At 57.0% G+C, this 55218-nt stretch carries 61 protein-coding genes, 2 pseudogenes and 1 riboswitch (2 of these 64 only partly in view); of the genes and pseudogenes, 35 read left to right on the forward strand and 28 right to left on the reverse strand.

Annotation, left to right across the window (positions count from 1 at the left end; all coding sequences use genetic code 11):
• The 10 genes from bioB to FXO12_RS21265 form a co-directional block, all read left to right on the forward strand.
• Positions 1 to 171, forward strand: partial view of a biotin synthase BioB gene (gene bioB / locus FXO12_RS21220; protein ID WP_014720209.1) — the final stretch only. It extends 885 nt beyond the left edge of the window; 171 of the gene's 1056 nt are visible here — the last part of the coding sequence; the start codon falls outside the window, past its left edge; it ends in the stop codon at positions 169 to 171.
• A gap of 146 nt (positions 172 to 317) precedes the next feature.
• Positions 318 to 1499, forward strand: a complete 1182-nt coding sequence (bioF, locus tag FXO12_RS21225; protein WP_054920719.1) for an 8-amino-7-oxononanoate synthase — start codon at positions 318 to 320, stop codon at positions 1497 to 1499.
• Complete coding sequence (locus FXO12_RS21230) at positions 1492 to 2223, forward strand: alpha/beta fold hydrolase (protein WP_054896778.1); 732 nt, start codon at positions 1492 to 1494, stop codon at positions 2221 to 2223. Before bioF ends, FXO12_RS21230 begins: the two co-directional genes overlap by 8 nt.
• Positions 2216 to 3028, forward strand: coding sequence for a malonyl-ACP O-methyltransferase BioC (gene bioC, locus FXO12_RS21235; protein ID WP_054920717.1), 813 nt, complete (start codon positions 2216 to 2218; stop codon positions 3026 to 3028). Before FXO12_RS21230 ends, bioC begins: the two co-directional genes overlap by 8 nt.
• Entirely contained in the window at positions 3025 to 3705 is a 681-nt protein-coding gene (gene bioD, locus FXO12_RS21240; RefSeq protein WP_054920713.1) for a dethiobiotin synthase, read from the forward strand. The genes bioC and bioD overlap by 4 nt, the downstream gene beginning before the upstream one ends.
• A 106-nt stretch (positions 3706 to 3811) precedes the next feature.
• On the forward strand, positions 3812 to 4093 hold the full coding sequence (locus FXO12_RS21245) for a hypothetical protein (protein ID WP_057976561.1): 282 nt from the start codon (positions 3812 to 3814) through the stop codon (positions 4091 to 4093).
• 315 nt (positions 4094 to 4408) lie between these two features.
• Positions 4409 to 6214 (forward strand): phenylacyl-CoA dehydrogenase, encoded by a 1806-nt coding sequence (locus FXO12_RS21250; RefSeq protein ID WP_057976565.1) that lies wholly within the window; start codon positions 4409 to 4411, stop codon positions 6212 to 6214.
• 220 nt (positions 6215 to 6434) lie between these two features.
• Positions 6435 to 7724: a diguanylate cyclase gene (locus FXO12_RS21255; protein ID WP_054896781.1), complete on the forward strand. Its 1290-nt coding sequence runs from the start codon at positions 6435 to 6437 to the stop codon at positions 7722 to 7724.
• Positions 7725 to 7814: 90 nt separating this feature from the next.
• Positions 7815 to 9584, forward strand: coding sequence for an acyl-CoA dehydrogenase C-terminal domain-containing protein (locus FXO12_RS21260; protein ID WP_057976568.1), 1770 nt, complete (start codon positions 7815 to 7817; stop codon positions 9582 to 9584).
• Positions 9585 to 9817: 233 nt separating this feature from the next.
• Positions 9818 to 11596: an acyl-CoA dehydrogenase C-terminal domain-containing protein gene (locus FXO12_RS21265; RefSeq protein WP_057976569.1), complete on the forward strand. Its 1779-nt coding sequence runs from the start codon at positions 9818 to 9820 to the stop codon at positions 11594 to 11596.
• A gap of 226 nt (positions 11597 to 11822) precedes the next feature.
• On the opposite strand, the gene FXO12_RS21270 is transcribed toward FXO12_RS21265, so the two are convergent.
• Positions 11823 to 12722: a LysR family transcriptional regulator gene (locus FXO12_RS21270; protein WP_034128841.1), complete on the reverse strand. Its 900-nt coding sequence runs from the start codon at positions 12720 to 12722 to the stop codon at positions 11823 to 11825.
• Positions 12723 to 12931: 209 nt separating this feature from the next.
• On the opposite strand from FXO12_RS21270, the gene FXO12_RS21275 reads away from it, so the two are divergent.
• Positions 12932 to 14194: an aspartate aminotransferase family protein gene (locus tag FXO12_RS21275; protein ID WP_057976571.1), complete on the forward strand. Its 1263-nt coding sequence runs from the start codon at positions 12932 to 12934 to the stop codon at positions 14192 to 14194.
• A gap of 215 nt (positions 14195 to 14409) precedes the next feature.
• Entirely contained in the window at positions 14410 to 14568 is a 159-nt protein-coding gene (locus FXO12_RS21280; protein ID WP_003194776.1) for a YqaE/Pmp3 family membrane protein, read from the forward strand.
• A 5-nt stretch (positions 14569 to 14573) separates the two neighbouring features.
• On the opposite strand, the gene pqqE is transcribed toward FXO12_RS21280, so the two are convergent.
• The 9 genes from pqqE to FXO12_RS21325 all read right to left on the reverse strand — a co-directional run bounded on the left by pqqE (position 14574) and on the right by FXO12_RS21325 (position 23475).
• The gene (gene pqqE / locus FXO12_RS21285; RefSeq protein WP_052200001.1) at positions 14574 to 15704 is read right to left on the reverse strand and encodes a pyrroloquinoline quinone biosynthesis protein PqqE; all 1131 of its coding nucleotides are present in this window, start codon (positions 15702 to 15704) and stop codon (positions 14574 to 14576) included.
• Positions 15697 to 15972 (reverse strand): pyrroloquinoline quinone biosynthesis peptide chaperone PqqD, encoded by a 276-nt coding sequence (gene pqqD, locus FXO12_RS21290; RefSeq protein WP_034128838.1) that lies wholly within the window; start codon positions 15970 to 15972, stop codon positions 15697 to 15699. Before pqqD ends, pqqE begins: the two co-directional genes overlap by 8 nt.
• Positions 15969 to 16721 carry a pyrroloquinoline-quinone synthase PqqC gene (gene pqqC / locus FXO12_RS21295; RefSeq protein ID WP_003194770.1) on the reverse strand — a complete coding sequence of 251 codons (753 nt, stop codon included), beginning with the start codon at positions 16719 to 16721 and terminating at the stop codon, positions 15969 to 15971. The genes pqqD and pqqC overlap by 4 nt, the downstream gene beginning before the upstream one ends.
• An 11-nt stretch (positions 16722 to 16732) precedes the next feature.
• Positions 16733 to 17644, reverse strand: a complete 912-nt coding sequence (gene pqqB, locus FXO12_RS21300; protein ID WP_057976573.1) for a pyrroloquinoline quinone biosynthesis protein PqqB — start codon at positions 17642 to 17644, stop codon at positions 16733 to 16735.
• Positions 17645 to 17715: 71 nt separating this feature from the next.
• The gene (gene pqqA / locus FXO12_RS21305) at positions 17716 to 17790 is read right to left on the reverse strand and encodes a pyrroloquinoline quinone precursor peptide PqqA (protein WP_003194766.1); all 75 of its coding nucleotides are present in this window, start codon (positions 17788 to 17790) and stop codon (positions 17716 to 17718) included.
• A 158-nt stretch (positions 17791 to 17948) separates the two neighbouring features.
• Complete coding sequence (gene pqqF / locus FXO12_RS21310) at positions 17949 to 20324, reverse strand: pyrroloquinoline quinone biosynthesis protein PqqF (RefSeq protein ID WP_082631545.1); 2376 nt, start codon at positions 20322 to 20324, stop codon at positions 17949 to 17951.
• Positions 20325 to 20372: 48 nt separating this feature from the next.
• Positions 20373 to 21167 carry a carbon-nitrogen hydrolase family protein gene (locus tag FXO12_RS21315; RefSeq protein ID WP_057976574.1) on the reverse strand — a complete coding sequence of 265 codons (795 nt, stop codon included), beginning with the start codon at positions 21165 to 21167 and terminating at the stop codon, positions 20373 to 20375.
• Between the two features lie 10 nt (positions 21168 to 21177).
• Positions 21178 to 22881, reverse strand: a complete 1704-nt coding sequence (locus FXO12_RS21320) for an NAD(P)/FAD-dependent oxidoreductase (protein ID WP_057976576.1) — start codon at positions 22879 to 22881, stop codon at positions 21178 to 21180.
• Between the two features lie 147 nt (positions 22882 to 23028).
• Complete coding sequence (locus tag FXO12_RS21325; protein ID WP_003194755.1) at positions 23029 to 23475, reverse strand: Lrp/AsnC family transcriptional regulator; 447 nt, start codon at positions 23473 to 23475, stop codon at positions 23029 to 23031.
• A 275-nt stretch (positions 23476 to 23750) separates the two neighbouring features.
• Here FXO12_RS21325 and FXO12_RS21330 point away from each other — a divergent pair, with 275 nt between their 5' ends.
• The 6 genes from FXO12_RS21330 (at position 23751) to FXO12_RS21355 (ending at position 29727) form a co-directional block, all read left to right on the forward strand.
• Entirely contained in the window at positions 23751 to 23936 is a 186-nt protein-coding gene (locus FXO12_RS21330; RefSeq protein ID WP_082631615.1) for a type II toxin-antitoxin system HicA family toxin, read from the forward strand.
• 51 nt (positions 23937 to 23987) lie between these two features.
• Positions 23988 to 24389, forward strand: coding sequence for a type II toxin-antitoxin system HicB family antitoxin (locus tag FXO12_RS21335; RefSeq protein WP_034133907.1), 402 nt, complete (start codon positions 23988 to 23990; stop codon positions 24387 to 24389).
• Positions 24390 to 25032: 643 nt separating this feature from the next.
• On the forward strand, positions 25033 to 26616 hold the full coding sequence (locus FXO12_RS21340) for a hypothetical protein (RefSeq protein ID WP_218580326.1): 1584 nt from the start codon (positions 25033 to 25035) through the stop codon (positions 26614 to 26616).
• A 61-nt stretch (positions 26617 to 26677) separates the two neighbouring features.
• Positions 26678 to 27544 carry a DNA adenine methylase gene (locus tag FXO12_RS21345; RefSeq protein WP_160049741.1) on the forward strand — a complete coding sequence of 289 codons (867 nt, stop codon included), beginning with the start codon at positions 26678 to 26680 and terminating at the stop codon, positions 27542 to 27544.
• A 407-nt stretch (positions 27545 to 27951) separates the two neighbouring features.
• Positions 27952 to 28239, forward strand: a complete 288-nt coding sequence (locus FXO12_RS21350) for a hypothetical protein (RefSeq protein ID WP_160049742.1) — start codon at positions 27952 to 27954, stop codon at positions 28237 to 28239.
• A gap of 393 nt (positions 28240 to 28632) precedes the next feature.
• Positions 28633 to 29727: a DUF3800 domain-containing protein gene (locus FXO12_RS21355; RefSeq protein WP_160049743.1), complete on the forward strand. Its 1095-nt coding sequence runs from the start codon at positions 28633 to 28635 to the stop codon at positions 29725 to 29727.
• A gap of 351 nt (positions 29728 to 30078) precedes the next feature.
• On the opposite strand, the gene FXO12_RS21360 is transcribed toward FXO12_RS21355, so the two are convergent.
• The 4 genes and pseudogenes from FXO12_RS21360 to arsN2 all read right to left on the reverse strand — a co-directional run bounded on the left by FXO12_RS21360 (position 30079) and on the right by arsN2 (position 32653).
• Positions 30079 to 30615 (reverse strand): hypothetical protein, encoded by a 537-nt coding sequence (locus FXO12_RS21360; protein ID WP_160049744.1) that lies wholly within the window; start codon positions 30613 to 30615, stop codon positions 30079 to 30081.
• Complete coding sequence (locus tag FXO12_RS21365; RefSeq protein WP_160049745.1) at positions 30608 to 31780, reverse strand: DUF3800 domain-containing protein; 1173 nt, start codon at positions 31778 to 31780, stop codon at positions 30608 to 30610. The genes FXO12_RS21360 and FXO12_RS21365 overlap by 8 nt, the downstream gene beginning before the upstream one ends.
• Before the next feature lie 61 nt (positions 31781 to 31841).
• Positions 31842 to 32078: pseudogene (locus FXO12_RS21370) on the reverse strand (hypothetical protein); the annotation flags it as partial.
• 110 nt (positions 32079 to 32188) lie between these two features.
• Entirely contained in the window at positions 32189 to 32653 is a 465-nt protein-coding gene (gene arsN2 / locus FXO12_RS21375) for an arsenic resistance N-acetyltransferase ArsN2 (protein ID WP_038443867.1), read from the reverse strand.
• 129 nt (positions 32654 to 32782) lie between these two features.
• Between arsN2 and FXO12_RS21380 the strand changes: the two genes are divergently transcribed.
• Genes FXO12_RS21380 through FXO12_RS21410 form a run of 7 tightly spaced genes read left to right on the forward strand, consistent with a single transcriptional unit; the run spans position 32783 to position 37668 of the window.
• Positions 32783 to 33205 (forward strand): arsenate reductase ArsC, encoded by a 423-nt coding sequence (locus tag FXO12_RS21380; protein ID WP_038443865.1) that lies wholly within the window; start codon positions 32783 to 32785, stop codon positions 33203 to 33205.
• The gene (locus FXO12_RS21385) at positions 33202 to 33558 is read left to right on the forward strand and encodes a metalloregulator ArsR/SmtB family transcription factor (RefSeq protein WP_032894886.1); all 357 of its coding nucleotides are present in this window, start codon (positions 33202 to 33204) and stop codon (positions 33556 to 33558) included. The genes FXO12_RS21380 and FXO12_RS21385 overlap by 4 nt, the downstream gene beginning before the upstream one ends.
• Positions 33559 to 33582: 24 nt before the next feature.
• Positions 33583 to 34866, forward strand: coding sequence for an arsenic transporter (locus FXO12_RS21390; protein ID WP_007247284.1), 1284 nt, complete (start codon positions 33583 to 33585; stop codon positions 34864 to 34866).
• 16 nt (positions 34867 to 34882) lie between these two features.
• Entirely contained in the window at positions 34883 to 35353 is a 471-nt protein-coding gene (locus FXO12_RS21395; RefSeq protein ID WP_003395039.1) for an arsenate reductase ArsC, read from the forward strand.
• A gap of 47 nt (positions 35354 to 35400) precedes the next feature.
• Complete coding sequence (gene arsH, locus FXO12_RS21400; RefSeq protein WP_038443860.1) at positions 35401 to 36114, forward strand: arsenical resistance protein ArsH; 714 nt, start codon at positions 35401 to 35403, stop codon at positions 36112 to 36114.
• Positions 36115 to 36134: 20 nt separating this feature from the next.
• The gene (gene arsC / locus FXO12_RS21405) at positions 36135 to 36557 is read left to right on the forward strand and encodes an arsenate reductase (glutaredoxin) (protein WP_032894877.1); all 423 of its coding nucleotides are present in this window, start codon (positions 36135 to 36137) and stop codon (positions 36555 to 36557) included.
• A gap of 37 nt (positions 36558 to 36594) precedes the next feature.
• Positions 36595 to 37668, forward strand: a complete 1074-nt coding sequence (locus tag FXO12_RS21410; protein ID WP_032894876.1) for an ArsO family NAD(P)H-dependent flavin-containing monooxygenase — start codon at positions 36595 to 36597, stop codon at positions 37666 to 37668.
• Between the two features lie 26 nt (positions 37669 to 37694).
• Here the strand turns inward: FXO12_RS21410 and FXO12_RS21415 are convergent, their stop codons facing one another.
• Both FXO12_RS21415 and chrA read right to left on the reverse strand, forming a co-directional pair.
• Positions 37695 to 38246: an arsinothricin resistance N-acetyltransferase ArsN1 family B gene (locus FXO12_RS21415; protein ID WP_032894875.1), complete on the reverse strand. Its 552-nt coding sequence runs from the start codon at positions 38244 to 38246 to the stop codon at positions 37695 to 37697.
• Between the two features lie 289 nt (positions 38247 to 38535).
• Positions 38536 to 39729, reverse strand: a complete 1194-nt coding sequence (chrA, locus tag FXO12_RS21420) for a chromate efflux transporter (protein WP_032894874.1) — start codon at positions 39727 to 39729, stop codon at positions 38536 to 38538.
• 597 nt (positions 39730 to 40326) lie between these two features.
• Here chrA and FXO12_RS21425 point away from each other — a divergent pair.
• From FXO12_RS21425 to FXO12_RS21435, 3 genes are all read left to right on the forward strand, one after another.
• Positions 40327 to 41814 carry a SulP family inorganic anion transporter gene (locus tag FXO12_RS21425; protein WP_160049746.1) on the forward strand — a complete coding sequence of 496 codons (1488 nt, stop codon included), beginning with the start codon at positions 40327 to 40329 and terminating at the stop codon, positions 41812 to 41814.
• 11 nt (positions 41815 to 41825) lie between these two features.
• Positions 41826 to 42677, forward strand: a complete 852-nt coding sequence (locus FXO12_RS21430) for a universal stress protein (protein ID WP_160049730.1) — start codon at positions 41826 to 41828, stop codon at positions 42675 to 42677.
• Between the two features lie 92 nt (positions 42678 to 42769).
• A complete protein-coding gene (locus FXO12_RS21435; RefSeq protein WP_125970789.1) occupies positions 42770 to 43303 on the forward strand; it encodes an NUDIX hydrolase in 534 nt (177 codons plus the stop codon).
• A 112-nt stretch (positions 43304 to 43415) separates the two neighbouring features.
• Here the strand turns inward: FXO12_RS21435 and nhaA are convergent, their stop codons facing one another.
• From nhaA to FXO12_RS21460, 5 genes are all read right to left on the reverse strand, one after another.
• Positions 43416 to 44618: a Na+/H+ antiporter NhaA gene (nhaA, locus tag FXO12_RS21440; protein WP_106115699.1), complete on the reverse strand. Its 1203-nt coding sequence runs from the start codon at positions 44616 to 44618 to the stop codon at positions 43416 to 43418.
• Positions 44619 to 44928: 310 nt separating this feature from the next.
• Entirely contained in the window at positions 44929 to 45459 is a 531-nt protein-coding gene (ppa, locus tag FXO12_RS21445) for an inorganic diphosphatase (RefSeq protein WP_096143185.1), read from the reverse strand.
• A gap of 2 nt (positions 45460 to 45461) precedes the next feature.
• Positions 45462 to 45815, reverse strand: coding sequence for a DUF190 domain-containing protein (locus tag FXO12_RS21450; protein WP_096143184.1), 354 nt, complete (start codon positions 45813 to 45815; stop codon positions 45462 to 45464).
• Positions 45816 to 45825: 10 nt separating this feature from the next.
• Positions 45826 to 46209, reverse strand: a complete 384-nt coding sequence (crcB, locus tag FXO12_RS21455; RefSeq protein WP_096143183.1) for a fluoride efflux transporter CrcB — start codon at positions 46207 to 46209, stop codon at positions 45826 to 45828.
• Positions 46210 to 46347: 138 nt separating this feature from the next.
• Positions 46348 to 46409: riboswitch (Fluoride riboswitch) on the reverse strand.
• A gap of 135 nt (positions 46410 to 46544) precedes the next feature.
• A complete protein-coding gene (locus FXO12_RS21460; protein WP_032894856.1) occupies positions 46545 to 46877 on the reverse strand; it encodes a hypothetical protein in 333 nt (110 codons plus the stop codon).
• Between the two features lie 466 nt (positions 46878 to 47343).
• Here FXO12_RS21460 and FXO12_RS21465 point away from each other — a divergent pair, with 466 nt between their 5' ends.
• Entirely contained in the window at positions 47344 to 47805 is a 462-nt protein-coding gene (locus tag FXO12_RS21465) for a 3'-5' exoribonuclease (protein WP_032894853.1), read from the forward strand.
• A 90-nt stretch (positions 47806 to 47895) separates the two neighbouring features.
• On the opposite strand, the gene FXO12_RS21470 is transcribed toward FXO12_RS21465, so the two are convergent.
• The gene (locus FXO12_RS21470; RefSeq protein WP_050499464.1) at positions 47896 to 48375 is read right to left on the reverse strand and encodes a helix-turn-helix domain-containing protein; all 480 of its coding nucleotides are present in this window, start codon (positions 48373 to 48375) and stop codon (positions 47896 to 47898) included.
• A 227-nt stretch (positions 48376 to 48602) separates the two neighbouring features.
• Here FXO12_RS21470 and FXO12_RS21475 point away from each other — a divergent pair, with 227 nt between their 5' ends.
• The 4 genes from FXO12_RS21475 (at position 48603) to FXO12_RS21490 (ending at position 50292) form a co-directional block, all read left to right on the forward strand.
• A complete protein-coding gene (locus FXO12_RS21475; protein WP_050499463.1) occupies positions 48603 to 48995 on the forward strand; it encodes a hypothetical protein in 393 nt (130 codons plus the stop codon).
• Between the two features lie 42 nt (positions 48996 to 49037).
• Positions 49038 to 49484, forward strand: a complete 447-nt coding sequence (locus FXO12_RS21480) for a hypothetical protein (protein WP_032894852.1) — start codon at positions 49038 to 49040, stop codon at positions 49482 to 49484.
• Positions 49485 to 49574: 90 nt separating this feature from the next.
• Complete coding sequence (locus tag FXO12_RS21485) at positions 49575 to 49958, forward strand: hypothetical protein (protein ID WP_032894847.1); 384 nt, start codon at positions 49575 to 49577, stop codon at positions 49956 to 49958.
• A 55-nt stretch (positions 49959 to 50013) separates the two neighbouring features.
• Complete coding sequence (locus FXO12_RS21490) at positions 50014 to 50292, forward strand: hypothetical protein (protein WP_032894846.1); 279 nt, start codon at positions 50014 to 50016, stop codon at positions 50290 to 50292.
• Between the two features lie 61 nt (positions 50293 to 50353).
• Here the strand turns inward: FXO12_RS21490 and FXO12_RS21495 are convergent.
• The 6 genes and pseudogenes from FXO12_RS21495 to FXO12_RS21515 form a co-directional block, all read right to left on the reverse strand.
• Positions 50354 to 50467, reverse strand: a pseudogene (locus FXO12_RS21495) (DUF411 domain-containing protein); the annotation flags it as partial.
• Positions 50468 to 50494: 27 nt separating this feature from the next.
• On the reverse strand, positions 50495 to 50767 hold the full coding sequence (locus FXO12_RS21500) for a heavy-metal-associated domain-containing protein (protein ID WP_032894845.1): 273 nt from the start codon (positions 50765 to 50767) through the stop codon (positions 50495 to 50497).
• A 114-nt stretch (positions 50768 to 50881) separates the two neighbouring features.
• Entirely contained in the window at positions 50882 to 53152 is a 2271-nt protein-coding gene (locus FXO12_RS21505) for a heavy metal translocating P-type ATPase (RefSeq protein WP_032897731.1), read from the reverse strand.
• A 90-nt stretch (positions 53153 to 53242) separates the two neighbouring features.
• Positions 53243 to 53494, reverse strand: coding sequence for a DUF2933 domain-containing protein (locus FXO12_RS29115; RefSeq protein ID WP_032894843.1), 252 nt, complete (start codon positions 53492 to 53494; stop codon positions 53243 to 53245).
• A gap of 125 nt (positions 53495 to 53619) precedes the next feature.
• Positions 53620 to 54015, reverse strand: a complete 396-nt coding sequence (locus FXO12_RS21510) for a hypothetical protein (RefSeq protein WP_032894840.1) — start codon at positions 54013 to 54015, stop codon at positions 53620 to 53622.
• 99 nt (positions 54016 to 54114) lie between these two features.
• A complete protein-coding gene (locus tag FXO12_RS21515) occupies positions 54115 to 54510 on the reverse strand; it encodes a hypothetical protein (protein WP_032894838.1) in 396 nt (131 codons plus the stop codon).
• A gap of 285 nt (positions 54511 to 54795) precedes the next feature.
• Here FXO12_RS21515 and FXO12_RS21520 point away from each other — a divergent pair, with 285 nt between their 5' ends.
• Together FXO12_RS21520 and FXO12_RS21525 are read left to right on the forward strand one after the other, a co-directional pair.
• Positions 54796 to 55005: a co-regulatory protein PtrA N-terminal domain-containing protein gene (locus FXO12_RS21520; protein WP_032894835.1), complete on the forward strand. Its 210-nt coding sequence runs from the start codon at positions 54796 to 54798 to the stop codon at positions 55003 to 55005.
• Positions 55006 to 55153: 148 nt separating this feature from the next.
• Positions 55154 to 55218 carry the 5' portion of a copper resistance system multicopper oxidase gene (locus FXO12_RS21525; RefSeq protein WP_032894833.1) on the forward strand. 1789 nt of this gene lie beyond the right edge of the window, so 65 of the gene's 1854 nt are visible here — the first part of the coding sequence; it begins with the start codon at positions 55154 to 55156; the stop codon falls past the right edge of the window.

Raw genomic sequence — 55218 nt, forward strand, 5'->3', positions numbered from 1 at the left:
CTGCTGACCACCGCCAACCCCCAGGCGGACAAGGATATGCAACTGTTCGCACGCTTGGGCATCCTGCCCGAAGCCCGTGAAGAGCATGCCGATGAAGTGCATCAGGCGGCGATCGAGCAGGCGTTGGTGGAGCAAAAGAGCAGCGAGCAGTTCTACAACGCTGTGGTGTAACCACCTTTGGAATGCATTCCAGTGTGGGAGCTGGCTTGCCTGCGATGGCGGCGGCACTTTCAGTATTGAAGTGTCAGAAGGACCGCTATCGCAGGCAAGCCAGCTCCCCCATCGGATTGAGTTGAACCTGTTAAATCGAGGCCAGCATGTCTTTCGATCTCGCCGCGCGCCTCGCTGCCCGCCGTGCCGACCATCTTTACCGCCAGCGCCCCTTGCTGCAGAGCCCCCAAGGCCCGCACGTGGTGGTGGACGGGCAACCGTTGTTGGCCTTCTGCAATAACGATTACCTCGGCCTGGCCAATCACCCGCAAGTGATCGAAGCCTGGCGCGCCGGTGCGTCCCGCTGGGGCGTGGGCGGTGGCGCTTCGCACTTGGTGGTGGGCCACGCCACACCGCACCATGAGCTGGAAGAAGCCCTGGCTGATTTGACCGGTCGCCCGCGTGCCTTGCTGTTCACCACTGGCTACATGGCCAACCTCGGCGCGGTCACGGCGCTGGTGGGGCAGGGCGATACGGTACTGGAAGACCGGCTTAACCACGCGTCCTTGCTGGATGCCGGTTTGCTGTCCGGTGCGCGTTTCAACCGCTATCTGCATAACGACGCGGGCAGCCTGGCCAAGCGCCTGGAGAAAGCCACCGGCAATACCTTGGTGGTCACCGACGGTGTGTTCAGCATGGACGGCGACCTCGCCGACCTGCCCGCGCTGGCCCGTGAAATCAAGGCCAAAGGTGCCTGGCTAATGGTGGATGACGCCCATGGCTTCGGCCCGCTGGGCGCCAACGGCGGCGGCATCGTCGAGCATTTCGGCTTGAGCCAGGAGGACGTGCCCGTGCTGGTTGGCACCTTGGGCAAAGCGTTCGGCACCGCCGGGGCCTTCGTGGCCGGCAGTGAGGACTTGATCGAGAGCCTGATCCAATTCGCACGCCCGTATATCTACACCACCAGCCAACCACCGGCACTGGCCTGCGCCACCCTCAAAAGCCTGGAACTGCTGCGCAGCGAACATTGGCGACGCGAGCACCTCAACGCGTTGATCCGCCAGTTCCGTCGCGGCGCCGAGCAGATAGGCCTGGCGTTGATGGACAGCTTTACGCCGATCCAACCGATCCTGATTGGCGACAGCGCCCGGGCACTGCGCCTCTCGCAGATGCTGCGCGAGCGCGGCCTGATGGTGACTGCCATTCGCCCACCGACCGTGCCCGCCGGCAGTGCCCGTCTACGGGTGACATTGACGGCGGCCCACAGCGAAGCGCAGGTGCAGCTATTGTTAGACGAGTTGCAAGCGTGTTTTCGCTTGTTAGACGCCTCGGAGCCCGGCTATGCGTAATCGACTGATCCTGCTACCGGGCTGGGGCCTGGGTGTGTCACCGCTGGAACCGTTGGCCGCTGCGTTGCACGGCCTGAACGAGCACTTGCAGGTACAGATCGAACCCTTGCCGGCGCTGCAGGCCAGCGAACTCGGTGAATGGCTCGATGAGCTCGATGCGACGCTGCCGGACAATGCCTGGCTCGGGGGCTGGTCGCTGGGCGGCATGCTCGCGTCCGAGTTGGCGGCACGCCGTGGCGAGCGGTGCTGTGGCTTGCTGACTCTGGCGAGCAACCCGTGTTTCGTCGCCCATGACGGCTGGCCCCATGGGATGCCTACGGAAACCTTCGACGCATTTCTGGCCGGCTGCCATGCCGATTCCCAGGTCACGCTCAAGCGCTTTGGGCTGTTGTGCGCCAAGGGTGCCGAAGACCCGCGCGGCTTGTCGCGGTTGTTGGTCAGCGGTGCGCCGAATACCTCCCCCAGCGTCTTGATGCCCGGCCTGGAGTTGCTGGCCCAACTGGACACGCGGGCGGCCTTGCAGGCGTTTCGTGGGCCGCAGTTGCACCTGTTTGCCGGCCTGGATGGGCTGGTGCCTGCCGAAGCCGCCAGTGACCTGCTGGCCTTGCTCCCCGATGTAGAAATCGGCCTGATTGAACAGGCCGGTCACGCGTTTCTTCTGGAAGACCCTCACGGAGTTGCCGGGGCCATCCAGGCTTTTTTGCATGAGTGTGTCGATGACTGACCTATCCCATCCGCCCTTGCCAGGGGGCTTGCCGGACAAGCGCCAGGTCGCGGCCTCGTTCTCCCGTGCGGCGGCCAGTTACGACAGCGTGGCCGAGTTGCAGCGTGTGGTCGGCCATGAACTGCTCAGCCGTTTGCCTCACGGCCTGGCGCCACAGCGTTGGCTGGACATGGGCTGCGGCACGGGCTACTTCAGCCGCGTACTGGGCGAGCGTTTGCCCGGCAGCCAAGGTGTGGCATTGGATATTGCCGAGGGCATGCTCAACCACGCGCGTCCACTGGGTGGCGCTGCGCACTTTATAGCCGGCGATGCAGAACGCTTGCCGCTTGCAGCTGACAGCTTCGAGCTGTTCTTCTCCAGCCTCGCGGTACAGTGGTGTGCCCATTTTGATGCGGTGCTCAGCGAAGCCCGGCGCGTGCTGCGACCAGGTGGTGTGCTGGCCTTTGCCAGCCTGTGCGTAGGCACCCTGGATGAGTTGCGCGAGAGTTGGCGGGCGGCGGATGGCCTGGTCCACGTCAATAGCTTCCGCACCTTCGAGGCTTATCAGCAACGGTGTGCGGCCAGTGGTTTGCGCGTGATCAGCCTGGAGCGAAAGCCCCACGTATTGCATTACCCGGATGTGCGCAGCCTGACCCATGAACTCAAGGCACTGGGCGCCCATAACCTCAACCCAGGCCGCCCGGGAGGATTGACGGGCCGTGCGCGGATTGTCGCGCTGGTAGAGGCCTACGAGCAGTTCCGCCAGGCCCAGGGCCTGCCCGCCACGTACCAGGTGGTGTATGCCGTACTGGAGAAACCGTTATGAGCGCCGCTTACTTCATCACCGGTACAGACACCGATGTTGGCAAGACCACCATCGCCGCCGGCCTGTTGCATGCGGCCAGGCTTTCCGGCAAAAGCACGGCCGCCGGAAAGCCGGTGGCGTCGGGCTGCCAACTGACGGCCGAGGGCCTGCGCAATGCCGATGCGTTGGCGTTGCTGGCCGAGTGTTCCATACCGCTCAGTTATACCGAGGTCAACCCGGTGGCCTTCGAGCCAGCTATCGCGCCGCATCTGGCAGCGCGCGAGGCGGGCGTCGGGCTCACGGTGCAATCGCTGCTCAAGCCGATGCAGCAGATCCTGGCACGGGGCGCGGACTTCACCTTGATCGAAGGGGCAGGCGGTTGGCGCGTGCCCTTGGCCGACCAGGCCAACCTGTCGGACCTGGCCATGGCGCTCAAACTGCCGGTGATCCTGGTGGTAGGCGTGCGCCTTGGGTGCATCAGCCACGCGTTGCTCACCGCCGAAGCCATCGCACGGGATGGCTTGCCGCTGGCGGGCTGGGTGGCAAATATCATCGACCCCAAGACCTCTCGTCTGGAAGAAAACCTCGCCACCCTGGCTGAGCGCCTGCCCGCGCCTTGCCTGGGGCGAGTGCCGAAACTCAAGCACGCCGGGGCTGGCGCGGTGGCCGAGTACTTGGAACTGGACCTGCTTGACTGATTTTGGCTATCGCTAAGGCAATATGCCATTAGTGTTTTTGACGAGCCTTTTGCCAGGATGTCTGGTTCAATCGGGCTTCACGATTCTCTAAAGGCAGGCTTACGCCATGGAAATCTCTGGAAGCAGCGCGTTTTATTCGGGCCTGAGCAGCATTCAGACCGGGCAGAACCGTGTCGACCAGGCGGCCGGCAATATTGCCAGCGCCGCGACCACCCAGCCATCGGCCGCGCAAAGCGACCGTCTGCAAGCCAATGACCGCGCCCAAGCGTCCAATTCGGCGAGCAACATGGTGGAAATGGCCCAGGGCAAGTTTCAAATCGAGCTGGGGGCGAAAGTCGCCAAGGCTTCGGACGAAATGCTCGGTACGTTGATCGATACCTACGCCTGATCCCGTCCTACCCTGTAGGAGCGAGCTTGCTCGCGAAAAACGTCAACGATAACGCGTACCGCCTGGACTAGCACGGTGTGCTGATGTCCTTCGCGAGCAAGCTCGCTCCTACAAAAAACTTCATCTTTCCTAAAATTCTGTGTGGCATCCCGCCGCAGGCCTCGCCGTGCCTGGCTGACCCGCGTCAAGACAAACGGCATCTGGCCGACGCTTGACAACCCTGGGTCGTAAACGTATGTTTCAAACACCTGTTTGACCGCCATAACAAATCCACGCGGTTGTTCATCCCAGTTACATCAGCAGAGGTTTATCGCTATGCCTGACTACAAGGCCCCCTTGCGTGATATTCGCTTCGTTCGTGACGAACTGCTCGGTTATGAAGCGCACTATCAGAGCCTGCCGGCTTGCCAGGACGCTACCCCGGACATGGTCGACGCCATCCTCGAAGAAGGCGCCAAGTTCTGTGAGCAAGTACTGGCACCGTTGAACCGCGTGGGCGACATCGAAGGGTGTACCTGGAGTGAGTCAGGCGTTAAGACCCCAGCGGGCTTCAAAGAAGCCTACAAACAATTCGTCGAAGGCGGCTGGCCAAGCCTGGCCCACGACGTGGAGCACGGTGGCCAAGGCCTGCCGGAATCCCTGGGCCTGGCCGTGAGCGAAATGGTCGGCGAAGCCAACTGGTCATGGGGCATGTACCCAGGCCTGTCCCATGGCGCGATGAACACTATTTCCGAACACGGCACCCCCGAGCAGCAAGAGGCTTACCTGACCAAGCTGGTGTCGGGCGAATGGACCGGCACCATGTGCCTGACCGAGCCACACTGCGGCACCGACCTGGGCATGCTGCGCACCAAGGCCGAGCCTCAGGCTGACGGCTCCTACAAAGTCTCCGGTACCAAGATCTTCATCTCGGCCGGCGAGCACGACATGGCCGACAACATCGTCCACATCGTACTGGCCCGCCTGCCGGAGGCACCGGCCGGCACCAAAGGCATCTCGCTGTTTATCGTGCCCAAGTTCCTGCCCAACGCCGATGGCTCTGTGGGCGAGCGCAACGCGGTCACCTGTGGTTCCCTGGAACACAAAATGGGTATCCACGGCAACGCCACCTGCGTGATGAACTTTGACGCGGCCACCGGTTTCCTGATCGGCCCGGCGAACAAAGGCCTGAACTGCATGTTCACCTTCATGAACACCGCTCGGCTGGGCACTGCGCTCCAAGGCCTGGCTCACGCCGAGATCGGTTTCCAGGGCGGCTTGAAATATGCGCGTGATCGCCTGCAAATGCGCTCCCTGACCGGCCCGAAAGCGCCGGACAAAGCCGCTGACCCGATCATCGTGCACCCTGATGTACGCCGCATGTTGCTGACCATGAAAGCCTTCGCCGAAGGTAACCGTGCGATGGTGTACTTCACCGCCAAGCAAGTGGACATCGTCAAGTACGGCACCGACGACGAAGCCAAGAAACAGGCAGATGCCCTGCTGGCCTTCATGACCCCGATCGCCAAGGCATTCATGACCGAAGTCGGTTTTGAATCGGCCAACCACGGCGTGCAGATCTACGGTGGCCACGGCTTTATCGCTGAGTGGGGCATGGAGCAGAACGTTCGCGACAGCCGCATTTCTATGCTGTACGAAGGCACCACCGGCATCCAGGCGCTGGACCTGCTCGGCCGTAAAGTGCTGATGACCCAAGGCGAAGCGCTCAAGGGCTTCACCAAGATCGTGCACAAGTTCTGCCAGGCCAACGAAGGTAACGACGCGGTTAAAGAGTTCGTTGCACCGCTGGCGGCACTGAACAAAGAGTGGGGCGAGTTGACCATGAAGGTCGGCATGGCCGCGATGAAAGACCGTGAAGAAGTCGGTGCTGCCTCGGTGGACTACCTGATGTACTCAGGCTACGCCTGCCTGGCTTACTTCTGGGCCGACATGGCACGCCTGGCCGCCGAGAAACTGGCCGCCGGCACCAGCGAAGAGGCGTTCTACACCGCCAAGTTGCAGACTGCGCGCTTCTACTTCCAGCGCATCCTGCCGCGTACCCGCACCCACGTGGCAACCATGCTGTCGGGCGCCAACAACCTGATGGACATGAAAGAAGAAGATTTCGGCCTGGCTTACTAAGCCTTACCAGGTTCTTCTAGAAACCGCCGCCTCCCTCGGGATGCGGCGGTTTTTTTGCATTTGTGTGGGAGCGCGTCTAAAAAACCGCAGTCCTGCACTCAGGGATTATGATGAGCTGCCGTTACAGTGATGGCAATGTGATACATGCTCGGTCGGTTGTGCTTAACTGATCGCTTAGCGGCACAGTGCCATTATTCGTTAGCGGGTCGGAGTTTTACCCTTGTCACGCGTGTCCGCTGTACGTTTCAGCCATTTTCTCCCTTCGCTGCTGCTGTTGCTGGCCGGGCTCTCGGCTGCGTACGTCAAGGACCTCAGCGTCTTCTTCACCTCGCTGTTCAACGTGCTGCCCACCCTGGTGCTGTTGCTCGGCGGCGCCTACTGCGCGGTGTATCGACGCCAGCGTGAACTGTTCTTGATGGTCACGGTTTACGTCACCTATTTCCTGCTGGATACCCAGACCGACTTCTACCGCGACAATGGCCGCGTGCGTGAAGACGCTGCGGTGGTGTTCCACCTGTGCTGCCTGCTGTTGCCCTTGCTGTTCAGCATTTATGCGCTGTGGCAGGAAAAGACCCATCTGTTCCGCGACTTCGTCGCCCGCTGTGCGGTGCTGCTGGCGGTGGGCAGTGTGGCGCTGGCCCTGGAGCAAAGTTTTCCCCAGGCCTTGCTGGGCTGGTTGGCGGAGATCCGTTGGCCGATGCTGCATGGCGCCTGGATGAGCCTGATCCAACTTTCCTATCCGATGTTCCTGATCGGCTTTCTCACCCTGGCCGCCCAATACTGGTACCAGCCGCGCCCGCTGCACGCGGCACAACTGGTGGGGTTGCTGGGCATGTTCTGGATGTTGCCGCAAACCTTCATCCTGCCGTTCACCCTCAACATCATGTGCAGCCAGGTGATGCTGATGATCGCTGCGGGGGTGGCGCACGAGGCGTATCAAATGGCGTTTCGTGATGAGCTCACCGGCTTGCCGGGGCGACGTGCCCTCAACGAGCGCATGCAGCGGCTAGGTCGCAACTATGTGCTGGCGATGAGCGACGTCGATCACTTCAAACGTTTCAATGACACCCACGGCCACGATGTGGGCGACCAGGTGCTGCGCCTGGTGGCGAGCAAGCTGTCCAAGGTCAATGGCGGCGGGCGGGCCTATCGTTACGGCGGTGAAGAGTTTGCCGTGGTGTTTGCCGGCAAGACCCTGGATGAGTGCATGCCGCACCTGGAGGAGATCCGCGAGATCATCGCCAGCTACGACATCAAGTTGCGCAACCCGGACCGCCCCCAGGACGATCATCAAGGCCGCCAGCGCCGTGCCGGCAGCGGCGCGTCCAGCGTGTCGGTGACGGTAAGCATCGGTGTGGCCGAGCGCCAGGCCGAACAACGCAGCCCCGACGAGGTGCTCAAATCCGCCGACCAGGCGCTTTACACCGCCAAGGGTGCGGGGCGTAATTGTGTGGTCGCCGCCGGGCAAACCCGCCGTGGCGCGGTGCGCATGGAGAGCGCTGCCGGTTGAGTAATGGCGCTGTATTCAGCAGCGCTACAGTGATTGTCCACGGCCAGGGCCGGCAGTAGGTTAACCCTATCTGCTGCCGGAGACATTGCCATGCCTGAGTACAAAGCTCCCTTGCGCGACATGCGCTTTCTGATCGACACCGTATTCGATTTCCACGGCCACTACGCGGCCCTGGGCGCCACGGATGCCAGCCCGGACATGGTCAGTGCGATCCTCGAAGAAGGCGCCAGGTTCTGCGAAAACGTACTCGCGCCGCTCAATCGCAGCGGCGATGAAGAGGGCTGCCATTTCGATAATGGCGTGGTGACCACTCCCAAAGGCTTCAAGCAAGCCTTTGCCCAGTATGTGGAAGGCGGCTGGCACGGCGTGGCGGCAGACCCGGCCTACGGTGGCCAGGGCCTGCCCCATTCCCTCGGCCTGGTGTTGAGCGAGATGATCGGCTCCAGCAACACCTCCTGGGGCATGTACCCGGGCCTGACCCACGGTGCGATGTCGGCCATCCACGCCCACGGCACCGACGAACAGAAAGCCACCTACCTGAGCAAGCTCACCGCTGGCGAATGGACCGGCACCATGTGCCTGACCGAAGCCCACTGCGGCACCGACCTGGGCTTGATCAAGACCCGCGCCGTGCCGCAGGCGGACGGCAGTTACGCGGTCACCGGCAGCAAGATCTTCATCTCGGCCGGCGAGCACGACATGAGCGCCAATATCATCCACCTGGTGCTGGCCAAGCTGCCGGACGCGCCGGCGGGTACCAAGGGCATCTCGTTGTTTATCGTGCCCAAGTTCCATGCCGACTCCGGCGAGCGCAATGCGGTGCACTGCGGCTCCATCGAACACAAGATGGGCATCAAGGCCTCTGCCACCTGCGTGTTGAACTTCGATGGCGCCAAAGGCTATTTGATTGGCGAGGCGAACAAGGGCCTCAACTGCATGTTCACCATGATGAACCACGCCCGCCTGGGCACGGGAATGCAGGGCCTGTGCAACGGCGAAGCGAGCTTCCAGGGCGCGATCAAGTACGCCAATGACCGCTTGCAGATGCGCTCGCTGACCGGTGCCAAGGCGCCGGAGAAAGCCGCTGACCCGATCATCGTGCACGCCGATGTACGCCGCATGCTGCTGACCATGAAGGCTTTCAACGAGGGCAACCGCGCGTTGACCTATTTCACCGCGCAACTGCTCGATACCGCGCACCTTGGCAGCGACGCTGGCCAACGCCAGGAAGCCGAGGACCTGTTGGCCTTCCTCACGCCGATCTGTAAAGCCTTCATGACCGAAACCGGCCTGGAGGTGACCAACCACGGCATGCAGGTATTCGGTGGTCATGGCTATATTCGCGAGTGGGGCATGGAGCAACTGGCCCGTGACGCACGGATTGCGCCGATCTATGAAGGCACCAACGGCATCCAGGCCCTGGACCTGCTCGGGCGCAAGGTGCTGGGCAGCCAGGGCAAGTTGCTGCGTGGGTTTACCAAAATTGTGCATAAGTTCTGCGCGGCCAATGCCGAGCATGCGCAACTCAAGGCCCATGTGGCGCAACTCAATGAACTGAACCAGCAATGGGGCGAACTGACCTTGAAGGTCGGCACGGCGGCGATGAAAAACCCTGATGAAGTGGGCGCGGCGGCCATGGATTACCTGATGTACAGCGGTTACATCATCCTCGCCTACCTGTGGTTGCGCATGGCGATCGCGGCGCACGGCCAGGACGACCAAGAGTTTGCCCAGGCGAAGCTTGCGACCTGCGACTTTTATTTCAAGCGCTTGTTGCCGCGTACGGCCATGCACCGTGCTGCGGTAGAGGCAGGGAGCGAATGCCTGATGAGTCTCCCAGCTGACGCTTTCTCCCTGTAGGAGCGAGCTTGCTCGCGAAGAACGTCAACGATAACGCGTGCTTGCTGAATGAACGCGGCGCCTGTGAGTTTTTCGCGAGCAAGCTCGCTCCTACAGGAAAGCTTCCTTGTGTGACTTGTAAATACTTAATGGTCACGAACGGACCCTATGTGTCTGAAAAGTTGTTCGGGTACACTCGACGTCTGTAAAACCGATCCTATCGAATTACTTTTCACGTTCTCACGAGGTTTGCCATGGCTGATTACAAAGCGCCGTTGCGTGATATGCGCTTCGTCCTCAACGAAGTGTTTGAGGTCGCTAATACTTGGGCCCAGTTACCGGCATTGGCAGACAGCGTTGACGCCGAAACCGTCGAAGCGATCCTGGAAGAGGCCGGCAAGGTCACCGCCAAATCCATTGCCCCGCTCAGCCGCGGCGGCGATGAGCAAGGCTGCCACTGGGCGGACGGCGCCGTGACGACTCCCGACGGTTTTCCCCAGGCCTACAGCACCTACGCCGAAGGCGGCTGGGTAGGCGTGGGCGGCGACCCGACCTACGGCGGCATGGGCATGCCCAAGGCGGTGTCGGCGCAGGTTGAAGAGATGATCAACTCGTCGAGCCTGGCTTTCGGCCTGTACCCGATGTTGACCTCCGGTGCCTGTGTATCGATCAACACCCACGCCAGTGAAGAACTCAAGGCCACCTACCTGCCGAAGATGTATTCCGGTGAGTGGGCCGGTTCCATGTGCCTGACGGAAGCCCATGCCGGTACCGACCTGGGGATGATCCGCACCAAGGCCGAGCCTCAGGCGGACGGCTCCTACAAGGTCAGCGGCACCAAGATCTTCATTACCGGTGGCGAGCACGACCTCACCGAAAACATCATCCACCTGGTGCTGGCCAAACTGCCGGACGCACCGGCCGGGCCCAAGGGCATCTCGCTGTTCCTGGTGCCGAAGTTCCTGGTAAATGCCGATGGCAGCCTGGGCGCGCGTAACCCGGTGAACTGCGGCTCCATTGAACACAAGATGGGCATCCAGGCCTCCGCCACCTGTGTGATGAACTTCGACGAAGCCGTGGGTTACCTGGTCGGTGAGCCCAACCGTGGCTTGGCTGCGATGTTCACCATGATGAACTATGAGCGCCTGGGCGTCGGTATCCAGGGCTTGGCTTCTGGCGAGCGGTCCTATCAGAACGCGATTGAATATGCCCGTGACCGTCTGCAGAGCCGTTCCCCGCTAGGCGCACAGGCCAAGGACAAGCCGGCAGACCCGATCATCGTGCATCCGGATGTCCGTCGTATGTTGCTGACCATGAAGGCGGCGAACGAAGGCGGCCGGGCGTTTTCCACCTACGTGGCGACGCAGTTGGACATCGCCAAGTTCAGCGACGATGCGCAGGCGCGCGAGCGTGCCGATAACCTGGTGGCGTTGTTGACGCCAGTTGCCAAGGCGTTCCTCACCGACCTGGGCCTGGAAACCACCGTACTCGGCCAGCAGGTGTTTGGTGGTCACGGTTACATCCGCGAGTGGGGCCAGGAGCAATTGGTGCGTGACGTGCGCATCACCCAGATCTACGAAGGTACCAACGGCATTCAGGCCCTGGATCTGATGGGGCGCAAGATCGTCGGCAGCGGCGGTGCGTTCTATACCTTGTTCGCCGATGAGATCCGCCAGTTCATCGCCGCATCGGGCCCTGAGTTGGCCGAGTTCACCAAGCCGCTGGGTGTGGCAGTAGGTAACCTGGATGAGCTGACGGCCTGGGTGCTGGACCGCGCCAAGAGCAATCCTAATGAAATCGGCGCAGCCTCGGTGGAATACCTGCATGCGTTCGGCTACATGGCCTATGCCTATATGTGGGCGCGCATGGCCAAGGCGGCGTTAGGCAAGGAGGGCGAAGAGGATTTCTACGCCAGCAAACTGGGGACTGCGCGTTTCTACTTTGCCCGCCTGTTGCCGCGTATCCACTCGTTGAGTGCATCGGTAAAAGCCGGTAGCGAATCACTTTTCCTGATGGATGAAGCCCTGTTTTAAGGGGGAAGAGGGCGTGTAAGCATTCTCTTACATGACGTGCTGCTAATCGTCCTCTATCGCCACATTGGATCCACGGCTAATCTACTTCACATGGACGTCGCGCAGGAAGCGCAAAGCAACAACACGGACACGTAGGATTCTGCCAGGACGGCGGAGTGAAATGGATGTCAGGGAAACAGTCTGCAAAGCCCCGCTTCGGCGGGGTTTTCTTTTGCCCGCGAAAAAGTCAGGCAGTTGCCGGCGGGGCATTCATCACGTCTTCCAGCAGGGTGCGCAGCAACGCCACCGTCGCCTGCTGGCGTTGCACATCGCGGCATACCAACCCTACTTTCAGCGGTACCCTGGGCTCACTCAAGGGTTTCCACAGCAGTGCCTTGCTGTTGTGTTCGTCCTGGGAGCGCCCAGGCAGCACGGTCGCCAAGCGGGTGTGAGGCAGGCTGTCGAGAATGCCCACCATGGTATTGAGCTCCGCCTGCACTTGCGGGCGCCGCCCGAGGTTGGACAGTTGGCCTTGCCAGATCTGCCGAACCTGAAACTCTTCCCCCAGCAGCAACATCGGTAATTCGGCGGCTTGTTTGAGCGAGACTTTCTTGAACTCGCGCAACGGATGATCTTCGGGTATCACCACCTTCAGCTCGTCTTCATACAGCAACACGCCGTGCAGGCCCGGTTGACGGGGTGGCAGGTAGCTGATGCCAATATCGAGTGAGCCATTGAGCAACCGCCGCTCAATCTCAAGCCCGGTCAGCTCGTAAATCTGCACCACCAGATGGGGCTGGGCCTTGCGCACGCGCTCAAGCATCTGCGGTACCAGGCTGGTGTGCACGGTTTGCAGCACGCCGATGGCCAGGCTGCGCATGGCCTGGCCCTTGAAATTGCGCAGTGCCTCGACGGCTTGCTGCATACCATCAATGAGCGGTAATGCGTGGTTGTATAAGGTGTGGGCCGCCAAGGTCGGCAACAGACGCTTGCTGCTGCGTTCGAACAGGCTGACGTCGAGGTTCTGTTCCAGTTGGCGAACCTGTTGCGACAGCGCTGGCTGGGAGATCGACAGACGCTCCGCGGCGCGGCCTACGTGGCCTTCCTCATACACCGCGACGAAATAACGCAGTTGCTTGAAATCCATAAGGTTTGCTTATCGAAAAAGCTGGAAAATCGAAATGGCCGCTGGCCCCCGAGGCGCCTAGTCTAGCGCCTATTCGCAGGGCTTACAGGGCCGGATCGGACAATGAACAGCGTTTTTGTTGATAGCGTTTACATAGGCAAGGCAAAAAATCTGAAGGCCTCATTGGCAGGTGGCATCGACCAAGGTCAGGTTGCCAGCGGGGGGGAAGTGTGAACTTGTTCCGTCGCTGCGCGCCGAGTCTGGATGACCTGGTTGTGCATGCCCCGCGTGCAGATGTTTCCAGCCAGTGCCTGATGCCCACTGTGGCGCGCCCGCCCCAGGTGTTTGTACAGGGGCAGGGTTCCTGGCTTTCGGACGCTGACGACCGCGCTTATCTGGATTTCAGTCAAGGCGGTGGGGCCAACAGCCTGGGTCACAGTCCCCAGGCCGTACGCGACGCCATTGCCCAACAGATGCACACCGTGATCAACCCTGGCCTGGGTTTGCACAACCGCGCGCAACTGGATCTTGTCGATCGTCTGTGCCACCACACCTGCAGCGACCAGGCCTATTTGCTCAACAGCGGTGCCGAAGCCTGTGAAGCGGCCATCAAGTTGGCACGCAAGTGGGGCCAACTGCATCGCGGTGGCGCTTACCACATCATCACCGTAAACAATGGCTGTCATGGGCGGAGCCTGGGGGCGATGTCGGCGTCGGCTGTGGCCTGCGAAAACCGATTCGAACCGCAGTTGCCAGGTTTCAGCCAAGTGCCGTTTAACGATCTGCCGGCCCTGCATGCAGCGGTCGATGCGCAGACCGTCGCCATCATGCTGGAGCCGATACAAAGCGGCGGCGGTGTCCTCCCTGCGACAGAACATTACCTCAAGGGCGTCGAACGCCTGTGTCGTGAGCTGGGGATCCTGCTGATCTTCGACGAAGTGCAAACCGGTATCGGCCGCTGCGGCAGCTTGCTCGCCGAACAGCAATACGGCGTGCGCGCCGACATCATTGCCCTGGGCAAAGGCCTGGGCGGCGGTGTGCCCCTGGCGGCGCTGCTGGCGCGTGGCACTGCCTGTTGCTTCGAACCGGGCGAGCTGGACGGTACACATCATGGCAATGCACTGATGGCATCTGCGGGTATCGCAGTACTCGACGCTCTATTGGAGAACGGCTTTCTCGAGCACCTACGTGAATCGGGCTTGTACCTGGCAGAAGGCCTTGCCCGCCTCGCCTATCGCTACGGCCATGGGCCCTTGCGCGGCAACGGGCTGCTTTGGGGCCTGACACTGTCGGACGATTGCGCCGCTGCAGTGGTCAAGGCCGCGCTGCACGAAGGCTTGATTCTCACTGCCGCGCAACCTGACTGCCTGCGCTTTACCTCTGCGCTGAACATCAGCAAAACCCATATCGACGAAATGCTTCTTCGGCTTGCCCGCGCTTTTTCTCGGGTGCGTACCGCTCAAGTGCAATGCCGCAAGGGCATCGCCGTTTGACCCCAGTTTCCTGAACCGTCTCGCGGCATACGCGGCGCCTCCAGCCTGATTTTTTTGGCTGGGGGCGTTTTTTTGTCTGGGTAATTTCTGGCGTGAAAAGATGGTGGGAGATTCTGACCTGAGATGGCCCAATGCCAGAATCCACTGAACCCTCACGAACCGCCAAGGTCGATTAGCTACACGGCTCACACGAGCCGATTTTCTGGAGCTGACCCATGGACATCATTCGTATCATCATCGCCATTCTGCTGCCGCCATTGGGTGTGTTCCTGCAAGTAGGTTTCGGCGGTGCATTCTGGCTGAATATCCTGCTGACCCTGTGCGGTTACTTCCCTGGCATCATCCACGCGGTGTACATCATCGCCAAGCGTTGAGGCCCTCAGCCTTTTGCAATGAGCCTTGAGTTGCGCTCATTGCGAAAGGCAAGTTGCTCGATGGTCTGGGTGGCATGTTCGGCCTCTTCCCGCGCTTGCAGGATGATGCCGTGCTGCTCGGACTTGCTGCATACAGGGTCGGCATTGCTGGCGTCACCAGTGAGCATGAAGGCCTGGCAACGGCAGCCGCCGAAGTCCTTTTCTTTTTCGTCGCATGAACGGCATGGCTCAGGCATCCAGTCGTAGCCACGAAAGCGATTGAAGCCAAACGAGTCGTACCAGATGTGCTGCATGCTGTGGTCGCGCACATTGGGAAACTGCACGGGCATCTGCCTCGCGCCGTGGCAGGGCAGGGCGGTGCCGTCGGGTGTGACTGTCAGGAAGATGCTGCCCCAGCCATTCATGCAGGCTTTGGGTCGCTCCTCGTAATAATCCGGTGTCACGAAGATCAGCTTGCAAGGGTGGCCTTCGGCTTCCAGCTTGGCACGGTATTCATTGGTGATGCGTTCGGCGCGCACCAACTGCTCGCGGGTGGGCAGCAAGCCCACGCGGTTGAGCTGTGCCCAGCCGTAGAACTGGCAGGTGGCGAGTTCGACGAAATCCGCTTCCAGCGCAATGCACAGCTCGATGATGCGGTCGATCTTGTCGATATTGTGGCGATGGGTGACGAAGTTCAGCACCATCGGGTAGCCGTGGGCTTTCACCGCTCGGGCCATTTCCAGTTTTTGCGCGAAGGCTTTTTTGGAGCCGGCCAGCAGGTTGTTCACCTGTTCGTCACTGGCCTGGAAGCTGATCTGGATATGGTCCAGGCCGGCTTTCTTGAAGTCGCTGATTTTTTGTTCGGTGAGGCCGATGCCAGAGGTGATCAGGTTGGTGTAGAAACCCAGCTTGCGAGCCTCGCCGATCAGCTCGGCCAAGTCCTGGCGCACCAGCGGCTCGCCGCCGGAAAAACCCAACTGCGCAGCACCCATTTCACGGGCTTCGCGAAATACCTTGATCCATTGTTCGGTGCTCAGCTCTTTGCCCTGCTCGGCGAAATCCAGCGGGTTGGAGCAATACGGGCACTGCAGCGGGCAGCGATAGGTCAGCTCGGCCAGCAGCCACAGAGGCAGGCCTATGGCTGGCTTTTCAGGCAAGGGTGATCCAGTGCTCAGCACGGGCGACCTCCATGAATTGCTCGATGTCGTCACTCAGCTCTGGCACACCGGGGAACTGCTTATCCAGCTCGGCAATGATTGCCGCAACGTCGCGCTCGCCGTCGATCAGGCCACCGATCAATGCGGCGCTATCGTTGAGCTTGATCATGCCTTCGGGGTAGAGCAACACGTGGCCTTTCTGTGCAGGCTCGTACTGGTAGCGATAGCCCTGGCGCCAGGTCGGTTTTTTGCTGCGATCAAAGCTCATAGGGTGATCCCTTTATGCCATACCCGCTGTTCGGTCACGCTGTGATACGGCGGGCGTTTGAGTTCATAGGCCATGCTCATGGCGTCCAGCATGCTCCAGAGGATGTCCAGTTTGAACTGGAGAATTTCCAGCATGCGCTCCTGCCCCTCGCGGGTGGTGTAGTGCTGCAGGGTGATCGCCAAGCCGTGTTCCACATCGCGACGGGCCTGGCCCAGTCGTGTGCGGAAGTACTCGTAACCGGCCGGGTCGATCCACGGGTAATGCTGGGGCCAACTGTCGAGGCGTGACTGGTGGATTTGTGGCGCGAACAGCTCGGTCAACGAGCTGCTGGCGGCTTCTTGCCAGCTGGCGCGGCGGGCGAAATTGACATAGGCGTCCACGGCGAAGCGTACGCCGGGCAGCACCAACTCCTGGGAGCGCAGTTGGTCGGGGTCCAGGCCCACGGCCTGGCCCAGGCGCAGCCAGGCTTCGATACCGCCGTCTTCACCGGGCGCGCCGTCATGGTCGAGCAGGCGCTGGATCCATTCGCGACGGATTTCACGGTCTGGGCAGTTGGCCAGGATCGCCGCGTCTTTCAGCGGGATATTCACCTGATAGTAGAAACGATTGGCGACCCAGCCCTGGATCTGCTCACGGCTGGCGCGGCCTTCGTACATCGCCACATGGTAAGGGTGATGGATATGGTAGAAGGCGCCCTTGGCGCGCAGGGCCGCTTCGAACTCAGCCTTGCTCAACGGTGTGTCGGTCATTTCGATCGCTCCTACAATTCAATACTCATGCCGTCGTAAGCCACTTCGACATTGCGCCGCACCAGCTCCGCTCGCTCAGGGGAGTCTTCATCGAGGATAGGGTTGGTGTTGTTGATGTGGATAAGCACTTTGCGCTGTTTGGGCAGTTGCTCCAGCACTTCAAGCATGCCGCCGGGGCCGTTCTGTGCCAGGTGGCCCATCTCACGCCCGGTGCGGGTGCCGACGCCACGGCGCTGCATTTCATCGTCGTCCCACATCGTGCCGTCAACCAGCAGACAGTCACTGCCGGCCATGATGTCCAGCAGCGGTGCGTCGACCTTGCCCAGGCCCGGGGCGTAGAACAATTTGCCGTTGGTGCGCAGGTCTTCGACGATCAGACCGATGTTGTCACCGGGGTGCGGGTCGAAGCGGTGCGGCGAATAGGGTGGTGCTGCGCTGCGCAGCGGCAGCGGGGTGAAGCGCAGGTTGGGGCAGGCCGGGATGGTGAAGCTGGCGTCCAGTTCGATGCGGTTCCAGGCCAGGCCACCGTTCCAGTGGGTCAGCATGGTGAACAACGGGAAACCGGTGCTCAGGTCTTCGTGGACCATGTCGGTGCACCACACCTGGTGCGGGCAGCCTTCGCGCAGGCTCAGCAGGCCGGTGGTGTGGTCGATCTGGCTGTCCATGAGGATGATTGCGCTGATGCCGGTATCGCGCAGGGCGCGGCCCGGTTGCATGGGCGCAAAACCCTGGAGTTGCGCGCGGATATCCGGCGAGGCATTGCAGAGCACCCAATTCACGCCATCGTCGGAGATCGCGATGGACGACTGGGTACGCGCCTGGGCCCGCAGGCTGCCATCGCGAAAACCTGCGCAGTTCACGCAGTTGCAGTTCCACTGCGGGAAGCCACCGCCGGCGGCGGAACCTAGAATCTGGACAAACATGATCGCTCCATCAAGCACAGCTCAAAACAAAAACGCCCCGGGCGAACCGAGGCGTTGTGTCACTCAGCCAATTAACGGCTGGCGAAGTACATGGTGACTTCGAAACCAATACGCAGATCAGTGTAAGCAGGTTTGGACCAGGTCATATTCTTACTCCTATCAAGGGATGGGACGTTCACTACCAAGTAATACATATAGTCCACCTCCCATTGGAGATGTTCAGATATTGCTGCGCAATGTTACGCAATTTTATTCAAGTTAGCGCTGTCTCGGTGGAGAAAGCCTGTTGCAGGGTTGGCAATGATCACGGCGCTGCTTGCCAGTCGTCGCTGATGCGCGGCCCGTTGGCCACACATTGCCAGCCGCCTGCGGCGTTATTGAGTTGTTGCGCGGCGCGCTGCACATCCTCGCGTGTGCACGCTTGGATCAACTGTTGAAGCTGATCCAGATAACCCGACGAATGGCCTGCCAGGTGCGCATGCCAGAGCAAGTCGGCAGCTTCGTTGATAGGCAGCGTCTGGGCCGCGAACTGCTGTGCGAGGGCCTGGTTACCCAAGTCGGGACTGCGCTCGATCAACGACGGCAGTTGCCCCAGGAAGGCCTGCAACTGTTGGACGATGCCGTCTAGGGAGAGGGTGGGCGACTGCACCCCAAACAACAGGCCTGTTTGGCCGTTGATCTGTCGGATGCCGCTGAACACGGCGTAGCCGATTTGCAGTTCGACTCTCAAGCGCTGGTAGAACGGCCCCTGGAGCACGTGCCCGAGCAACCGCCAGTTGGCTTCATCGGCTAGGGATTGAGTCGGCGTCGGGCAGAATAACAGTAGCGCTGCTTCGCTGGATTCGGTGCTGACTGCGTGCCAGCGCTTTTGTCCGTCAAGGACGTGAGGTGTATAAGGCACGCTTGCCGGTTGCCCAGGCAGCCGGGCCGCTGCGGCTTTGATCGCGGCTTCACAGGCGGTGGGCAGGCCAGCGCCCAGCGCCTGCCAGCGCGCGGTAGCCCATGATGCTGTTGTCTCCTGAGGCTCGGGCTGAACACCCGCGCAGCAAGCGGGCAACGCCTTGAGCAGTTCCCGGATGGCGATCATCGGCACGGGAGCGGTCAGTGGCAAAGGTTCATCCGAGTCACTCAGACACCGCGCCAACGCTTCGAGCACCGCCGGCATGGGCTCGTGGAGGCCGTGCATCTTAACTTGCCAGTCAGTGGCGATCGTTTCGCAAGACAACTCGACGCCCGCCTGCCGTGCCTGTTCGCGCAACGGCCGCAACAGGCTTTCCAGCCCGGTGGGTACCGCCGAGTCAAACCGCCAGCGCAGGTACAGCGCGCCTTCGCCAGTGTCATCCGCCAAAGCCTGGCTGAAGGTCAACGCTGACAGTTCCCGTCGGCCCCGTGAGCGATCCTGAGCAAAGGTACGCAAGCCACGGTGGGCGCTGGTTTGGCCGCGAATCAGGCCGGCGCGTTCTTCCTTGGCGGGCGCACGAAGCAAAGGGTTATTGGGCGGCAGTTGCCAAGGGTGCCGGGAGGCGGGCAGGTGCAGTGAGTCGAGCATGGCCTTGAGGACTGCGGCGCCTTGTTCCGACAAGTCTTGGGCATCGTTGCGCGCCAACGCCAGGGCGCCTTGGACCTGTTGCTGGCGAGCATTGAGCAAGGCGAACTCTTCGCGTAATGCTGTCCAGTCGCTGTGTGCGAAGAAACTCAGCCAGTCGTGCAGCAACTCTTCGATCGACGTGGCCGGTTCGCGCGCGCTGCCGAGAGTGAAGTGGATATCCAGCACGGCTTGATCCGCGAATTGGTACAGCACGGACGCCTGCAGCGCGGTGGCCAGTCGTCGTGCTTGCAGCTCGGCGAGCAACCCACCGGGGGCCGAGGCGTTGAGCCAGGTGCAGAGAAACGCCAGCGCTTCCCGTGGCGCGTTACAGGTAATGACCTGATGCAGGTGTTGGCCGGCGACGTGCTGATAACGGTGTGCCGGGCCATGCATCAAGGCCGGTGGAGCGGCCTGCGGGTGCAATGGGCCGGGCGTCAGTTGGCCACTGAACTGCTGGGCCAAGGCCTGCAGGTCGGCCAGCGATTGTGGACCGGCGAGGCTCAAGGTCATCTGCCCGCTTTGATAAAAGCGTGTATGGAACCCTCGCAAGGCATGCTGAAAGTCGTCGCTTTCCACCGGCAGGCTGTCGCGGTTGCCGGCATGAAAACCGCGCAGGGGATGATCCGCCGCCAAGCCTTGCAGCAGCGCCACTTGCTGTTGGGCCTTGGCATCCTGGGACCAGGCGATGAACTCCGCCTCCAGCACTTCGCGTTCACGTTGTTGATCGTCGAGGGCCAGGCGCGGGTGAGCCAGCATATCCGCCAAACGCGCCAGCCCGTCTGCAAAAACCGGCACCGGCAGTTCAAAGAAGAACTCGGTGGTGCGCTCACGGGTGCTGGCGTTGACCTGCCCACCGTGGCGCTGCACGTAGGCCATCAGCCCTTCGCCGGCTGGAAAACGCTCGGTACCGAGAAACAACAAGTGCTCAAGAAAATGCGCCAGCCCAGGCCAGGCCAATGTCACGTCATGGCTGCCGGCAGCCACGTGTAAAACGGCGGCGCAGCGTTTCAAGCGTGGCGCATGGCGCAGGCAAACCCGCAGGCCATTGGCGAGGGTCAGGTGAAGGGGATGAGGGTGAACCGGCGCAGGCATGGGCACTTCCGAGGCGTGGGAAGTGCCTATGCTAGCAAACCCAATGGGTCAGGGCTTGTGCAGTGCGCCGTAGAGTTCGGCGCGACGGTCTTGCAGATAGTGGTTGGCGACGCGGGCGTCGACAATAGATTGGTGATTCAGGGTGCCGACGATCAAGGCTTCATCCAGGCCGGCCTGGGCAATTCGCTGGCCGTCCGGCGCGGCAATGCTGCTTTGCCCGCAGTAGTGAATCTCGCCTTCGTGCCCGCAGTAGTTGGCATAGGCCACAAAACACTGGTTTTCAAAGGCTCGCGCCCGCACGGTGACGTCGGCAACAAAGTCGAACGGCACCATATTGGCGGTGGGCACCAGAATCAGTTCGGCACCGGCGAGGGCCAGGCGCCGGGTGTTTTCCGGAAACTCCAGGTCGTAGCAAATCAGCATGCCCACCTTCCAACCGTTCAATTCCACCACCGGAAAATCATCGGGGCCGGCGCTGAACATCGAATGGTCAAGATCGCCAAACAAGTGGGTCTTGCGGTAGTTGCACAGGCGCGTGCCCTGGGCGTCGATCAACTGCACGGCGTTGTAGACCTGGCCGTCTTCGGCCCGTTCCGGGTAGCCATACAGGATCGCCAGCCCGGCACTTTGCGCCAGTTCGGCAATCGCCTGCGCCGATGGCCCATCCTGTGCCTCGGCCAGTGCGCCAACGGCTTCGGCGCCAATGTTATAGCCGGTGAGGAACATCTCTGGCAGCACCAGCACATCGGCGCCGTGTGCCTCATGGGCCAACTGGTGCAGGCGCTGCAGGTTAGCGGCCACATCCAGCGGCAGCGGCGGGCATTGGTACAGGGCGACACGCATGCTCAACTCCTTATTCTGCCAGGGCGATTGGCCCTATTTCATCGAACACGTCGCCTGGGCCTGGGTTCTCCGGGTGGGTGCTGCCACCGAAGTGGTTCATGATGCCCCATACCGCGTTGAGCGAGGTTTGTACCGCGCCTTCGACCCAGGCAGGCGTCCACGATACATCATCACCCGCGATGAATATCCCGCGTTGTTCGGCGGGCATATCCTTCTGCATGAAGTGCGCATACATCCGTTGGTTGTAACGATAGTGACCGGGCAAGGCACCTTTGAAGGCCCCGAGGAAATGCGGGTCGGCCTCCCAGGACACGGTGATCGGGTCGCCGATGATGCGCGCCTTGATGTCGACCTTGGGGTAGATTTTCTTCAGTGCATCGAGGGCCAGTTTCACCCGCTTGTCGATAGGCTGGGGCAGCATCTTCAGTGCGTCGCTCATCCACGAGTAGGACAGGCAGATCACCCCCGGCTTGTCGTCACCGTTATCGAACAGGTAGGTGCCACGGGTAAGGCGGTCGGTGAGGGTCATGCTCATCAGGTCGCGCCCGGTTTGCGGGTCTTTGTCTTTCCAGAATGGGCGATCAACCATCACGAAGGTTTTCGAGGACTGCATGTAGCGAGTGCGATCCAGGGCCATCCACATTTTTTGTGAGAACAGGGTTTCGTCGCATTCGATCTGGGTGGTCAGCAGCCAGCTTTGACAGGTGGTCAGCACCGCCGCGTATTCACGGGTGTCGCCATAGTTGTCAGTAACAGCAAAGCGGCCCTCGGCGGCGTGGGCAATGCGCTTCACGCCTGCCCGTGGTGCGCCTCTATGCAACGAGCTCAGGCTGGTGCCGGCCGGCCAGTGGGCGCAGCGTTCCGGCACATGGCGCCAGATGCCCATGGGCACTTGTGCCACGCCACCGACGATCAAGTGTTGATGATCATCGCAGTTGGTCATCACCACACGGAAGATTTCCAGCATGGAGTTGGGGAAGTCCGAGTCCCAGCCGCCGGTGCCGAAACCGACCTGGCCAAACACCTCGCGGTGGTGGAAGGACAATTTGGCGAAGGCTTTGGAGGTGGCGACGAAGTCGTAGAAGGTACGGTCATCCCACAGCGGCACGAGCTTGTTCCACAGTTCCTTGAGCCGTGGCACGTCGCGGTCGCGGATTGCCTGCTGGATATCGCCGAACTGCGAACCGGCCTCCAAGGCGTCGGCCCAGGCATCGGCGACTTCCTGGAACAGTGCCGGTAAATCGGAAAGTTTTTGCGCGTAGTGAGTCTGGCCTTCCAGATCGATCACAGTGCTGCCAGACGCCGGCGTCAGCGGGTTGGGAAAGGGCTTGGTTTCCAGTCCCAGTTTGTCCACGTAATGGTAGAACGCCGTGGACGACACCGGGAACCGCATGCCGCCCAGCTCGGCGATGATGCCTTCGGCGCCCTCAAAGGCCTGCGAGCGCAAGCGGCCACCCATCTTCGAGGCTTCATACACCACGGGCTTGAGCCCGAGTTTCATCAGCTCGTAGGCCGCCACCAGGCCCGCGATCCCGGCGCCGACGATCGCCACTTCGGCGCCATGGTTAGCCGCAGGAATACTGCCCAGCCCGGCGGGGTGTTCGATCCAGTCATCAAAGGCAAACGGGAAATCCGGGCCGAAGATGGTGATGGGTTTCTTGCCATCGCCCGGGTGGCGATTGGGTTTGCTGAGGGTGCTGGACGGAATGCTCATGGCTGACCTTACTGACGGCTCGGCGGGAGGAGGGCCCGTTGAGTATAGGAAAAGATGGCAGCCAGTTTAGGGAACGTTGCGCGCGTTAATAAGGCGCAATATGTCGTCGGATTGCGCTAGTTTTAGTCAATGTGACGAGTTAAGTGGTCAGATTGGTTGTCCGCGATCCAATTTGTTACTGAGGATGATCGAGGTGGTGGTTTTCTCCACGCCGTCGACACTGCCGATCTGGTCCAGCAATTGGTCCAGTTGCTCCGGCGAATCGGTGCGCAGCCAAGCCACGTAATCGAACTCCCCACTCACCGCGCACAGCTGCTGCACTTGCGCCATGGCGCTCAGCCTGCGCAACACCTCTTTGCCCGAACGGGGTTGCACGGTAATGCCCACGTAAGCCTGCAACCCACCATCCGCAACGCGCTGGCCCAGGCGCACGCCGTAACCGGTGATGACCTGGGTTTTCTCCAGGCGGGCCAGACGCGACGTGACGGTGGTGCGGGCGATGCCCAACTGCCTGGCGAGCATGGCCACGCTTTCACGGGCGTTGAGCTGCAGGGCGGCGATCAGTTGGCGGTCGATTTCGTCTAGGGCGGGCAAGGGGGGCTCCGGTGCTGGGTGTAATTCGCGAGGGATATTACAGGCTAGCGTGGGCGAGATGCAGACGTGAATCTCAGTTTGCAGGGGAGCTAAATGCTGAGAGTGCATAAAAACTGACAGAAGTTTGCTGGCGATACGGTGGGCCTCATCTTCATCATGTTTTCTCAGGGGGCCGCTGAGCGGTTGAGCGGTTTTTTCATTGGTATGTTTTGTGTGTGCAAAAAAAGCGCGCTATCGGTGGGCGGTGTGTAATATACACACTGCAAGGTGAGGCTATGAGAAGTAGAGAGGTCATTGAGCTGCTGGTTGCGGATGGATGGGTTGAGGTGGCGGTAAAGGGTAGTCATCACCAGTTCAAACACCCAGTGAAGCGAGGACGAGTAACAGTCCCTCACCCTAAGTCAGCGATTGCTACGGGCACCTTGCACAGTATTTTTAAATCGGCAGGGCTTAAATATTAAGCCTGACTGATGGTTTGAATGAGTTCTGTGAGCTTGTTCAGAGGAGGATCGATGAAATTTCCAGTGGTAGTGCATAAAGACGCTGATTCGGACTACAGCGTAACGGTCCCTGACGTACCAGGCTGCTTCTCGGCGGGCTCTTCGTTTTCCGAAGCGTTAGATAATGTTCGGGAGGCGCTGGCGCTGCACCTTGAAGGATTGGTTGCCGACGAGGAAAAACTTCCCCAGGCCCAAGAGGTTGATGCTCATCTTGATAATCCCGACTTCACCGGTGGTGTCTGGGCGATCGTCGACTTCGACCTCACGCCTTACTTGGGGAAATCGGTACGGTTCAACGCTTCTTTACCCGAGCAGCTTTTGCATCGAATTGACGAGCGTGTGCAAAAGGATCATCGCTACGCCTCGCGTTCAGGTTTTTTGGCGACGGCAGCGCTGCGCGAATTGTCTGTTTGAGTCAAACGTCAGATACGCAAAAGCCGCGCAATGCGCGGCTTTCTTGTGTGGTGGGCCCAGTAGGACTCGAACCATTATGTGGTATGTAAAGTATCGCCTCGTAGACTGTCCGTCCGGTCATGTATACGGTCAAATGCCAGTAAATTCCAGTGATTATCACCGCTTGATGATCATGTAGCCAAAATTATTTAAGTACAACCCTGGTGTTGTATTTGGATGGGTCGGTGGGGTGCGCCCACCTCCCCTGTGACAGGACGTGTAAATCACCGTCTAATGTTCACCTCAGACGAACTGACCGCACCAATCCCCGAAACCCCTCCGGAGCTGGTGGTCGCCGCTTTGATCATCGCCCGGGCGCAATTCGGCGATGAACGTCATGCACCATCGCTTCACTGACGGCTGCAGGATTTTCCAAATTGCACCGTAATTTCACTGAAATTGTCATTATCCAGGCGCACCTTTCTGCTCCTTTCCTTTTAATCTCAATGCTAAATGTTACCAACTTGGAGGGGAAAATTGGTTAACACCGCTCCTGCGAAGCCGATCAGCTACGAAGGGCTGATAGACCAAGAAACGGCGACCCTCCTATGTCCGCGCTTTGTATTATCATTGCGCCAGCACCGAATCGCCGAATGGATAATTTATGAAAATTGACGCAATGATGCGGGATATACGCGTTATCTCCCTGGATCAAATTAAGCTCGACCAGGAGAACGTGCGATTCGGCAACGATGTCGCCCAGAATCAGCGGGAAGCGATCAAGCTGATGCTCTCAAATCCGGAGGAGGCCAAGAAAATTCTTCGCCTGGCCGAACATATTGTTGAAAACGGTCTCGACCCGACAGAGCTGCAGCTTGTAACACCGGACGAAGACGGCAACTTCATAGTCCTTGAAGGGAATCGCCGGCTGACAGCCCTTAAGATCCTTCAGCGTCCCGACCTTTGTCCTGCAGATCGCGGCTATAAAGGCTTTCTAAAGGCCCATCATAGTTTGACGGATGGGGTGCCTGAAAGCCTGCAATGCAGCGTAGTGCCTACCCGCGCTGACGGGGATGTATGGATTGAGCTAAAGCATACGGGTGAGAATCGGGGGGCAGGACGGGTTGGCTGGGACAGTGACATTCGAGACGAACGCCGGGCACGCCAAACTGGCATTGAATCTATTGGCCGCCAGATCAGAAACCTGATCGTCGACAACCAGCACATCTTCACGAACAAGGCGGCACTGGACGTCTTCGAGATCGACGTAACGACCCTTACGCGGATCTTCTCGTCTACGCTCGGGCAAAACACCTTCCGTCTCAAAGTCGAAAATAAGATCCTGACGCCGCAGCTGCCGCTCGATCAGATTGCGCCAGCGCTACAGTTCATGCTGGATATGTTTGTATCTCATGGTTACAACGTTAACGATGTGCGCAAGTATGAGAACCAGGTGATTACCCTCGGGCATATTCCACCGGAAATACTGCCCGACAGCTTGGCCGAAGCAGCCAAAGGAAAAGCCAAACCGGTTCAGCCTGGCGCAACGAATGGCGGAAACACAGATGGGAACAAAGGGGCCGGCCAAAACATTGACGGCAACGGTGGCCTTGGCGCTCAAAAAGGCACTGACGTGCAGCCAGATGCTGACAACGGCTCTCGACCAGGAGTAGCCAGTGACCCTCAATCGGGCGGGACTCAGCCGGGCAAGCCGGACGGCACCGAAAATATTAAGCCTGAGCCTCAAACTCCACCGGGAATTCGCGCAAAACCACAAGCACGAGCGAGGAAATATTTGACCCCTTGGTCGCTCAAGATCTCAAACTCTCGTATCAACGCAATATATAACGAACTTAGAGCAGTCTTGCGGGTTGATGAGTGCCCTAACGCAGTTGCGATAACTTTTCGCGTGTTTATTGAAACAACTTGCGATGAATACGCAAGGATGCAGAAGGATGCAGGTAAAACAGTTTTGCGTTGGGACACCAACAATGAACTTCGCGGTGGAGGAAACGGTGATAAGTTGGTCATGAAGGTTCAGTCGGTGGTTAAGCATCTGGAAGCCGAAAAGAAAATAGCGGCCCCAGCGGCAAAGGCAATCTTCAAGCGTGCAAGCTCCTACGACCAACCTGGATCGGTAGATCACTTCAACCTGTTCGTGCACGGGACTCATAGCGCCCCCCTACCATCCGAGCTGAAGGACATTGCGGAAGAATACCAGCCTATGCTTGAAGCCATCTGGCGCTAAGCATTGGAAAATGCCCTAGCATGTGTTCTCATGGACAGCTTGACGAGCTGGGATAAGATTCATGGGCGCTTCTAGGGTATTTTCTACACCGCTACGCTACCCTGGTGGCAAGGGAAAATTTGCTCACTTCATAAAGCAGGTGTTTGAAGTGAATGGCTTGCATGATGGTCATTATGCCGAACCCTATGCAGGCGGAGCTGGTGTTGCTCTGGAACTTATGTTCCACGAATACGCCTCCGTTATACATATCAATGACTTAGATCCGGCTATTTACGCGTTCTGGCATTCGGTCGTTCATCATACGGATGATATCAGCAAGGCTATCGTCGACACGCCTGTAACCATGGAAAATTGGCATAGATTTAAGGCCATACTTGATAATCCAGAAGATTGTTCAGTGGTTGATCTTGCCATGGCCACCTTCTTCCTCAATCGCACTAATCGCTCGGGTATCTTGAAGGCCGGCGTTATCGGTGGGAAAGATCAAGCAGGAAAGTGGAAGTTAGATGTTCGCTTCAATAAGCCTGAACTTATTAAGCGTATAGAGCTAATCGGCAAGTATAAGAATCGAATCAAAATTTACAACGAAGATGCGCTTGGCTTCATTGCTAATATAATCCCAACACTTCCAAATAAATCGCTTACCTATCTCGACCCTCCCTATTACCTCAAGGGTTCTGGTCTCTACCGAAACTTCTACGTACACGACGATCACGTACAGATCGCTAACGCGCTTGGGAATATCGACAAGCCTTGGATTGTCTCGTACGACAACGTGAGCGAGATAAAAGAGATCTACACCAACTACCGGCAGGACGAGTATTTTTTGAGCTATACAGCTCAGCTGAAGAAAAAAGGTTCGGAGGTGATGATTTATGGGCCTAGTATTTTAGCGCCCGAGAGCGGCTTGAACCGAAAGGCATCGTAGAGGAACCTGCTCATAACTCCGAGAGTCCTTTCAGCGCAGGCGTCGTATCTGATGTCAGCCTGGACATCAAACTGGCCTCCGACTGTTTAGCCGATAGGCAAGTAAGCAAAGCGTGAGCGCCCGTCAAGACTCATACCTCCTTGGATCGGACTTACGACACTCCCCCTTTTATTAGCGATCTGCTCATACCAACATCTCTCCCTACGTGCCTACGCGGGTTACCTGCGGTGAGGCAGCACGAACTTCCTAAGCGCGATAGCAAGAAGCCACTAAACACCGTGACACCGCGCCGAAGCTGAGGCAGGATTGGCGCGCCCACGCACCATCGTGCTCGTCCTATGAGGCGGGGCTTTGGGACGCACGGAGCGATCATTCCACCTCAGCTGTATCGCGCAAATGGAGTTCACATGGCTGTAACACTGAAAAAATCGCAACTTCAAACCGATGTCTACACCTACACCTGGACTCGAGATGATGACGACGCGCCTTTTGCAGGCCTGGAAGATCGTCGGCAGGTGGACAAGGATGAAGGCTACGAAGTCCTGTATTTCTTGGATAAGCTGCTGAGCAAACACGGTAAGAAGGATCTTGCTGATGTGCATGCTGCAGAGGATACGCTTCATAGCAAGGGGTTGAGCAAGGTTACTGACCGCGTTGAGCTCACCACTCAGGTCGAGAAAATTCTGGGCTGGTAACAGAGCTGCCTCGCCAAACGGGGCATGCCCAATGTCTCCATGACTGCAGCTTTATGGCGATGACGTGTCAGCTTTGGGCTTGCCCCTTCGGGAACGGCTGTCGTAAACCAAACCCTGGCCTCGCCAGGTTTTGGCCCTTCGGGCGTCCATCTTCAAGCCTCTGGCCCATCGTGGGCCGGCGCGCTCCGCTTGTGCTGTTGATCACAAACTCCCGAGGGCAAGAATTGCGGGCCCTTTAACGGGCTTTTGATCGCCCGGAGCCCCGTCTTCAGCATCTGCGCTGCCCTCACGTTGGAGCTGGCTCTTTCAGCCTCAAGAGCGTCTCTCGATGACCTATTCCTCTCCTCCAGCTTTGGCCTGATACTCGCTGCAGGCCAAAAATGAGGTGGCGAAATGGCAACAATCTACTTCGACGAATCAGGTAACACAGGACGTCAGCTGGCCGATCTCGACCAACCACTGTTTATCCTTGGCTCGTGTGACTTCAGCGCTGAAGAGTGCGAGCAGCTTCTCCACCCACTGCGCTCCAGGCAGGCTGCTGAAATCCACTTTAAAAAACTTCGAAAGTCTGGGCGAGGACAAGATCGGATCATTGAGCTATTCCAGTCCGACTTGGTGACGCCTGAGCGTTTCAAAGCACAGGTGTTTCACAAGCGGTTCATGCTGCTGACCAAGGTGATCGATGACCTACTGGAGCCCCTGCTTTACTACCACTTCGACTTCAACCTCTATGAGAACGGCCAAAACATCGCTCTGAGCAACATGCTCTTCGCTTGTCTTCCTCTGGCAGTGGGGCATGCCTACTTCGATCAATTCCTCTCCGTCTACTACGACATGTGTGGCGAGAAGAGCGATGAAGCAATCACGGCGTTCTACGAGCATTTGGAGGTGATGAAAGAAGCTGCCGCACAGAGCACGCTGCCGATGGAATGGGAGCTCGAAGTGCTGTCCATGACCTCGGAGATTGTCCGGGATGCCCTCCAAGATTTGCCAAAGAGTACCTTCAACCCTGCGATACCGGCTTTCTTTTCGCTGTGTGTTGAGTGGGGAAGGCAGCACGTGCGGTTCGACGCGATATGCGATGACTCGGAGCCACTGGAGCGGCAGGCCGATTTTTTTACCGCAATCGCCGAGCTCAAAGAACAGGCTGAAGAGCAACAAGTGATTGGGTTCGGAAACGCCCAGATTGAGTTGCCCCTGAGGCTGAATACTTTGGCCTTCAGTGCCTCACACGATTCTGATGGTATCCAGCTTACCGACGTTCTCACCAGCGCGCTTTCGTACTACTACACCAAGCGGCAGAAGGGCGAAACGAATGATGAGTTCTTCATGAAGCTAGACGGCCTAGGCTTTCTACATGATTTCGTCAGCGGTTGTGTCTGGCCCACGACAGATGTCACCCCAGAAGCACTCGGGAGGGGGGGTGATGAAGGTGGGCACAATCCTGCGAATGCCTTCGCTGACTTTTTAATGGAGCGAAACAGGTAAGCCTAAAGCGCCGAACGCTCAATGCGTCCGACTGAACCGTTTTCCAATGTCAGTGCTAATGCCTACCTTGGTATGTGCAGTATGAACTGAAATCTCACTCTTCGATCTTAGTGGTTCAATCGCCCAGACCATCTGTTAGCGTGGAGCATTCAGCGCCAAATCCCTGATCTAGGGCGCGATATCAAATGACGCTTCCGTGCCCGTGCAGCAGCAATTGTCATTGGTCGGCGCAATCTGTCTCTCATCTTAATGTGCCCGATTGGGAGCATTAAGCCTAAAAATGATGGTTAATGTGCCTTATTGGGGACATTAAATATGTATCTCAGAACGACGTACCAATAGCGCTCGATTCTAGGAGGGAAGTAGATTCTCTGATTCGCGGGCCTCATGGCGAGCCCAGCGCAAGGTAGCTATCGACATGAATTGCCTAATCGCCAGCGCTCCCCGCTCATTTCTGGCTTTCGACCCAGGCAAGGTCAATGCTGCCTCTACCTTGGCACGACTCGCTTCGTACATCGCAAATGCGTTGAACTCACAATCAAGCAGCACCAAGAGCACAGTATCGAAGGGTTGTCGTAGATCAATTGCACCCATACGGCCCGTGATCTTTAGCTGGTTCAGGATACAGCGCCCCTTGATCTGGATTCTCTTGACGCCATCTTCCAGCGTCTCTGTGGCGTCGTAACCTGCCTGCCTTGCAGGATGTAGTAACAGGCCGAGTCGAGTAGCAGCTTCGTACTCTGCGACCTCGCCTTTCACGCCCAGCGGCTTGCCGGTCAGGCGATAGAATCTATGCGCGAGCACCTTGGCCTCTTTCAAAATATCTAGGATTTCATCCTGGATCAATGCAGCCTGCCGAGGCTCGTTGCCATGACTGAGTTCAGTCATCTGCAAACGCCTCGAGCGCAGTGAGCAGCTTGGCAAGCTCAGCCAGGTTGGCTGCCGTCACGATGTCATATTCTCCTCGACTACTCAGCCGATATACCTCTCGAGCCTTTTTGACCCGTTCCAGCAGAGGAACAACAATGCCTGACGCTCTTTCAAGAAACTCGTTAATGTCTGCCCGTGTCTTAGGAATCTTGTAGCCTTTGGCTGCGCTTGTGATGATGACGTCCGCATCCCGAAGCTTGGCAATGCCACTGGATCGGATTCTCTGGCCGTTGACCTCTCCCAATCCGCTGTCTTTTAGATGGGCCATGATCTCCGTAGTCAGCACGTAATCCTTGGTGACGAATTCACTTTGAAATCTTAAGAACCGCAGGATACTCAATTGCAGGCGCTCATCCTCATCAGGGTGTTCACCAGCCCGCTCGCTAAAACGATCAGCCTGGCGGAGAGCTTCTTGGTGTACCTGGTAGTCTGCATACCCAGATTCATCCGTCGGCGGTGGCAGAAGAGATTGGTACTTGGATGGCCACTCAAGCATTCCAAGAGTCAGGCTGCGTAGGATCTTTTTGTAGGCAAGAACTGCTTCTTCCGATGCTTTCTCTTCGTAGATCTGAGCGACTGATCCAGCAAAAAAATCTGCAACCTGAACCAAAACGTTGTCCTTACTGGCCATCGTCTGGAACGCATCCTTATCGCCAAATAGGTCGTCCACGAATCGTTCTGCAACGTAGCTTTTGAGGCTCTCCTGAAATTCCTGGCCACCATGCTCGTCAACGATCATCTGGAGGTCAGGGTATGCGCGGAACAAGCGTTCATAGAGCAACCCGTTCACGTATTTTATGAACGAGGTCTTGATACGGAGGCCACCGTCTTTGTGAATTCGAGACTTATCAACGACGGTGAAATAGAGCTTGAATGGCAGCTCGGCTAGCTCGTTTAGGATCCGGGCACGGCGATCTGAATCCTTGGGCTTCAGATTGCTGGATTTGATCTCGCCTGTTTGGAAATGACGCTTTCGGAGTTCTTCAGCTTGGGCATAAGCAGCTTCCAGGTCTTTCTCTGCCACCAGAATGGAGCACACGATGAAGAAGCCCGAGCTTCCTCCCTTTGACGTATCAAGGTCGGAATTCCCGGACTCATCCACGAAAGCATATGTTCTGTCCATGAGCTTGCTCCATCAACAACGTAATGAGCGCGGCGGGTCGCCCAATGGCAAGGAGGCGAACTTAGTTCGTCGCAGTGGTACTGCCTGGAGCGGGGCCTTCGCTGAACGTGTAGTTGATGACCACGTCATTTCGGATCAAGACGTCGAGAGTTTTCTGAGTGCCCGTAGTCGTCACCTTCATGGTGACCACGTAGCTTTGGGCATGGGCTGAGCCATTGGTGTAGGTGTAGATCCACTTTTCGTCAGTCTCGCTGACAGCACTCTTGGCGTAGGGCTCACCAAACAGGGACTTCAACTCGCGACACAGATCCCCATTACTGCGATGAGCTTTTTCATATCCATCCTTGATCGTAGGAAGCTCCAAATCTAGCTGGCATCGAGGCTAAAAGCCATCACCAAGGTGATCAGCTACTTTCGTGCATTCGCAGATAATGCTTTGCACATGTAGCAAGCCGAGCCAGGGCAAAGCCTCCTGAACTGCTCCGTCTGAGAAATCAGAAGCGGCGCAGAGCCTCGTTGGTTTGCTGCATAGCCCTGCAGCTCAAAAAAGCCTGATGCAGTTGTTGTCAGCAAATGAAAACGAGCGATTCCCTGCTCGGCGCCTATTGCTTCAATGACTCGAAGCACCTCAGCCCCAACCCCTTTCGATCTGTACGCCGGCTCTACGACCATGGAGCGCAGCAATCCATCTGTCCCATGCGTTTCAAACCCTCCCCATCCAACAGTCTCACCATTCCGTGAGAACTCAAAAAAGGTTCGGCCTGGAAGATCAATATCGTCTGCTGGAAGGTCAGCAGATTTCAGCGCATCGCGAAATCGCTGCGACTGCCCTCCGGCTATTTTCGTTGCCTGGATCATCATCTCCTTGCCCATCCCCTTATCTCCTTGGTGCCGCTTTGTAGGAACTGTCACGGCTCAAGCCGAAGCAGCAGCCATCATATTCGCTTTACCGAATATTCGCCAAAGCGTATATTCGATTTTCCATATGCATCGAATTTAACCATGAGCCCTGCTATCAAAGTGCTTTTCGTGTGCGCTGCCAACTCAGCCCGCTCCCTGCTTGCAGAGGCTTTGCTGCGGCACACCGACCCGCGCTTCGAGGCCTTCAGCGCAGGATCTGAACCGTCTGAGGTTGATCCGCGCACGACTCAGGCATTGGAGGCAGTTGGAGTAGACGCAACGGGCCTGCGCAGCAAGTCCCTCAGCGAATTTCAAGCTGATCGATTCGATTACGTAATCACTCTTTGTGATAAATCCGCAAGCGAGTGCCTACCAATGCCCGGCGCAGGTGAAGTCATTGCATGGGATTTTCCTGACCCAGTAACTAGCGATGATCCTGGCGCATTTCGCCACTCGCTCCACGACATCCACGAGCGCATCAAGCTCTTCGTTTTGGTCAAGACCAAACACCTGGAGGATCTATGACAGAACCCTTGAACCCCACCACCTTATTCAAGTGCCTGGCGGATGACACCCGAGCAAAAATTTCGCTGCTTGTCGTGAGTGAAGGTGAGCTGTGTGTATGCGAGCTAACGGCAGCACTCGACCTGAGTCAGCCGAAGATTTCTCGTCATTTGGCGCTGCTGCGCTCTGCCGGTTTGTTGTTGGATCGTCGCCAAGGCCAATGGGTGTACTACCGACTGAATCCTGATTTGCCCGCGTGGGTGACTGCAGTTTTGAAGGAAGTGGTAGACGCCAATCAGCAATGGCTGGAAACCGAGGCTAAGCGCCTCTGCGGCATGAACGACCGTCCGATCAACCAAGCCGTGTGTAGCTGATTCACGCCCAACCGGATTAATGAAATGCTGATTGCCGTATTGATCTTTATCGCCACCATCGTCCTTGTCATCTGGCAGCCCAAGGGGCTGGGGGTGGGCTGGAGTGCGATGTTCGGTGCCATCGTGGCGTTGCTGGCAGGTGTCGTTACCCTTGCCGACATACCGGAGGTTTGGCGCATAGTCTGGAACGCTACCGGAACGTTCATCGCGGTCATTATTATTAGTCTGTTGCTTGATGAGGCAGGCTTTTTCAAATGGGCTGCGCTGCATGTCGCCCGATGGGGAGGCGGGAGCACCCGCAAGCTGTTCGCATTTATCGTCCTGCTGGGCGCAGCGGTGTCGGCCCTGTTCGCCAATGACGGAGCAGCATTGATCCTCACACCCATTGTGATCGCGATGTTGCTGGCGCTGCGTTTTTCTCCTGCTGCTACGTTGGCATTCGTTATGGCAGCCGGTTTTATCGCCGATACGGCGAGCTTACCGCTGGTGGTTTCCAACCTGGTCAACATCGTTTCTGCCGACTACTTCGATATCGGCTTCAACGAATATGCTTCGATCATGGTGCCGGTAAACATCGTCAGCGTGGCGGCGACGTTAGCCATGCTGCTGTGGTTTTTCCGCAAAGATTTACCAAAGACCTATGACCTCAACCAACTGGACAATCCGGACGAGGCAATCCACGACCGGGCCACTTTTGTAGCCGGTTGGTGGGTGCTGGCACTACTGCTGATCGGCTTCTTTGTCATTGAGCCATTGGGGGTGCCAATCAGCGCCATTGCAGCGGTCTGTGCATTCATTCTTTACGTCATCGCGGCTCGTGGTCACGCCATCAACACAAGCAAGGTGCTCAAAGAGGCGCCATGGCAGGTGGTGATTTTTTCTTTGGGTATGTACCTGGTTGTTTATGGCCTGAAGAACGCCGGCCTGACCGACCACATCGCGCAGATCCTGAACGTGTTCGCCGGTTATGGCGTTTGGGGCGCGTCCCTTGGTACAGGGCTGCTAACAGCGTTGCTGTCTTCGATCATGAACAACATGCCCACCGTTTTGGTAGGCGCCTTATCCATTCATGCCGCCGAAGTCGATGGTGTTGTCCAGCAAGCGATGGTTTACGCCAACATCATCGGCTGCGACCTGGGCCCGAAGATCACCCCAATTGGGAGCTTGGCAACTCTGTTGTGGCTGCACGTGCTCGCCCGGAAAAATATAACGATCAGCTGGGGTTACTACTTCAAGACCGGGATCGTGCTGACCGTGCCCATCCTCGTCGCCACATTGTCCGCCCTGGCACTGCGCCTCAGTTTTTGAATCAAGGAATCGTCTGATGAAAGTCTTGTTCATGTGCACCCACAACAGCTGCCGCAGCATTCTGTCCGAAGCGCTTTTCAACCACTTGGCGCCCGAGGGTGTAGAAGCCGTCAGCTCAGGAAGCTTTCCCAGTGGCCGGGTGAATCAACGGGCATTGCAAACGCTGGAGGCGGCGGGTATCTCTACGGCGGGCTTGAGCAGCAAGGCTTCGGATGCTTTTGAAGGCTCACCTCCAGACATCGTGATCACTGTCTGTGACCGGGCAGCGGGTGAGGCATGCCCAATCTTCTTTGGGCCAGCTTTGAAGGCGCATTGGGGTCTGGCCGACCCGTCTGACGCTAGCGGTTCGGAAGCCGAGATCACCGCAGCTTTTGAAACCACACTCGCCAAAATTCACGAGCGCGTGAGCGCATTTCTTGCGCTGCCACTGAAGACCATCAGCGCTGAACAGTTGAAAGCTGAACTGAACCGCATCGGTTCGCTTTAAAGATCAACCGAGGCGGCACCCAACCAGGCGCCGCCGTAGGAGTTTATATGCAAGACACATTGCCGAACGTACACGCCGACCTGATCGACATTCCGTCGCTGGAGCAACTGTCGCCTCGCACGCCTTCGCTCCATAAACCTCGCATTCTTCTGCTGTATGGATCAACGCGAGAGCGCTCATTCAGCCGGTTAGTCACGCAAGAGGCGGCACGCCTGCTGAATGAGTTTGGCGCTGAAACCAAGATCTTTGACCCATCGGGTCTGCCGCTTCCGGATGACGCTGCCGATACACATCCCAAGGTCGCTGAGCTGCGCGAGCTGATGCAATGGTCTGAGGGGCAGGTGTGGTGCTCCCCTGAGCGTCACGGTTCTATGAGTGCAGTATTCAAAGCCCAAATTGACTGGGTTCCGCTGGCGATAGGTGCTGTACGACCTACGCAAGGAAAGACCCTTGCAGTGATGCAGGTCTGTGGCGGTTCCCAATCCTTCAACGTGGTTAACCAACTGCGGGTACTTGGACGGTGGATGCGGATGTTTACCATCCCTAACCAGTCTTCCGTGGCCAAGGCGTTCACCGAGTTCGATGAAGCAGGCCGTATGAAACCTTCCTCGTACTACGACCGTCTCGTGGACGTGATGGAAGAACTGATGAAGTTCACCCTGCTGTTGCGGGATCGCCAGGATTATTTGGTTGATCGGTACTCCGAGCGTAAAGAGTCCGCCGAAGAGCTGTCCAAACGCGTCAACCAGCGCTCCATCTAACGTCAGCACGAGGAAGCGATATGAGCCAGATCACGATCTACCACAACCCCGAATGCGGCACTTCTCGCAATACCTTGGAGCTGATCCGTAATAGCGGGGAAGAACCGACGGTTATCGAGTACCTGAAGACCCCGCCTGATCGCACCACACTTGCCAGGCTCATCGGGGATATGGGTATCGGGGTGCGGGCTCTTTTGCGTATCAAAGGAACTCCGTACGAAGAGCTGGGATTGGGTGATGCATCGCTGACGGACGAAAAGCTCATCGATGCCATGATGGCTCACCCTATCCTGATCAATCGCCCCATCGTCGTGGCGCCTTTGGGGACACGCTTGTGTCGTCCCTCAGAGGCAGTCCTCGACCTGTTACCGCAAGAGCAGCGTGGGAGTTTCGTCAAAGAGGATGGCCAAGTGGTCATTGATGAGCACGGTCGCAGAGTCTGATACGACGACGGTGAGGTGCCGCGATTGAGCCTGGAGGATGCTGGTGATTCAGAATTCGAAACTTGATGTTGTGGTTATCGGCGGTGGTCAATCCGCGCTGACAGTCGCCTATTTTTTGAAGCGGACAAGCTTGTCTTACGTGCTGCTCGATGCGGAGTCGGCACCAGGAGGAGCCTGGCGGCATGGCTGGGATTCGTTGCGACTCTTCTCTCCATCGGCATGGAGCTCGATTGCAGGCTGGCCGATGCCTGCCGTATCAGAAGAAACGCCTCACCGTGATGATGTTATCGACTATCTGACTCTGTACGAGCGTCGATATGACTTCCCCATCATGCGATCCACCAGGGTGACCCGTGTCGAGAAAATCGAAGAAGGATTACGGGTTGTCTCCGGGGATAGAAACTGGGATGCCAAAGCGGTTATCAGTGCAACAGGCACCTGGAGCCGCCCATTTACCCCGAGCTATCCCGGACAGGAGTTGTTCGTAGGGCAGCAGCTTCATTCCGCTCATTACGTTGGGCCGGATGAGTTTGAGGGGAAAGCCGTCCTTGTCGTGGGTGGTGGCAACTCGGGAGCCCAGATTTACGCCGAGGTTTCTAAAGTGGGTCAGGCAACCTGGGTAACTCAAGAGGCCCCAAAGTTTCTACCTGATGAGGTTGATGGGCGTGTCCTGTTCGAACGAGCTACTGCTCGATTGAAGGCGCAACAGGATGGCGTGGAGCCTGAAAACCCCGCTGGGGGGCTGGGCGACATCGTAATGGTGCCATCGGTGAAGGACGCTCGTGAACGCGGTGTATTGAGCGCAGTACGGCCATTCACGCACTTCACTTCAACAGGCGTTGTCTGGTCATCAGGAGACGAAACAGCGGTGGATGTCGTCATCTGGTGCACTGGGTTTTCTCCAGCGCTCGACCACCTGAACAGCCTGGGCATTGTAGGCCAGGATGGCAAAGTGGCTGTGAACGAAAACCGGAGTGTTGCTTCACCCAGTCTGTGGCTGGTGGGTTACGGCGATTGGACGGGGCTCGCCTCTGCGACATTGATCGGAGTAACCCGCACCGCTCGAGATGTAGTCAACCAAGTCCAAAGCTATCTCACTAGCGAATCCTGATGGCTCGCGACGCAAATCGAGTGTACCTACTGTGATGCGGCTTCAAGCTCAGGAAAGAGGATAGGCTCCAGTGGCGGAGTTGCCTGGCACAGCCCGAGCCGCCAGTAGCCGACGTCGTGCCATTTCCCAAGCTTGAAGCCTACCTCCGGATATGTGCCGATATGGACGAATCCCAGCGACTCGTGCAGCCCCACACTGCCTTCATTGGGCTGTGCGATTCCGGCATAAGCTGCACGAAAGCACTGTTTTTCAAGGATCGGAAGCAAGGTCTCATAGAGTTCACGGCCAACACCCTGACGGCGAGCCGATTCGGCTATGTACACCGTTACGTCAACGGCCCATCGGTATGCCGGACGTGCACGGTGTTGGCTGGCATAGGCGTAGCCCTTGATCTCCCCACCTTCTTCGGCCACCAGGTAGGGATATGTCTGAAGTGTCGTCGCTATTCGCTGAGCGATTTCCTCAGCGCTTGGCGGAATCTCTTCGAACGAGATCGCCGTTGTCGAAACGATGGGAGCGTAAATACGCTGGATAGCTTGTGCATCTGCAACAACTGCAGCGCGAATTGTGACTGGCATGTAAGTCGTCCATGAATAAGAATTTGAACATTACCTTTCCCGGATCAGTTTTCGCCATTAGCCCATTTGAAAAAAATGCGCAGTCTGAAATCTGAGTACCTCACCTGGGGACTTCTCTTTCGTCTAGTTCTAGCTCAGACCGTAGAAGGCTAATCGCGAAATTCAGGTCGCAATGCATGTTCTCAGTTCTGCCCCCTTCGGCTCATCAAATCCATCGGCTGCATCAACAACTCAGCACACTGTAAGCGTGCGCTAAACAACCCGTCCTGACGGAATCGCTTAGTCGACCTCAAAACTCAATGCCGAGTAACCATCCGAGGAGACCTCCCGCCAGGACGACCAACCATGGAGGAGCCTTCCAGAACATCAAAGCCACAAGCGCTATCAGCGCTAAGCCAAAGTCTGCAGGAATCAATATGGCGCTCGTCCAGACTGGGTTATACAAGGCCGCCAGGAGAAGGCCCACAACTGCTGCGTTTACGCCTGAAAGTGCAGCTTGGGTGCGTAAGCTTTTCCGCAGTTGCTCCCAAAATGGCAGCACGCCGATTACGAGCAAGAACGAAGGAGCAAAAATAGCAATGACGCAGGCAGTAGCCCCGAGCCAACCAGAAGGTTGGGCACTCATGGACGCGCCAAGAAATGCTGCGAAGGTAAAAAGCGGGCCTGGTACGGCCTGTGCTAAACCATATCCGGCAAGAAACGTGTCATTGGCTACCCATCCGTTCGGTACGGTCGCCGACTGAAGCAACGGCAGCACAACATGCCCACCTCCGAAAACTAATGACCCAGCGCGGAAGAAGGCGTTTACCACAGCTAATGCTTGTGAGGGCCACAGCTGAACCAGCAATGGCAGACCAACTAACAAGCCGAGGAACACCAGCAAAGACACCACACCGACTTTCCTACTCACCGATACCGGCAAAGACTCCGTAGCCTGGTTCTGATCGGTTCTGAAGAGGATCAATCCTATGATGGCGCCGAAGAAAATCACGCCGATCTGTCCCCAGGCATGCGGCCAAAGGAGTGCAGCATAAGCAGCAAACACGGCGATAGTTATTCGAGGCGCGTCAGTGCAAAGACTACGGCCCATACCCCAGACGGCTTGAGCAACGACAGCCACCGCGACAATTTTAAGACCGTGCAAAAGACCGCTCGGAAACGCGCCTCCCCACGCGGACATACCCTGAGCGAATAAAACCAGGATTATTGCCGAAGGCAATGTGAAACCTGCCCACGCAGCGACTGCTCCAAGAAACCCGGCGCGAGATAGTCCTAAACCTATGCCAACCTGGCTACTGGCGGGCCCCGGCAAGAACTGGCATAGGGCAATCAAATCCCCATAACTGCGCTCGCTCAGCCATTGGCGTCGAGCAACGAATTCTTCGCGAAAGTAAGCTAGATGCGCAATCGGGCCTCCAAAAGAGGTGAGTCCTAGTCGCAGGAACACCAGAAAAACCGTCCAAGGGGAGTCAGTCTTGACCACCGTTGCACTACCTTCGGCTGACAATATTCACCCCTCCCAAAATGATTGCGGTACGAAACCAAATACTATGGAGCCAACTAAACATGGGCTAAACGATGGCCTTCCTTAGACATACGAGGCTAACCCTGCGAGTGAATGTGAACTTGGTTTCATAATGTACCAACCTAATCGAAAAGCCAGCTAGAGACCTAAGCGGGTCTCGCGAGATACTTAAGGCTATCCCCTCGCATCACTCGCAAACTTTGCTCAAAAACCTGCTCTTCAGCTAGCTCTCTTTCAGCATTCAATGCTCGTGGAGCTTGACACGGAGTCGCAATCAACGGCGGCTTCAATGTATACTGACGGTTCTGCATACCCTTTGAGCTACAGGAACATCAGCATGACTGTACTCCAAACGATCTACTGGCAGCCTACGCCGCCTTAGCGCTACGCCCCCTCGCAACACCTTGCTTCCGCTAGCTTCGCTCGCGGGTGCGCACTGCTGTACGCCCGGTTTTACACCTAAAGCACACAGCGAAAAAATCCTCAAAATTTGAATTTGTATCGATTCGCTCGCCGTCCGTTTGGCGTGCGCGATGCTTTGCCTTGGATATTTCTATGCTGCAAAAAATTAAACAAACGTGGTTTTCCAACGTTCGCGGAGACGTGCTCGCGGGAATCGTAGTCGCACTCGCGCTGATTCCGGAAGCTATTGCCTTTTCCATCATCGCCGGCGTCGACCCTAAGGTCGGCCTCTACGCATCCTTCTGTATCTGTGCCGTGATTGCCTTCATCGGCGGTCGCCCTGGCATGATCTCGGCGGCTACCGGTGCCATGGCACTGCTCATGGTTACCTTGGTAAAAGATCACGGGCTTCAGTATCTGCTGGCCGCAACCTTGCTCTGTGGGGTTCTTCAGATACTTGCTGGATATCTCAAGCTGGGCTCACTGATGCGCTTTGTCTCGCGCTCAGTAGTCACAGGCTTTGTGAATGCACTGGCGATTCTGATTTTCATGGCGCAGCTGCCCGAACTCACCAACGTAACCTGGCACGTCTACGCCATGACCGCAGCGGGCCTCGGAATCATCTACCTGTTTCCGTATATACCGAAGATCGGCAAGCTGATTCCTTCGCCGCTGGTGTGCATCCTGACACTGACCGCTATCGCGATTTACCTGGGGTTGGATATCCGCACCGTAGGTGACATGGGCCAATTGCCGGACACGCTGCCGATTTTCCTGTGGCCTGAAGTCCCGCTGAACTTTGAGACTCTGCGGATCATCTTCCCGTACTCAGCAGCGCTTGCCGTTGTAGGCCTACTGGAGTCCATGATGACCGCGACCATCGTCGATGACCTGACCGATACCACCAGTAACAAAAACCGGGAGTGCAAAGGCCAGGGCGTTGCCAATATCGCAGCAGGGATGCTCGGTGGTATGGCCGGCTGCGCCATGATTGGCCAGTCGATCATCAACGTGAAGTCTGGTGGCCGCACCCGTCTCTCGACATTGTGTGCCGGCGTTTTTCTGCTGCTGATGGTGGTGTTCCTTGGCGAATGGCTCTCCAAAATCCCCATGGCGGCACTCGTCGCTGTGATGATAATGGTGTCCATCGGCACCTTCAGCTGGGATTCCTTGCGCAATCTGAAAGAGCATCCGCTGTCGACCAACCTTGTCATGGTGGCGACCGTCGTGGTCGTCGTGGCTACTCACAACCTGGCCTACGGCGTACTGGTAGGTGTGCTGCTGGCTTCGCTGTTTTTTGCCAATAAGGTTGGGCACTACCTGGATATCAAGAGCACTCTGGAAGAGACGGAATCGCATCGGACGTACCACGTCGTGGGCCAGGTGTTCTTTAGCTCTGCGGACAAGTTCACTGAAGTTTTTGACTTCAAGGAAGCTCTCAACAAAGTCACCATCGATCTCACACAGGCGCATTTCTGGGATATCACCGCCGTCGCAGCCCTAGATAAGGTCGTGATCAAGTTCCGACGTGAAGGGGCTGAGGTTGAAGTGCTAGGTCTCAATGATGCCAGCGCAACAATCGTTGACCGCTTCGGCGTTCATGACAAACCCGGTGCCATCGACAAGCTCATGAGCCACTAAGGAGAACGACAATGACCCACGTAATGGCATGCATTGATAACTCACAATCCTCACTGGCGGTCTGCGATTACGCAGCATGGGCCTCGCAACGACTCAGCGCTCCCCTGACCTTGCTTCATGTGCTGGATAAGGAGAAATATCCTGCATCCGCTGACCTCAGCGGCAATATCGGTCTCGGTAGCAGAGAACATCTACTGGAGGAGTTGGCCACGCTGGATGCGCAGCGTGCAAAACTGGCCTTGGAGCATGGGCAGCACATGCTTGAAAAAGCTCGCGAGCGAACAGTCATCTCTGGCGCCATGTCACCTGATCTGAAGCAGCGCCACGGCCATCTCGTCGAGAGCCTGAGCGATCTCCAAGACGACATTCGATTGCTGGTGATTGGAAGAGTCGGTGAGGACAGCGCGCGCAGTGCCCAAAGTCTTGGCAGCCAGATTGAAGCGGTAGTCCGAACTATCCACCGCCCCATCCTGATTACAACCAGCCATTTCAGAAAACCTGAAACGGTCATGGTGGCATTTGACGGCAGCGCTACAGGCCACAAGACCGTACAGATGCTTGCTTCAAGCCCGCTATGCGAAGCCCTGCCAATTCATATCGTCATGGTTGGTACGGACTCTGAAGAAAATCAAAACGAGCTGGAGAAAGCACGAGCCACACTTGCCTCTTCTGGCGTGCTAGTGCATGCCGAGATCCACCCAGGCGAAGTAGAGTCGGTACTGCATGCGTATCAGGCAGAGCATGGCATTGACCTCCTGGTCATGGGTGCGTACGGGCACTCACGCATCAGGCAGTTTCTTGTAGGCAGCACGACCACGACGATGCTGCGGACATCCACTTTACCCGTATTGCTGCTTCGCTGAGCCAGTGCCACTGGCCACAGTATTTCCAGAATTGCGGAAATGCCGTGGCCACCCTGGACGATGACTAACTGATCTTGCGGTAACGAAACTACATGCAACTCATAACTGAAATTGTTCACCCCGAGCTGAAATCCAAACAGGGCAGAGTATTCCGTCGACATGCAGCACGCGGCATCGTGATGCGGGATGAACAGATCCTGTTGCTGTTCACCGAGCGCTATAACGACTTCAGCTTTCCTGGAGGCGGTCTTGATGGTGACGAGAGCATTGTCACAGGCTTGAAGCGTGAGCTTGAGGAAGAGACTGGTGCCCGTGAAATACAGGTGCTCCAGCACTACGGTTACATCGAGGAGTACCGGCCCTATTGGAAGCCACAGTACGATCTGATGCACATGACCTCGCATTTTTATCAATGCGAAGTCGCGCCCCAGCTAGCGCCCGTGAGAATGGAAAGCCACGAAATCGCTAATGGTATGCGGCCTGTCTGGATCAACCTGCATGAAGCCATAACGCATAATGAAGCCGTGATGCAGCGTCAGGAGTCATCGATGGGGCAGTCCATTCAGCGCGAAACGTTCATGCTGAAAAAAATCGCGTCCGAGTTGATGCCGCCAATCAGCCTTTGAGGGGATATTTCAGCAACTTGTGGCGTAAAGCACGATGACCTCGCTTCGCGAGACGATGTTCCGGCCACAGGATTTCTGTCAGGGAGAAACTCCGTGGCCGGCTCGCTTACGCTTATTTAGAAACCGTGGCGGCGACAATGGCGGGCGCAGCGCTGCGTCGCAAAATCAGGACTCCACCGATTGCAGCCAGGGTCGAACCAATCAACACGCCGACTTTTACCTCATCGATCAGGTGAGCTGATCCAGCAAACGCCAGGTTTCCGATGAACAGGCTCATGGTGAAGCCGATGCCACACAAGAGCGCAACGCCGTAAAGCTGTGCCCAATTGCTGCCTTCCGGCAGTTTGGCCAAGCCCATACGAATGGCCAGAGCAGCCAATAGGAAGATGCCAATCTGCTTGCCCACCAACAAGCCGAGCGCAACACCCAGCGGAACCGGATCGACTAGGTTTTCCATCGAAATACCGGCCAATGAAACACCCGCATTGGCGAAGCCAAAAATCGGCACCACAGCGAACGCTACCCACATATGCAGCTTTTCTTCTAGGAACAGCAGTGGAGACCGGGCTTCCTCTTCAGGCTTACCCATTGGAACGCACAGCGCTACAGCGACACCCGCAAGGGTGGCGTGCACTCCCGATTGCAGCACGAAGAACCACAGCACACCACCTACCAGCAGATACGGGAACAATCGTCTGACGCCCAATCGATTCATTGCGATCAGAATGGCCAAGGTTGCAAGCGATGCCAGCAACATCGGCATGGAAAGACCAGAGGTGTAGAAAAAGGCAATGATGACTACAGCACCCAGGTCGTCAATGATCGCCAAGGCGGCGAGGAAGACCTTCAGCGACGTAGGGACTCGCCTCCCCAGCAACGACAAGACGCCCAAGGCGAATGCGATGTCGGTAGCGGCTGGGATAGCCCACCCCTTCAAAGTCTCAGAATTACCCCAGTTGATTGCGATGTAGATCAGCGCAGGCACAACCATGCCACCTAAAGCACCAAACCCCGGCAGGGCGCGCTGGCCCCAAGTAGAAAGCCCACCTGCCAGAACCTCTCTTTTGATCTCTAGGCCGACCATCAGGAAGAAGATGGCCATGAGGCCATCATTGACCCAATGCTCCACAGACATGCCCAACCAGACACTGTGCAAGGCGGCAAAATAACCTTGCGAGAGAGGCGAGTTCGCCACGATTAGGGCCGCGAGTGCTGCGCCCATCAGTACAAGACCGCCAGCGGATTCCGACGATAGGAAGCGAGCCAGAATCGCGGCTGCTCTAGGGGTTTCTGCGGGAGCTCTACTATGAGTCATCAGTGTCCTTGCGCTTTGATCCAAAGCGATTATTTTAACATCCGAGGTTTACCAGCGCGGCAGGGCACATAGCCTGTAACGATTTACACCGAGCCTTAATCAGCCTTCAGTGTGTTCCCAGGCACGGGCTCGCTCATGAAACGTAGGAGCGCGCTCCAAGCACATAGCCTCACTAGGCGAGCGAGCATCGATCCTTCTTTACAGGCGTGTGGCTCCTCGGATATTTGATGATTGGAGCAACTTAGGCCCAGCATAAATGCACGCACCTCAGCGCGATCCTATGACAGTGGCATTTGAATCTGGAGTAAGCCTATTTGGGGATATACGCAGCTACCGACTTGCGAATCTCTTCCCGCGCTTCATCGGCGCTGCCCCAGCGGCCCATCTTCACCCACTTACCCGGTTCCAATGCTTTGTAGTTTTCGAAGAAGTGCTGGATCTGGGCGAGGAGTAACGCAGGGAGGTCTGAGCACTCCTTTACGTCGATGTACATGGAGCTGAGTTTTTCATGAGGCACTGCGATCACCTTGGCATCGGCTCCGGCTTCGTCAGTCATGTACATCACACCAACCGGGCGACTGCGGATGACAACTCCAGGTGAGACGGGATATGGACAAACCACCAGGACGTCCAGCGGATCGCCATCGTCGCTCAGCGTGTTCGGGATAAACCCGTAGTTGGCCGGATAGAACATCGGTGTACTGAGGAAGCGGTCAACGAAAATTTGTCCGCTCGACTTGTCCACCTCGTACTTGATCGGCGAGTGGTTTGCAGGAATCTCGATAACGGTGAAAAAGTCATCGGGGATGGCGTTGCCAGCTGGGATGTCCGCGTAGCTCATGTTCATAGCTCCGAAGTTGTGGAGGGTGTTGAGCTGGAGGGCGTTTTTCCAAGGGTGCCCATCTCGACTGGCGTCTTCGTGAAAAATACCGATATTTCCTCAGAGTCCAATCGTTTGAACAATCGTTCTGCCTCATCTTCCGTGATGGCCAAGCGAATCTCCGTGGGTTGATCCGCCAGCTCAAAAAAGTGCGATGAATGCAGTTTTCCTGTGTGCCCAAACCCTTCGATTCCGGTGCAGAGCGTGGCGCCTCGCAACCCCATTTCTTTAGCCACGTCGACGATCCATTCGCCTAGCATCTTTCCCTGATAACGACGGTTTTGTTGGGTGAAGAAAACGACCATATAGCCTTTCATTTCTATCTCCTCAGCGAGTACCAATCATTTGGTAGGACAGAAGCCCGGCAGCGGTCATCGCTAACGAGCCTAAGACATGCAACGAAATTGAGCCGAGCGCCCAAACCAGTCTACCCTCCTGAATCAAGGCAACCGTTTCGGCTGAAAATGTAGAGAAGGTGGTAAGCCCACCACAGAAACCCGTGATGATAAGGAGACGCCACTCTGGACTGAGGGTGGGAGAAGCGGCCAAGAAGGCGATGGCCAGGCCGATGATGTAGCCCCCAACCATGTTCGCGACCACAGTACCTGGCGGGATCGTCGGGAAAAGAGCATTCAGCTTCATGCCCAACAGCCAGCGCAACCAGGCTCCAAGTGAAGCGCCAACGGCAATGACGAATAATGACTTCAGCACGCAGAGTCCTCCTCATCAGATCTGAGTGGACTAACTGGCAAGCAGCTCGCGCTGAAGGAAAAGGGAAACTCGAAGAATAAGATCATAGCCTGTCCTTAATTGGAGGACAGGGAGACACACCTACGCACCCTGTCCAGGGTTCACGTAGGCATCATCAGCTCTAAGGCGGTTAAAGGAGGAATGCCATCTCCTGTTCTGATCCTATAGCATCAGCGCCAATGGCATCAAGAGCAGCTACACGCGAGCGATCTGGAGGCCCCTTCGGCCAGGCAAGATGGTTGATCAATGATCCAGGCAGGGGTCGCCCCTTCGCCCAACCAGATTAGTTGGCGCGTCTACATCGATTTAACCGATACCACTTCCACATACTTGTACTTTTTCCTAGCAGCCTTCACAGCCTCCTGCTCAGCAAGCAACGAGCTCAACGTATCAGCCTCGTGAATCAGCTCGACCATTTTCCCTTCAAACTCGTTTCCAACCCGTAACGTAACCCTCAGCCTGGGCGTAAAAGCTTTCGCTTTCTTCTTGGCTGCTGGAGCAACCACCGGTTTCGCGGGCACAACTTCTTCCACAGGCTCTTTTACTAGAGGTGCGGGCACCTGCTCTTCGGGCTGAGGCGTACCGAATAGGGCACGACGCATTTCTTCTTCAGTTAATTCAGAGCTCATAGAACATCTCAACGGGACGCATTTCGCTGGGCAAGTGTTAATAAGATTGTTGCTGACTGGTATTCGTGGAGCCTGTGCGGACGTCAAATCCCCAGTTCGATTTCAAGACAAGAGCCTCGTAAGGCTTGCGAAAGCTTCACCTTTGGCAGCAGTGTAATGAGCCCATCAACTAAGTTGCTAGCGTGACGAGCGTACAGCGTGACTGTGCCTGCATCAGGCGTTCGACCTGGCACGATGGCCCCTACCCGCTGCTGGGCAATTTTCAGTATGCTCAAGACGTCCTGACTCACCTCATTGGTGGACAGGTGTTCAACCAATGGTCTGGGTGGAGGGGCGGCGCGGCTCCACAAATTTACAACCACCTGAAGCAGTCCGTCTGAGCCAAGATGTTCAAGAGCTATCTCCCACAGCTGGCCTTCCTGCGCCATATCCAGGCGAGCCCTAGTCATAACGGAGTTCCAGCAAAATGAGGCTCTTTCTTGATTGCGAGTTCACCAAGCTCTCAGCCACAGCGAAGCTGATATCACTCGCACTGGTAGCTGAAAATGGACGCGAATTCTACGTGGAATTGCTCGACACATGGCGAGAGGAAGATTGCAGCGACTTCGTCATAGAGATCGTTCTTCCGCAGCTCTGGGGCGGTGGCAATGCACAACCCATTATCAGGGCAAGAACTGCACTGCTCGATTACCTAGCCTCGTTCGACGAAGTCCTGGAGATTGTCACAGACGCTCCACAGTACGACTGGGAGCTTTTCTGCGAACTCGCATATGACAATGGTACATGGCCAAGGAACGTTCGGAATTACCCCACCGATGCAACCACTCTAGATGCCTCAAGTGACGGGGCTCCGCTTCCGCATCACGCTCTTCTTGACGCCCGTATCATCGCTAGCATGTTCACCGAAAGCGATCTGAAGAAAGGGTAATGAAGTCCTAAGAGGCCAAGGTGAGCTAAAGCTGTCTTTCACAGCAAACCTTCCTGAGGCATTTTCAACCTGGTGCTGGTCATTCAAAAATCAGGCCTGTTCGGACTTGCTGGTCAAATACCTACGAATAGTAGTTTTAGACAGACCCAACGCTTCCGATATCTCAGTCACTGACACTCCCTCACTGTTCAGGCGATTTGCCTCTGCGGCTTTCTGCGCTGCTCCGGATCGCGCCGGTCGACCAGGAGGAAGCTTCCCTGCACTTACCAACGACTCCATCTCAATATCTACGCTGTCCTTTTTTATCCTATTTAGTTGCTTATTCAGACGCTTCAGCCCCTCCCTAAGCGGCTCGTTGGACTGTAGACACGTCGCCATGAGAATCAATGAGGCCGGCTCAACCTCAAGCAGCGCTGCGAGACGAATGAGCACATCAATCGTGATGTTCACCTCCCCACGCTCAATCCGGCCCCAATAGGAACGGTCAATAGTGATCAGGTTTTCTTGCGTAAGACCTTTTTTTCTACGCAGTGCTCGCACCACTACAGCTAGGGCTTCTGCGGCCTCCATGACATTTCCCCACGCAAATCGAGGATAAGGCCATATTGCGACGCACCATAACACGGGCTATGATCCGTATTACGGCGCTATCAGCGTTTTTGAGGCCTGCTTTTCGATGCATATACATCCGTAAGCGGAGCTAAGCACCTTGCTTGCGGCAGCCATCTGCTCGAGTGCGAGCGACAACAAGCGGGATTGAATTGTCAATTTCCCGGTTATTAATGAAAGGAAGCCCTATGGCTAGCGTCGAAGAACCCGACTTCATGAATGCGCCACGGACACCACTTGAGGGCCTGTCGAGCACCTCTGCAGCTCGAGCTTTAGCAGTCGAACGCTTTCCTAAAAAGCCTTACTGCCTAGTCCGCGACTGGACAATATTTCGCATTGAAGTCACCCGCGACGAACTCTTCAAATGTCATGCAGCGGGCCAGCTCCCGATGATCCTGTTTGCTCACAACGTGGCCGAGGACAGCCAAGGCCGTTTCGAACGCGGCGATTGGGTTCGTTCAAGCATGTGCACCGGTCTCCACGACGGTGTTGCGTTCGAGACCAGAAACTCTGTTTACGTATTGATTGGCCCTGGTCATGAACAGCTCGCAAGCCTGAAAGACGTTTTCTCCCTCTTCTAACCTGCGCTCTGTATCGGAGCCCCTTCAGGCCAAGGACATACGATGTTTAGAACACACGACGCCGACATGCTGGGCCTACCGGGCATGTTCGGTGAGGGTCAATACCAATGGCAACAGGTATCCAAAGTGCTTCGTAATCACTGGTATCACGTAACTGTCCAAGCCATGTACGAGGACAGAACTTCAGAGGCGGTTCTGATGATCGACAGCGAACCACGGCTTCAGCAACTGCTGATTGCCCAGGACTCGGAGACGATCATCACAGAGGTGCAAGTTGTCACACCTGCCCACATGAATGGCACGGGAGTTTGGCGCATGGAGAAGCTGACCAAAGTGACGCTTGGTGAAGACCAAAACGAGTGTGTTGTGTGCCTGCTAGAGGTGGAGACCGGCTCCAAATACCACAGCTCTCACCAACCTAGCTTCAACACTGATGTGCTGAGCAACCTTCGTCCGATCTATCACGCAAACATGATTCGTACAGCCTGAGATTTACCAAGATTTCTGCACGATACCAGCACAGATGGTTGCGTGTGGAATTCCTGGTTACGCCGTATATACCGCCAACGGAGTGCAACAATGCTGAACATGATTGGCTTGGATTTTTATGGGAAGCGCCACACAGAATTCGACCTAATACGAATCAAAAAAGCTCAGGCGCAAGGCTTCGATAGACCGATCACAGCGTATCTTTGCAGCGCCTCCATCAAAGCCCGAACGGGCATAGGCGTAGTGTTTGGTCACAACCGTAAAGACCAGTATGGGCGGTTCGGCGACGGCCATTTGATCCGCACTTCTGATGTGATCAAAGTCGAGCGTGAAGGCAGGTTTTGGGTGATGACGACGGAGAATAGTCGTTACGTCTTGGCGACGTTCCAGAGGGGTAATGGACGTGCAAGCCTGCGTGAGTTTCTGCGGCTTTCACGGGGGATGCACCACTTCACCCCGCGAGGGTTACAGTAATGGTCGTGGTCTTCTTCCACTGGCGAACCCTCCTGAATGGCTTCGAGGTGGTGTCATGATCGTCAAGGCAGGCGAAGTCATCTGCATTGCCTCGGGCATTTTTGAGAATTACGACCGCGCTGGGCCCTTTGTTGCAACGCAGGACTTCGACCTCGATTCATTAATAGCAGAGGCAGTGAAGCCGCTCACAGAGAAATGGGAAGTGTCGAGTTTGTTTGGCGATATACCCAGGATGCTTTTCGAAAACGGGCTTATCACCAAGCTTCCTTGTCGCAAAATTTACCTAGGAGCGATGGGCGAAGTCGACATTCGGGAAGAGCAGGATGACCTTTGATGACGACGCTTCAAGCATTTTACTAAAGCGTCATGATGGTAGCGATAGAGCTGAGATGGTTTGCCTTGCAGTAGCCGCAGTTAGGATCGCGGTAAACGTCGATGACTTCAGCGGCTTGTGCCGCTCCGGTCATGGGTAGTGTCGTGAACGCGGCAATTCGCAGACTGGCATTCATGCGAGTTCTCCAGTTTATTACTAATTCTTACCGGCAGCAGCAACCGCCGCCGTTCCCGCCACAGCCCGAGTTTTTCTTACTCGCTACGCTTTCCACTGTCGCCAGCTGTGCTGGATAGCCCGCGTTCTCCAGGGCTGTAAGCAGCGCATGGCTGTGCGAATCGCCGCTGACCTTCACCCGTCCGGCTTTTAAATCCACCGATACGTAACTCACGCCTTCAACTGGGCGCAGCGCTTCGGTGACATGTTTGACACATGAACCACAGCTCATGCCTTGGACTTGCAGTTCAACAATTTTCATTGGTGACTCCTCACAACAAAGTTGATCATGGAAAGACTAACGCATGAGGCTTTTTTGCGGCGTTGGCTTATCCTCAACCTTGCCGCCATGGCAAGGTCAAGCGGTCGTTGTCACTCAATCAATGGAAGCCTGGCGCAGACGTAAGGCGTTGAATACTACCGACGCCGAGCTCACGCTCATGGCCAGTGCGGCAATGAGCGGTGACAGAAGGTGACCGGTAAGTGGATAGAACAAGCCGGCAGCCAGTGGGATGCCCATGGCGTTATAAAGGAAGGCGAAGGCCAGGTTCTGGTGCATATTTCTCACCGTCGCGACTGACAGGCTGCGCGCCCGTAGGATACCGAGCAGATCCCCCTTCACCAGAGTGACCTGAGCGCTGTTCATCGCCACGTCAGTGCCAGTGCCCATGGCGATTCCTACATCAGCGCGAGCCAGTGCGGGGGCATCATTAATGCCGTCGCCGGCCATCGCCACCCGGTGTCCGGCTAGTTGCAAAGATGCCACCAGACGTTCTTTATCTTGCGGCTTGACCTCGCCGTGAACCTCCTCGATGCCCAACTGGCGGGCTACCGAGCGAGCAGTTGTAAGGCCGTCGCCAGTGGCCATGATGACCTTGACGCCATCCGCCTGCAGACGCTCGACGGCCAGCTTCGTGGTGGGTTTGATGGGGTCGGCAACAGCCAGTAAACCCGCCAGGGCGCCGTCCACTGCCAGGTACATGATGCTCGTACCGTCGCCGCGTAGCTTCTCGGCATGTTCTTGCAAGCTGTCTGTGGAAACGCCGGCTTCCTGCATCAACGCGGTATTGCCTATCATCAGTCGGCGACCCTCGACCTGACCGCTTACACCAATACCTGAGGCTGACTCGAAGGTTTCAGGTGTCACCAGTTTTAGCCCTGCGGCACGAGCCTGCTCGACGATGGCGTGGGCCAATGGATGCTCACTGCCCTGATCGAGACTTGCGGCCAGGCGCAACACTTCATCCTGAGTAAATCCGGGTACGGCCTCGACGCTATGGAACGCTGGTCGACCTTCCGTGAGGGTGCCAGTTTTGTCGACTATCAAGATGTCTATCTTGCGCAGGTTTTCGATAGCGGCGGCATCGCGAAACAATACGCCGCTGCCAGCAGCCTTGCCGGTGGCAACCATGACTGACATCGGTGTCGCTAGGCCAAGGGCACAGGGACAGGCGATGATCATGACCGCGACAGCGTTGATCAGTCCGAACACCCAACTTGGCTCGGGCCCCCAAAGCCCCCAGCCGAGTAGAGTCAGCGCGGCGATAGCAATCACCACAATCACGAAGTAACTAGCAATCACATCTGCCAGCCGTTGCATCGGCGCTTTTGAGCGTTGTGCCTGCACAACCATCTGCACAATCTGTGCGAGGAGGGTCGCTGATCCTATCTTCTGCGCCTGCATCACCAGACTACCGTGGATGTTGAGAGTGGCGCCGATCAGCGCGTCGCCGGCCCTCTTCATGATCGGTATCGGTTCGCCGGTGAGCATCGACTCATCTACAGCGCTTTCGCCTTGCAATACCTGGCCGTCTACAGGTACTTTTTCTCCCGGACGCACACGTAATGTGTCGCCGCTGTGTACGTGTGTCAGAGGGATGTCTTCTTCCGTGCCATCGGCATTGATCCGTCGGGCAGTTTTTGGGGCCAGTCCAAGCAGCGACTTGATGGCAGCCGAGGTTTGCGAGCGAGCCTTGAGTTCAAGCATCTGGCCGAGAAGGGTCAGTGAGATGATCACAGCCGCTGCTTCGAAGTACACACCGATGCGGCCCTCCATCATGAAGTTGCTGGGGAATACATCGGGGGTCAGGGTTGCCACGACGCTGTAAAGGAAGGCCGCCGCCGTGCCGAGGCCGATTAGCGTCCACATGTTCGGACTTCGCTGAATCACCGAACGCACACCACGCACATAAAACGGCCAGCCAGCCCACAGCACGACGGGTGTAGCCAATCCCAGCTCGACCCAATTTTGCGTGGTGCCATGGAACAACTCCAGGGCATGGCCACCCATAGCCAGCACGGTGACGATCACTGTCAGCGGCAATGTCCACCAGAAGCGCCGGGTGAAGTCCTTGAGTTCTAAGTTCTCTTCTTCCTCCAATTCGGGAATCACCGGCTCTAAGGTCATGCCGCACTTAGGGCAGACGCCGGGGCCGATCTGGCGAATTTCCGGATGCATGGGACATGTGTATTCAGCGGCACCCGTTAACGGTTCTGCTGTTGTCTGAGGGACTGGTTCGATTTTCGGTTGAGATATTCGATAACGCTCGGGCGCTGTCCTGAAGGCCGTTTGGCATTTCAGACTGCAGAACCGGTAGTGTTGCCCCTCATATTCCGTGCTGAACTGGCTGTCGTTACTGACGGTCATGCCACATACCGGGTCATGGGAGCCAGTGGCTTGGGGTTCAGAGTTCTGTATTGGGCCGTGCTCTTGACGAACCTCAGGGGTGTGCATGAGCTAACTCCTGTTCGCATCCTTGGTTGAGACTGAGGTTTCGCCGTGATGATTGTGACCACCGTGGTGGTGCCCGAAAAAATGCATCAGCGGGCACAACAGCAAAATCATATAAGGCAGTAAACCCAGCATATGGCCGTAGTGTTCTCTTGCCAGATAGAACAGCACGATCACCAGCAGCATACCCAGCGCTATGCCGGGTTTGCTCCTCCAAAATGTTGGAGAGGTGTTAGCGGAATGTGGCGAATTCACCATGGTTCTGTACTCCTGAGGGAGTGCGGTTTAGTGATACGTCGTATAGGTGCAACGGGCGGCAGTTTTACCCTTGGCATATTGGTTAAGGTAAAACCGTCGCTGCATTGCCTACAGGCTTGTGCGCGTCACTTGCTCGTCGGCATGTTCATCATGCTCGTTTGCTGATCCATCATTTTCATCATCATGTTCATCATTCCCATCTCCATGCCGTCTTTGTTGCTGCCCATGCCCTTGCCATGACAGTTCTTATGCATCATGTCCATGCTTTCCTTCATCGTCTTCATGCTCTCCTGCATGGCGGCGTGTCGCTCGGCAGGGGTCTTGGCGGCGGCTGCCTTGTCGTGTGCAGCCTGCATTTTTTGCATTTGCTCGGTCATGACATTGTTTTGCATCGGCGTAGCTGCTTCGCTTGTCTTGGCGGGCGCGGTCTGCCCCTCCGGGTGATGCTCATCGACTGCCGAGGCGATAAGTGGGCTGCTCACGAGCAGGGTGGCGAGGATAAATTTCAATGTGGCATGCATGGCAATCTCCAAAGGGTCAGGACAATTCAGGTAATACCAAGCCGCGCCAGGTTGGCGCAGTCAGACAGTGCGCCGAAGATCGGCGCGCAGAAGGTCGGATTAATCGTTGAAACGGACGAAAATCAGGCGGGCAGGAGGTCTGGCCGGTACAGGACGCCGTAATGCAAGAAAGGCAAAAGCGGAGGGATTGGCGGGATACAAAATCAGCAACGCTGGGATAAGGAGCAGAAACGTCCAACTGAACAGGTCAAATATTTGAAGATGGAGCGAAGGACTTACAGCTATTGCCGCATCGGAGCAGTGCTGAAGGCAACCGAGGGCATGGGCGTCGTGGCTATCGTGATCTTGCGTGGTGATCAGCGAGACATGAGTTGTAGCCGGATTGTGGCTGGGCTGTGCCAGACATCCCTGGGTCGCTGCCAGACCAAACGCTAACACCCACAGCACGATGGCGAGGCGTATGAACGTTGGTTGACGATGGCGAAACCAGAACATGGAGAATCTCCGGTACTGATTAGCGGATTTTGATTTTTCAACATACTCCACATTGAAGTGCCACAGTTGATCTACATCAATTTATGCAGCCGGCTGTCGGTTCTGTGGTGCGGTCAAATTTTATGACGCCCATCGATCTTTCAGATGTTGAGTTTCTCCGGGTGCTGTCAAAAGTGTAATCACCGGCTAAGCGTGCTGACAGGTACGTTCCCTCATCATCCTCATCGAGCTGACGCTCAAACTCTCTGGTTTCATCGAGAGTCAATTCCTTGAAGGAGATGCACTATGAAAGCAACCAACGTTGTGATTCTTACACTCAGTTTGGCTATATCGTCCCTGGCCTTTGCCGAAGGTGGCGGCGACCGTGCGGTTGAGCGCATGGAACGAGCTCGCGAGACGGCAATGGCCACCGGAAAGTCTGCCCCCGGAGCTGAGGCGCAAGAAAATATTGCACAAGAGAAGCTCAAGGCTGAAAAGCAGCCTCACCATTGCTGAGCCAACCAGCTTACTGAAATGTAATCACCCCGTTTGCTGGCTTATGGCATCTTCCGATACATCAAGCGCACTAGCTCGTCTAGCGTTAGCCCTTAGGGGCACGCCCAGTGCGCACATCTAACATCCGACTGACGGGACATGAATCGGTATGCAAGCCAAAACCTCTCGGCGCACCTTTGTGAAAGGACTCACCGCAGGCGGGATTCTCGGTGG

Origin of the sequence: Pseudomonas sp. J380 (assembly GCF_009827115.1) — a bacterium.
Taxonomy (GTDB): Bacteria; Pseudomonadota; Gammaproteobacteria; order Pseudomonadales; family Pseudomonadaceae; genus Aquipseudomonas; species Aquipseudomonas paracarnis.

What these genes read in the sequence shown, in the direction of transcription:
- bioF (WP_054920719.1), top strand. Translation starts at nt 318, where the DNA reads ATGTCTTTCGATCTCGCCGCGCGCCTCGCTGCCCGCCGTGCCGACCAT.
- FXO12_RS21230 (WP_054896778.1), top strand. Translation starts at nt 1,492, where the DNA reads ATGCGTAATCGACTGATCCTGCTACCGGGCTGGGGCCTGGGTGTGTCA.
- bioC (WP_054920717.1), top strand. Translation starts at nt 2,216, where the DNA reads ATGACTGACCTATCCCATCCGCCCTTGCCAGGGGGCTTGCCGGACAAG.
- bioD (WP_054920713.1), top strand. Translation starts at nt 3,025, where the DNA reads ATGAGCGCCGCTTACTTCATCACCGGTACAGACACCGATGTTGGCAAG.
- FXO12_RS21245 (WP_057976561.1), top strand. Translation starts at nt 3,812, where the DNA reads ATGGAAATCTCTGGAAGCAGCGCGTTTTATTCGGGCCTGAGCAGCATT.
- FXO12_RS21250 (WP_057976565.1), top strand. Translation starts at nt 4,409, where the DNA reads ATGCCTGACTACAAGGCCCCCTTGCGTGATATTCGCTTCGTTCGTGAC.
- FXO12_RS21260 (WP_057976568.1), top strand. Translation starts at nt 7,815, where the DNA reads ATGCCTGAGTACAAAGCTCCCTTGCGCGACATGCGCTTTCTGATCGAC.
- FXO12_RS21265 (WP_057976569.1), top strand. Translation starts at nt 9,818, where the DNA reads ATGGCTGATTACAAAGCGCCGTTGCGTGATATGCGCTTCGTCCTCAAC.
- FXO12_RS21270 (WP_034128841.1), bottom strand. Translation starts at nt 12,722, where the DNA reads ATGGATTTCAAGCAACTGCGTTATTTCGTCGCGGTGTATGAGGAAGGC.
- FXO12_RS21280 (WP_003194776.1), top strand. Translation starts at nt 14,410, where the DNA reads ATGGACATCATTCGTATCATCATCGCCATTCTGCTGCCGCCATTGGGT.
- pqqD (WP_034128838.1), bottom strand. Translation starts at nt 15,972, where the DNA reads ATGAGCTTTGATCGCAGCAAAAAACCGACCTGGCGCCAGGGCTATCGC.
- pqqC (WP_003194770.1), bottom strand. Translation starts at nt 16,721, where the DNA reads ATGACCGACACACCGTTGAGCAAGGCTGAGTTCGAAGCGGCCCTGCGC.
- pqqB (WP_057976573.1), bottom strand. Translation starts at nt 17,644, where the DNA reads ATGTTTGTCCAGATTCTAGGTTCCGCCGCCGGCGGTGGCTTCCCGCAG.
- pqqF (WP_082631545.1), bottom strand. Translation starts at nt 20,324, where the DNA reads ATGCCTGCGCCGGTTCACCCTCATCCCCTTCACCTGACCCTCGCCAAT.
- FXO12_RS21315 (WP_057976574.1), bottom strand. Translation starts at nt 21,167, where the DNA reads ATGCGTGTCGCCCTGTACCAATGCCCGCCGCTGCCGCTGGATGTGGCC.
- FXO12_RS21320 (WP_057976576.1), bottom strand. Translation starts at nt 22,881, where the DNA reads ATGAGCATTCCGTCCAGCACCCTCAGCAAACCCAATCGCCACCCGGGC.
- FXO12_RS21330 (WP_082631615.1), top strand. Translation starts at nt 23,751, where the DNA reads ATGAGAAGTAGAGAGGTCATTGAGCTGCTGGTTGCGGATGGATGGGTT.
- FXO12_RS21335 (WP_034133907.1), top strand. Translation starts at nt 23,988, where the DNA reads ATGAAATTTCCAGTGGTAGTGCATAAAGACGCTGATTCGGACTACAGC.
- FXO12_RS21340 (WP_218580326.1), top strand. Translation starts at nt 25,033, where the DNA reads ATGAAAATTGACGCAATGATGCGGGATATACGCGTTATCTCCCTGGAT.
- FXO12_RS21345 (WP_160049741.1), top strand. Translation starts at nt 26,678, where the DNA reads ATGGGCGCTTCTAGGGTATTTTCTACACCGCTACGCTACCCTGGTGGC.
- FXO12_RS21350 (WP_160049742.1), top strand. Translation starts at nt 27,952, where the DNA reads ATGGCTGTAACACTGAAAAAATCGCAACTTCAAACCGATGTCTACACC.
- FXO12_RS21355 (WP_160049743.1), top strand. Translation starts at nt 28,633, where the DNA reads ATGGCAACAATCTACTTCGACGAATCAGGTAACACAGGACGTCAGCTG.
- FXO12_RS21360 (WP_160049744.1), bottom strand. Translation starts at nt 30,615, where the DNA reads ATGACTGAACTCAGTCATGGCAACGAGCCTCGGCAGGCTGCATTGATC.
- FXO12_RS21365 (WP_160049745.1), bottom strand. Translation starts at nt 31,780, where the DNA reads ATGGACAGAACATATGCTTTCGTGGATGAGTCCGGGAATTCCGACCTT.
- arsN2 (WP_038443867.1), bottom strand. Translation starts at nt 32,653, where the DNA reads ATGGGCAAGGAGATGATGATCCAGGCAACGAAAATAGCCGGAGGGCAG.
- FXO12_RS21380 (WP_038443865.1), top strand. Translation starts at nt 32,783, where the DNA reads ATGAGCCCTGCTATCAAAGTGCTTTTCGTGTGCGCTGCCAACTCAGCC.
- FXO12_RS21385 (WP_032894886.1), top strand. Translation starts at nt 33,202, where the DNA reads ATGACAGAACCCTTGAACCCCACCACCTTATTCAAGTGCCTGGCGGAT.
- FXO12_RS21390 (WP_007247284.1), top strand. Translation starts at nt 33,583, where the DNA reads ATGCTGATTGCCGTATTGATCTTTATCGCCACCATCGTCCTTGTCATC.
- FXO12_RS21395 (WP_003395039.1), top strand. Translation starts at nt 34,883, where the DNA reads ATGAAAGTCTTGTTCATGTGCACCCACAACAGCTGCCGCAGCATTCTG.
- arsH (WP_038443860.1), top strand. Translation starts at nt 35,401, where the DNA reads ATGCAAGACACATTGCCGAACGTACACGCCGACCTGATCGACATTCCG.
- arsC (WP_032894877.1), top strand. Translation starts at nt 36,135, where the DNA reads ATGAGCCAGATCACGATCTACCACAACCCCGAATGCGGCACTTCTCGC.
- FXO12_RS21410 (WP_032894876.1), top strand. Translation starts at nt 36,595, where the DNA reads ATGCTGGTGATTCAGAATTCGAAACTTGATGTTGTGGTTATCGGCGGT.
- FXO12_RS21415 (WP_032894875.1), bottom strand. Translation starts at nt 38,246, where the DNA reads ATGCCAGTCACAATTCGCGCTGCAGTTGTTGCAGATGCACAAGCTATC.
- FXO12_RS21425 (WP_160049746.1), top strand. Translation starts at nt 40,327, where the DNA reads ATGCTGCAAAAAATTAAACAAACGTGGTTTTCCAACGTTCGCGGAGAC.
- FXO12_RS21430 (WP_160049730.1), top strand. Translation starts at nt 41,826, where the DNA reads ATGACCCACGTAATGGCATGCATTGATAACTCACAATCCTCACTGGCG.
- FXO12_RS21435 (WP_125970789.1), top strand. Translation starts at nt 42,770, where the DNA reads ATGCAACTCATAACTGAAATTGTTCACCCCGAGCTGAAATCCAAACAG.
- nhaA (WP_106115699.1), bottom strand. Translation starts at nt 44,618, where the DNA reads ATGACTCATAGTAGAGCTCCCGCAGAAACCCCTAGAGCAGCCGCGATT.
- ppa (WP_096143185.1), bottom strand. Translation starts at nt 45,459, where the DNA reads ATGAGCTACGCGGACATCCCAGCTGGCAACGCCATCCCCGATGACTTT.
- FXO12_RS21450 (WP_096143184.1), bottom strand. Translation starts at nt 45,815, where the DNA reads ATGAAAGGCTATATGGTCGTTTTCTTCACCCAACAAAACCGTCGTTAT.
- FXO12_RS21460 (WP_032894856.1), bottom strand. Translation starts at nt 46,877, where the DNA reads ATGAGCTCTGAATTAACTGAAGAAGAAATGCGTCGTGCCCTATTCGGT.
- FXO12_RS21465 (WP_032894853.1), top strand. Translation starts at nt 47,344, where the DNA reads ATGAGGCTCTTTCTTGATTGCGAGTTCACCAAGCTCTCAGCCACAGCG.
- FXO12_RS21470 (WP_050499464.1), bottom strand. Translation starts at nt 48,375, where the DNA reads ATGGAGGCCGCAGAAGCCCTAGCTGTAGTGGTGCGAGCACTGCGTAGA.
- FXO12_RS21475 (WP_050499463.1), top strand. Translation starts at nt 48,603, where the DNA reads ATGGCTAGCGTCGAAGAACCCGACTTCATGAATGCGCCACGGACACCA.
- FXO12_RS21480 (WP_032894852.1), top strand. Translation starts at nt 49,038, where the DNA reads ATGTTTAGAACACACGACGCCGACATGCTGGGCCTACCGGGCATGTTC.
- FXO12_RS21485 (WP_032894847.1), top strand. Translation starts at nt 49,575, where the DNA reads ATGCTGAACATGATTGGCTTGGATTTTTATGGGAAGCGCCACACAGAA.
- FXO12_RS21490 (WP_032894846.1), top strand. Translation starts at nt 50,014, where the DNA reads ATGATCGTCAAGGCAGGCGAAGTCATCTGCATTGCCTCGGGCATTTTT.
- FXO12_RS21500 (WP_032894845.1), bottom strand. Translation starts at nt 50,767, where the DNA reads ATGAAAATTGTTGAACTGCAAGTCCAAGGCATGAGCTGTGGTTCATGT.
- FXO12_RS21505 (WP_032897731.1), bottom strand. Translation starts at nt 53,152, where the DNA reads ATGACCGTCAGTAACGACAGCCAGTTCAGCACGGAATATGAGGGGCAA.
- FXO12_RS29115 (WP_032894843.1), bottom strand. Translation starts at nt 53,494, where the DNA reads ATGGTGAATTCGCCACATTCCGCTAACACCTCTCCAACATTTTGGAGG.
- FXO12_RS21510 (WP_032894840.1), bottom strand. Translation starts at nt 54,015, where the DNA reads ATGCATGCCACATTGAAATTTATCCTCGCCACCCTGCTCGTGAGCAGC.
- FXO12_RS21515 (WP_032894838.1), bottom strand. Translation starts at nt 54,510, where the DNA reads ATGTTCTGGTTTCGCCATCGTCAACCAACGTTCATACGCCTCGCCATC.
- FXO12_RS21520 (WP_032894835.1), top strand. Translation starts at nt 54,796, where the DNA reads ATGAAAGCAACCAACGTTGTGATTCTTACACTCAGTTTGGCTATATCG.